General features: G+C 59.4%; 59 protein-coding genes, 3 rRNA genes, 1 other RNA gene, 1 pseudogene and 1 riboswitch (2 of these 65 only partly in view). Of the genes and pseudogenes, 19 read left to right on the top strand and 45 right to left on the bottom strand.

Annotation, left to right across the window (positions count from 1 at the left end; all coding sequences use genetic code 11):
• Positions 1 to 73, bottom strand: partial view of a peroxiredoxin gene (locus HLG82_RS03285; RefSeq protein ID WP_193327297.1) — the start only. The gene continues 416 nt to the left of window position 1, outside the view; the window shows 73 of its 489 coding nt (coding positions 1-73); the start codon lies at positions 71 to 73; its stop codon lies beyond the left edge, outside the window.
• Between the two features lie 22 nt (positions 74 to 95).
• The gene (locus HLG82_RS03280; protein ID WP_193327296.1) at positions 96 to 416 is read right to left on the bottom strand and encodes a hypothetical protein; all 321 of its coding nucleotides are present in this window, start codon (positions 414 to 416) and stop codon (positions 96 to 98) included.
• A gap of 119 nt (positions 417 to 535) precedes the next feature.
• Between HLG82_RS03280 and HLG82_RS03275 the strand changes: the two genes are divergently transcribed.
• The gene (locus HLG82_RS03275) at positions 536 to 1,066 is read left to right on the top strand and encodes a DUF4916 domain-containing protein (protein WP_193327295.1); all 531 of its coding nucleotides are present in this window, start codon (positions 536 to 538) and stop codon (positions 1,064 to 1,066) included.
• 270 nt (positions 1,067 to 1,336) lie between these two features.
• On the opposite strand, the gene rdgB is transcribed toward HLG82_RS03275, so the two are convergent.
• From rdgB to clpS, 6 genes are all read right to left on the bottom strand, one after another.
• Positions 1,337 to 1,933, bottom strand: a complete 597-nt coding sequence (gene rdgB, locus HLG82_RS03270) for an RdgB/HAM1 family non-canonical purine NTP pyrophosphatase (RefSeq protein WP_193327294.1) — start codon at positions 1,931 to 1,933, stop codon at positions 1,337 to 1,339.
• Positions 1,930 to 2,700, bottom strand: coding sequence for a ribonuclease PH (gene rph, locus HLG82_RS03265; RefSeq protein ID WP_304413596.1), 771 nt, complete (start codon positions 2,698 to 2,700; stop codon positions 1,930 to 1,932). Before rph ends, rdgB begins: the two co-directional genes overlap by 4 nt.
• A 76-nt stretch (positions 2,701 to 2,776) precedes the next feature.
• Positions 2,777 to 3,574, bottom strand: coding sequence for an MBL fold metallo-hydrolase (locus HLG82_RS03260; RefSeq protein WP_193327293.1), 798 nt, complete (start codon positions 3,572 to 3,574; stop codon positions 2,777 to 2,779).
• The gene (murI, locus tag HLG82_RS03255) at positions 3,571 to 4,389 is read right to left on the bottom strand and encodes a glutamate racemase (RefSeq protein ID WP_193327292.1); all 819 of its coding nucleotides are present in this window, start codon (positions 4,387 to 4,389) and stop codon (positions 3,571 to 3,573) included. Before murI ends, HLG82_RS03260 begins: the two co-directional genes overlap by 4 nt.
• 10 nt (positions 4,390 to 4,399) lie before the next feature.
• On the bottom strand, positions 4,400 to 5,074 hold the full coding sequence (locus HLG82_RS03250; RefSeq protein ID WP_193327291.1) for a DUF2017 family protein: 675 nt from the start codon (positions 5,072 to 5,074) through the stop codon (positions 4,400 to 4,402).
• Positions 5,071 to 5,355: an ATP-dependent Clp protease adapter ClpS gene (gene clpS / locus HLG82_RS03245; RefSeq protein WP_193327290.1), complete on the bottom strand. Its 285-nt coding sequence runs from the start codon at positions 5,353 to 5,355 to the stop codon at positions 5,071 to 5,073. Before clpS ends, HLG82_RS03250 begins: the two co-directional genes overlap by 4 nt.
• A 106-nt stretch (positions 5,356 to 5,461) precedes the next feature.
• On the opposite strand from clpS, the gene HLG82_RS03240 reads away from it, so the two are divergent.
• Positions 5,462 to 6,817 (top strand): nicotinate phosphoribosyltransferase, encoded by a 1,356-nt coding sequence (locus HLG82_RS03240; RefSeq protein WP_193327289.1) that lies wholly within the window; start codon positions 5,462 to 5,464, stop codon positions 6,815 to 6,817.
• Positions 6,818 to 6,866: 49 nt separating this feature from the next.
• Here HLG82_RS03240 and HLG82_RS03235 read toward each other — a convergent pair whose 3' ends face one another.
• The 6 genes from HLG82_RS03235 to HLG82_RS03210 all read right to left on the bottom strand — a co-directional run bounded on the left by HLG82_RS03235 (position 6,867) and on the right by HLG82_RS03210 (position 13,425).
• Entirely contained in the window at positions 6,867 to 8,645 is a 1,779-nt protein-coding gene (locus HLG82_RS03235) for a DEAD/DEAH box helicase (RefSeq protein ID WP_193327288.1), read from the bottom strand.
• Positions 8,642 to 9,007, bottom strand: a complete 366-nt coding sequence (locus HLG82_RS03230; RefSeq protein ID WP_193327287.1) for a DUF3039 domain-containing protein — start codon at positions 9,005 to 9,007, stop codon at positions 8,642 to 8,644. Before HLG82_RS03230 ends, HLG82_RS03235 begins: the two co-directional genes overlap by 4 nt.
• Before the next feature lie 234 nt (positions 9,008 to 9,241).
• Positions 9,242 to 10,252, bottom strand: a complete 1,011-nt coding sequence (locus HLG82_RS03225; RefSeq protein ID WP_193326020.1) for an IS30 family transposase — start codon at positions 10,250 to 10,252, stop codon at positions 9,242 to 9,244.
• A 624-nt stretch (positions 10,253 to 10,876) separates the two neighbouring features.
• Complete coding sequence (locus HLG82_RS03220) at positions 10,877 to 11,158, bottom strand: HU family DNA-binding protein (protein ID WP_193327286.1); 282 nt, start codon at positions 11,156 to 11,158, stop codon at positions 10,877 to 10,879.
• 197 nt (positions 11,159 to 11,355) lie between these two features.
• Positions 11,356 to 12,894, bottom strand: coding sequence for an aspartate:alanine exchanger family transporter (locus tag HLG82_RS03215; protein ID WP_193327701.1), 1,539 nt, complete (start codon positions 12,892 to 12,894; stop codon positions 11,356 to 11,358).
• Positions 12,895 to 13,029: 135 nt separating this feature from the next.
• A complete protein-coding gene (locus HLG82_RS03210; RefSeq protein WP_216858962.1) occupies positions 13,030 to 13,425 on the bottom strand; it encodes a hypothetical protein in 396 nt (131 codons plus the stop codon).
• Between the two features lie 37 nt (positions 13,426 to 13,462).
• Here HLG82_RS03210 and HLG82_RS03205 point away from each other — a divergent pair, with 37 nt between their 5' ends.
• The gene (locus HLG82_RS03205; protein ID WP_193327285.1) at positions 13,463 to 14,104 is read left to right on the top strand and encodes a SatD family protein; all 642 of its coding nucleotides are present in this window, start codon (positions 13,463 to 13,465) and stop codon (positions 14,102 to 14,104) included.
• An 8-nt stretch (positions 14,105 to 14,112) separates the two neighbouring features.
• Here the strand turns inward: HLG82_RS03205 and nadE are convergent, their stop codons facing one another.
• From nadE to HLG82_RS03170, 7 genes are all read right to left on the bottom strand, one after another.
• Positions 14,113 to 14,937, bottom strand: a complete 825-nt coding sequence (nadE, locus tag HLG82_RS03200; protein WP_193327284.1) for an NAD(+) synthase — start codon at positions 14,935 to 14,937, stop codon at positions 14,113 to 14,115.
• Between the two features lie 114 nt (positions 14,938 to 15,051).
• Positions 15,052 to 15,129: an LPXTG cell wall anchor domain-containing protein gene (locus HLG82_RS10565; protein ID WP_369408119.1), complete on the bottom strand. Its 78-nt coding sequence runs from the start codon at positions 15,127 to 15,129 to the stop codon at positions 15,052 to 15,054.
• Between the two features lie 201 nt (positions 15,130 to 15,330).
• Complete coding sequence (locus HLG82_RS03190; RefSeq protein ID WP_193327282.1) at positions 15,331 to 15,669, bottom strand: 5'-nucleotidase C-terminal domain-containing protein; 339 nt, start codon at positions 15,667 to 15,669, stop codon at positions 15,331 to 15,333.
• A gap of 28 nt (positions 15,670 to 15,697) precedes the next feature.
• Positions 15,698 to 16,117, bottom strand: a complete 420-nt coding sequence (locus HLG82_RS03185; protein ID WP_193327281.1) for a 5'-nucleotidase C-terminal domain-containing protein — start codon at positions 16,115 to 16,117, stop codon at positions 15,698 to 15,700.
• 70 nt (positions 16,118 to 16,187) lie between these two features.
• Positions 16,188 to 16,613, bottom strand: a complete 426-nt coding sequence (locus HLG82_RS03180; protein ID WP_193327280.1) for a metallophosphoesterase family protein — start codon at positions 16,611 to 16,613, stop codon at positions 16,188 to 16,190.
• A complete protein-coding gene (locus HLG82_RS03175; protein ID WP_193327279.1) occupies positions 16,607 to 16,846 on the bottom strand; it encodes a hypothetical protein in 240 nt (79 codons plus the stop codon). The genes HLG82_RS03180 and HLG82_RS03175 overlap by 7 nt, the downstream gene beginning before the upstream one ends.
• Before the next feature lie 138 nt (positions 16,847 to 16,984).
• Entirely contained in the window at positions 16,985 to 17,734 is a 750-nt protein-coding gene (locus HLG82_RS03170) for a nitroreductase family protein (protein ID WP_193327278.1), read from the bottom strand.
• Positions 17,735 to 17,791: 57 nt separating this feature from the next.
• Between HLG82_RS03170 and HLG82_RS03165 the strand changes: the two genes are divergently transcribed.
• From HLG82_RS03165 to HLG82_RS03155, 3 genes are all read left to right on the top strand, one after another.
• Entirely contained in the window at positions 17,792 to 18,262 is a 471-nt protein-coding gene (locus HLG82_RS03165) for a GNAT family N-acetyltransferase (protein WP_193327277.1), read from the top strand.
• A gap of 83 nt (positions 18,263 to 18,345) precedes the next feature.
• Positions 18,346 to 18,777, top strand: coding sequence for a GNAT family N-acetyltransferase (locus HLG82_RS03160; RefSeq protein WP_255313930.1), 432 nt, complete (start codon positions 18,346 to 18,348; stop codon positions 18,775 to 18,777).
• Between the two features lie 47 nt (positions 18,778 to 18,824).
• Entirely contained in the window at positions 18,825 to 19,601 is a 777-nt protein-coding gene (locus HLG82_RS03155) for a hypothetical protein (protein ID WP_193327275.1), read from the top strand.
• Positions 19,602 to 19,667: 66 nt separating this feature from the next.
• Here the strand turns inward: HLG82_RS03155 and HLG82_RS03150 are convergent, their stop codons facing one another.
• The 6 genes and pseudogenes from HLG82_RS03150 to HLG82_RS03130 form a co-directional block, all read right to left on the bottom strand.
• Complete coding sequence (locus tag HLG82_RS03150; RefSeq protein ID WP_193327274.1) at positions 19,668 to 24,524, bottom strand: S8 family serine peptidase; 4,857 nt, start codon at positions 24,522 to 24,524, stop codon at positions 19,668 to 19,670.
• Between the two features lie 210 nt (positions 24,525 to 24,734).
• Positions 24,735 to 24,881 carry a winged helix-turn-helix domain-containing protein gene (locus HLG82_RS10530; protein ID WP_439654673.1) on the bottom strand — a complete coding sequence of 49 codons (147 nt, stop codon included), beginning with the start codon at positions 24,879 to 24,881 and terminating at the stop codon, positions 24,735 to 24,737.
• A 254-nt stretch (positions 24,882 to 25,135) separates the two neighbouring features.
• A pseudogene (locus HLG82_RS10525) lies at positions 25,136 to 25,411 on the bottom strand (response regulator); the annotation flags it as partial.
• Between the two features lie 9 nt (positions 25,412 to 25,420).
• Entirely contained in the window at positions 25,421 to 26,116 is a 696-nt protein-coding gene (locus tag HLG82_RS03140) for a sensor histidine kinase (RefSeq protein ID WP_193327273.1), read from the bottom strand.
• Positions 26,043 to 26,450: a hypothetical protein gene (locus tag HLG82_RS03135; protein ID WP_193327272.1), complete on the bottom strand. Its 408-nt coding sequence runs from the start codon at positions 26,448 to 26,450 to the stop codon at positions 26,043 to 26,045. Before HLG82_RS03135 ends, HLG82_RS03140 begins: the two co-directional genes overlap by 74 nt.
• Positions 26,451 to 26,453: 3 nt before the next feature.
• Complete coding sequence (locus tag HLG82_RS03130; RefSeq protein ID WP_193327271.1) at positions 26,454 to 26,711, bottom strand: hypothetical protein; 258 nt, start codon at positions 26,709 to 26,711, stop codon at positions 26,454 to 26,456.
• A gap of 307 nt (positions 26,712 to 27,018) precedes the next feature.
• On the opposite strand from HLG82_RS03130, the gene HLG82_RS03125 reads away from it, so the two are divergent.
• From HLG82_RS03125 to HLG82_RS03100, 6 genes are all read left to right on the top strand, one after another.
• On the top strand, positions 27,019 to 27,288 hold the full coding sequence (locus HLG82_RS03125; protein ID WP_193327270.1) for a hypothetical protein: 270 nt from the start codon (positions 27,019 to 27,021) through the stop codon (positions 27,286 to 27,288).
• 125 nt (positions 27,289 to 27,413) lie between these two features.
• Positions 27,414 to 27,725 carry a hypothetical protein gene (locus HLG82_RS03120; protein ID WP_193327269.1) on the top strand — a complete coding sequence of 104 codons (312 nt, stop codon included), beginning with the start codon at positions 27,414 to 27,416 and terminating at the stop codon, positions 27,723 to 27,725.
• A gap of 434 nt (positions 27,726 to 28,159) precedes the next feature.
• Positions 28,160 to 29,359: an IS110 family RNA-guided transposase gene (locus HLG82_RS03115; RefSeq protein ID WP_193326143.1), complete on the top strand. Its 1,200-nt coding sequence runs from the start codon at positions 28,160 to 28,162 to the stop codon at positions 29,357 to 29,359.
• A gap of 63 nt (positions 29,360 to 29,422) precedes the next feature.
• Complete coding sequence (locus tag HLG82_RS03110; RefSeq protein ID WP_193327268.1) at positions 29,423 to 29,791, top strand: DUF4300 family protein; 369 nt, start codon at positions 29,423 to 29,425, stop codon at positions 29,789 to 29,791.
• Positions 29,792 to 30,025: 234 nt separating this feature from the next.
• Positions 30,026 to 30,316 carry a hypothetical protein gene (locus HLG82_RS03105; RefSeq protein ID WP_193327267.1) on the top strand — a complete coding sequence of 97 codons (291 nt, stop codon included), beginning with the start codon at positions 30,026 to 30,028 and terminating at the stop codon, positions 30,314 to 30,316.
• A 658-nt stretch (positions 30,317 to 30,974) separates the two neighbouring features.
• Positions 30,975 to 31,403: a PALP domain-containing protein gene (locus tag HLG82_RS03100; protein WP_193327266.1), complete on the top strand. Its 429-nt coding sequence runs from the start codon at positions 30,975 to 30,977 to the stop codon at positions 31,401 to 31,403.
• A gap of 153 nt (positions 31,404 to 31,556) precedes the next feature.
• Here HLG82_RS03100 and rrf read toward each other — a convergent pair.
• From rrf to HLG82_RS03085, 3 genes are all read right to left on the bottom strand, one after another.
• Positions 31,557 to 31,673: ribosomal RNA gene (gene rrf, locus HLG82_RS03095) — 5S ribosomal RNA — on the bottom strand.
• Positions 31,674 to 31,775: 102 nt separating this feature from the next.
• Positions 31,776 to 34,862: ribosomal RNA gene (locus HLG82_RS03090) — 23S ribosomal RNA — on the bottom strand.
• A 211-nt stretch (positions 34,863 to 35,073) separates the two neighbouring features.
• A 16S ribosomal RNA gene (locus HLG82_RS03085) occupies positions 35,074 to 36,598 on the bottom strand.
• Together the 16S, 23S and 5S rRNA genes form the textbook arrangement of a ribosomal RNA operon.
• A 519-nt stretch (positions 36,599 to 37,117) precedes the next feature.
• Between HLG82_RS03085 and HLG82_RS03080 the strand changes: the two genes are divergently transcribed.
• Positions 37,118 to 37,591, top strand: coding sequence for a DUF456 domain-containing protein (locus HLG82_RS03080; protein ID WP_193327265.1), 474 nt, complete (start codon positions 37,118 to 37,120; stop codon positions 37,589 to 37,591).
• On the opposite strand, the gene HLG82_RS03075 is transcribed toward HLG82_RS03080, so the two are convergent.
• On the bottom strand, positions 37,588 to 38,670 hold the full coding sequence (locus HLG82_RS03075) for a Zn-dependent hydrolase (RefSeq protein ID WP_193327264.1): 1,083 nt from the start codon (positions 38,668 to 38,670) through the stop codon (positions 37,588 to 37,590). The two genes, HLG82_RS03080 and HLG82_RS03075, sit on opposite strands and share 4 nt — an antisense overlap.
• Before the next feature lie 25 nt (positions 38,671 to 38,695).
• Between HLG82_RS03075 and HLG82_RS03070 the strand changes: the two genes are divergently transcribed.
• The gene (locus HLG82_RS03070) at positions 38,696 to 38,854 is read left to right on the top strand and encodes a hypothetical protein (RefSeq protein ID WP_193327263.1); all 159 of its coding nucleotides are present in this window, start codon (positions 38,696 to 38,698) and stop codon (positions 38,852 to 38,854) included.
• 256 nt (positions 38,855 to 39,110) lie between these two features.
• A complete protein-coding gene (locus HLG82_RS03065; protein WP_193327262.1) occupies positions 39,111 to 39,443 on the top strand; it encodes a TIR domain-containing protein in 333 nt (110 codons plus the stop codon).
• Between the two features lie 371 nt (positions 39,444 to 39,814).
• On the opposite strand, the gene HLG82_RS03060 is transcribed toward HLG82_RS03065, so the two are convergent.
• The 5 genes from HLG82_RS03060 to HLG82_RS03040 all read right to left on the bottom strand — a co-directional run bounded on the left by HLG82_RS03060 (position 39,815) and on the right by HLG82_RS03040 (position 45,018).
• Positions 39,815 to 40,459: a thiamine phosphate synthase gene (locus HLG82_RS03060; RefSeq protein WP_193327261.1), complete on the bottom strand. Its 645-nt coding sequence runs from the start codon at positions 40,457 to 40,459 to the stop codon at positions 39,815 to 39,817.
• The gene (gene thiM / locus HLG82_RS03055) at positions 40,456 to 41,199 is read right to left on the bottom strand and encodes a hydroxyethylthiazole kinase (RefSeq protein WP_193327260.1); all 744 of its coding nucleotides are present in this window, start codon (positions 41,197 to 41,199) and stop codon (positions 40,456 to 40,458) included. The genes HLG82_RS03060 and thiM overlap by 4 nt, the downstream gene beginning before the upstream one ends.
• Positions 41,196 to 42,614, bottom strand: coding sequence for an MFS transporter (locus HLG82_RS03050; RefSeq protein ID WP_255313929.1), 1,419 nt, complete (start codon positions 42,612 to 42,614; stop codon positions 41,196 to 41,198). Before HLG82_RS03050 ends, thiM begins: the two co-directional genes overlap by 4 nt.
• Complete coding sequence (locus HLG82_RS03045; protein WP_193327258.1) at positions 42,611 to 44,218, bottom strand: bifunctional hydroxymethylpyrimidine kinase/phosphomethylpyrimidine kinase; 1,608 nt, start codon at positions 44,216 to 44,218, stop codon at positions 42,611 to 42,613. Before HLG82_RS03045 ends, HLG82_RS03050 begins: the two co-directional genes overlap by 4 nt.
• A riboswitch (TPP riboswitch) is annotated at positions 44,209 to 44,302 on the bottom strand. (Overlaps the previous gene by 10 nt.)
• Before the next feature lie 188 nt (positions 44,303 to 44,490).
• Positions 44,491 to 45,018: a GNAT family N-acetyltransferase gene (locus tag HLG82_RS03040; RefSeq protein ID WP_193327257.1), complete on the bottom strand. Its 528-nt coding sequence runs from the start codon at positions 45,016 to 45,018 to the stop codon at positions 44,491 to 44,493.
• Between the two features lie 103 nt (positions 45,019 to 45,121).
• Between HLG82_RS03040 and HLG82_RS10410 the strand changes: the two genes are divergently transcribed.
• Positions 45,122 to 46,600: an excinuclease ABC subunit UvrA gene (locus HLG82_RS10410; RefSeq protein WP_197550772.1), complete on the top strand. Its 1,479-nt coding sequence runs from the start codon at positions 45,122 to 45,124 to the stop codon at positions 46,598 to 46,600.
• Between the two features lie 72 nt (positions 46,601 to 46,672).
• The gene (locus HLG82_RS10475; RefSeq protein ID WP_255313928.1) at positions 46,673 to 46,804 is read left to right on the top strand and encodes a hypothetical protein; all 132 of its coding nucleotides are present in this window, start codon (positions 46,673 to 46,675) and stop codon (positions 46,802 to 46,804) included.
• An 80-nt stretch (positions 46,805 to 46,884) separates the two neighbouring features.
• On the opposite strand, the gene HLG82_RS10470 is transcribed toward HLG82_RS10475, so the two are convergent.
• Entirely contained in the window at positions 46,885 to 47,112 is a 228-nt protein-coding gene (locus HLG82_RS10470; protein WP_255313927.1) for a ribbon-helix-helix domain-containing protein, read from the bottom strand.
• A 638-nt stretch (positions 47,113 to 47,750) separates the two neighbouring features.
• Here HLG82_RS10470 and HLG82_RS03025 point away from each other — a divergent pair.
• Positions 47,751 to 48,935 (top strand): MFS transporter, encoded by a 1,185-nt coding sequence (locus tag HLG82_RS03025; RefSeq protein ID WP_193327255.1) that lies wholly within the window; start codon positions 47,751 to 47,753, stop codon positions 48,933 to 48,935.
• A 431-nt stretch (positions 48,936 to 49,366) separates the two neighbouring features.
• Here the strand turns inward: HLG82_RS03025 and ssrA are convergent.
• Positions 49,367 to 49,744: a transfer-messenger RNA gene (ssrA, locus tag HLG82_RS03020) on the bottom strand.
• 80 nt (positions 49,745 to 49,824) lie between these two features.
• Complete coding sequence (locus HLG82_RS03015) at positions 49,825 to 50,394, bottom strand: P-loop NTPase family protein (protein WP_193327254.1); 570 nt, start codon at positions 50,392 to 50,394, stop codon at positions 49,825 to 49,827.
• Positions 50,395 to 50,481: 87 nt separating this feature from the next.
• On the opposite strand from HLG82_RS03015, the gene HLG82_RS03010 reads away from it, so the two are divergent.
• Complete coding sequence (locus tag HLG82_RS03010; RefSeq protein ID WP_193327253.1) at positions 50,482 to 51,609, top strand: S66 family peptidase; 1,128 nt, start codon at positions 50,482 to 50,484, stop codon at positions 51,607 to 51,609.
• Positions 51,610 to 51,667: 58 nt separating this feature from the next.
• Here HLG82_RS03010 and HLG82_RS03005 read toward each other — a convergent pair whose 3' ends face one another.
• The 6 genes from HLG82_RS03005 to prfB form a co-directional block, all read right to left on the bottom strand.
• Positions 51,668 to 52,429, bottom strand: coding sequence for an HAD-IIA family hydrolase (locus tag HLG82_RS03005; protein WP_193327252.1), 762 nt, complete (start codon positions 52,427 to 52,429; stop codon positions 51,668 to 51,670).
• Positions 52,430 to 52,515: 86 nt separating this feature from the next.
• Positions 52,516 to 53,049 (bottom strand): SsrA-binding protein SmpB, encoded by a 534-nt coding sequence (gene smpB / locus HLG82_RS03000; protein ID WP_193327251.1) that lies wholly within the window; start codon positions 53,047 to 53,049, stop codon positions 52,516 to 52,518.
• Positions 53,050 to 53,120: 71 nt separating this feature from the next.
• Positions 53,121 to 54,473 (bottom strand): M23 family metallopeptidase, encoded by a 1,353-nt coding sequence (locus tag HLG82_RS02995; RefSeq protein WP_246462264.1) that lies wholly within the window; start codon positions 54,471 to 54,473, stop codon positions 53,121 to 53,123.
• Between the two features lie 8 nt (positions 54,474 to 54,481).
• Positions 54,482 to 55,390, bottom strand: a complete 909-nt coding sequence (ftsX, locus tag HLG82_RS02990; RefSeq protein WP_193327250.1) for a permease-like cell division protein FtsX — start codon at positions 55,388 to 55,390, stop codon at positions 54,482 to 54,484.
• Positions 55,387 to 56,079 (bottom strand): cell division ATP-binding protein FtsE, encoded by a 693-nt coding sequence (ftsE, locus tag HLG82_RS02985; protein WP_193327249.1) that lies wholly within the window; start codon positions 56,077 to 56,079, stop codon positions 55,387 to 55,389. The genes ftsX and ftsE overlap by 4 nt, the downstream gene beginning before the upstream one ends.
• An 86-nt stretch (positions 56,080 to 56,165) precedes the next feature.
• Positions 56,166 to 56,499, bottom strand: the final stretch of a protein-coding gene (gene prfB / locus HLG82_RS02980; RefSeq protein ID WP_193327248.1) for a peptide chain release factor 2. The gene runs 794 nt beyond the window's last position; only the last 334 of its 1,128 coding nucleotides appear in the window; its start codon lies off the right edge, out of view; the stop codon is at positions 56,166 to 56,168.

The raw sequence follows: 56,499 nt of genomic DNA, 5'->3' as shown, positions 1-56,499 counted from the left end.
CCGTGCCGTCGAGGGTTTCGAGGGTGAAATCAGGGGCTTCTTGGCCAACGCCAAGCTTGGTCGGATCAGACATGGTTACTACCTTCCCGTGCCGCTCAGCGGCCGTCGTCCATTGTTGAATTAAAAATCTTGAGAGTCACGAGCAGTATGAAGAGCACAAACCCGATGAACATCGGGATCGTCCCCGCCACCGTGGGAAACAGGACACCTGCACCAAGCGCGCCACCGGCGACCCAGTAGGGAGCCTCCCTCAGCCATCCCCATATTCCGCCCGCGACGGCGAGCGTCCCGAGGATCGCCGGGATCACCACGGCGGGCTCACCACCAACACGGATGGCTGTGTACCATCCGACGACGGTCATCACGATGGCAAACACGAGGGCGACCCCCATGAGGGGGCGTTCAATTTTCTCCACATCTCCACTCTGCCACACTCCTGCTCGGCGCGTGGCGCGCAGACCGTCGTCGTTCACCAGTGGCAAATTGTCGGCGATGGGACTGCCGCCGACCATCCTATGCTGGCACAATCGAAGCCATGAGTGACGTTGCATCTTCGGACATGGGACCGTGGCTTTCACCTGAGGACCTCGCTTTTGTCAGGCGCAAGGTTCCGATTTTGTATGTCGACGCCGTCCCGGTCCGTCTCGACGACGACGGCTCGCTAAGTTCCGTCGGCCTGTTGCTCACTGCTACCGACGGCGGCCTCACGCGTTCCCTTGTCTCTGGCCGCGTGCTCTATCACGAGCGGATCCGTGAGGCCCTTCGCCGGCATCTCGAAAAAGACCTCGGCGAGATGGCTCTTCCCCAAATTCCTGCCAACATCGTGCCATTCACGGTTGCCCAATACTTCCCAACGCCCGGGGAAGGCTGGCATGATCCACGCCAGCATGCCGTGTCGTTGTGCTACATCATCCCGGTGTTGGGAGACTGCCACCCATCCTCCGATTCCCTCGAGATCAACTGGTTCACCCCGGGTGAGCTACGCACTCCCGAGCTTCAATCAGAGATTCTGCCCCGGCACGTAGGCATTGTTCAGCATGCTCTCGCCCATCTCGCTTGTTCTTAATCAGGGCAAAGGCCTAGCCAGCCACCCTAGCTTGCCAAACTAGCATGCGCTATATGGGCATGCGCTGTGGACATATTGGCTGGCTCATCAGCTGCTCATGCGGACCCAGCCACTCAAGACGCACCTCTCGCTTAACGGCGCACCCAGCCATTCACGACGCACCTCTCGCTTAGCGGCGCACCTTAAACCCTTGTTTGTAGTGCGCCGCGAACGGAGAGGTGCGCCGCGCACGGAGGGGCAACAGTGCTCCCGCCCGCGGCGGCTTCAGATCTAGCGGCCGAGTATTGCCACAACGTGTGGCGCGAGCTTGGCAAAGGCCTTGTTACGGTGCGAAATGGCATTCTTTTCCGAGGCGCTGAGCTGGGCGTTCGTAAGGCTAGACCCTTCCGATTGGAAGATCGGGTCATAACCAAAACCGCCCTCGCCCGCGCGCTCATAGCGAAGTGTTCCCACCATCTGCCCCTCTTCGACGACGACCGTACCGTCCGGCATCGCAAGCGCCGCGGCACAAACAAACCGCGCGCCCCGATGCTCAGGCTTCACATCGCTCAGCTGAGCTAGCAACAGATCGAGGTTACCGGCGTCGTTGCCGTGCTGACCGGACCAGCGCGCTGAGAAGATACCCGGCGCTCCGCCCATGATGTCCACGCATAGCCCTGAATCGTCTGCAATGGCCGGACGCCCCGTGGCTTCGGCCACCTGGCGTGCCTTGATGACGGCGTTTTCCGCGAAAGTTCGGCCATCCTCCACCGGCTCCGGCAACTCCGGCGGCGCCCCCTCGATCGAGTCGAGACCCGGAATTAGGGGCAACAAGATCGCGCGGACTTCCTCTAGTTTGTGGGCGTTACGACTCGCCAACAAGATCATGCGATGTCCTCCAATGAGACGGGGAACTTCGAGGCCAATGCGGCCTTCTGCAGCTTCGTCAGCTCACTATTGCCTTGCGCCGCCAAGTCGAGGAGCGTGTCGAGTTCGGCGCGGTTAAAGGGCTTTTCCTCAGCCGTTCCTTGAACTTCAACGAATTCTCCCGCGCCCGTCATCACAACATTCATGTCAGTTTCTGCACGCACGTCCTCCACGTAGGGCAGGTCAAGGCACGGCACGCCGTCAATGACACCCACCGAGATCGCGCTGATCGAGTCGCGTAGGACGGGAGCACCAGGCCTGGGCTTGATCCAGCCTTGCTCGACACCGTATGCCACCGCATCAGCCAGCGCCACGTAAGCGCCCGTGATCGACGCCGTCCGCGTGCCGCCGTCTGCCTGAAGCACATCGCAATCGAGAACGATCGTGTTCTCGCCAAGCGCCTCGAAATCGACCACAGCCCGCAGAGCGCGCCCGATCAGCCGTGAGATCTCCTGCGTACGCCCGCCGACCTTGCCCTTGACCGACTCGCGCTGGGAGCGCGTGCTAGTTGCTCGCGGAAGCATGGAGTATTCCCCCGTGACCCAGCCCAGCCCCGATCCTTTCCGCCAACGCGGCACGCCTTCAGTCAACGACGCAACGCACAAAACCTTCGTCTTCCCGAATTCGACATACACTGATCCTTCGCCCTGGTCCAGGTAGCGGCGGGTGATACGAACAGGGCGCAATTCATCGACAGCTCGCCCATCTTCACGAATAAATTCACTCATGGTCTAAGCCTACCTTCGCACCCCGACAAAAATTGAGCCCGGACACGTGGCCCGGGCTCGACGGCGTCGCTAACGTCTAGATGGTGTAGACCTCGCCGGCCCGCACCGCCTCGACGTCGCCGCTGTAAAGGGAACGAGCATCGCGGACATTGCGCTGCGGGCTCGTCCACGGCTGGAGGTGGGTGAGCAGCAGTCGCCCGACGCCGCCCTCCGCCGCAATCCTGCCCGCACGCAAGCCGGTCAAATGGATGCCCTCCACAAGATCGCGTTCCTCTTCGAAAGCTGCTTCGCACAGCAGGAGGTCCACGCCCCGCGCCGCGTCGACGACGGAAGAAATGTAGTCTGTATCGCCGGTGTACGTCATCGTCACCAGTTCATTCGGATCGCGCTCGGATGGTCCAGAAATCCGCATGGCAACCGAGGGCACCGAATGGTAACCGGCATAAAACTCGATATTAAACGGTCCGATCTTCACGGTATCTGCCGGCCCGATTTGCTGAAATTCAAACTCGCTGGCGTATGTTTCCTCACTCGGATCTCCGGAAATGCCGCGGGTACGGGCCGCCCCATCGCCCGGGGAAAACACCGGAATGCGTGGCAACGCCCCCTCGGGATACCAGCGCCGATAAACCTGCATGCCCACGATATCCACGCAGTGATCGGCGTGCAGATGAGACAGGAACATGCCGTCGATGCGCGCCGGATCGGCGTAGCGCAACAAATGCCCCATCGCGCCCGGCCCGAAATCAAGGATGATGGACCACGTGCGGTCATTTCCCGCCTCGTCAGGCCCGTGAGCCTGGAGCAGGTAGGACGACGCCGGAGAGTCCTTTCCCGACATCGATCCCGAACAACCAATAATCGTCAGTTTCACTTCGCTCCCCCCTCGAGCTGATGGACCCTCGTGACCTCCGGACCGAGGAAACGGCGTGCAAGTTTTTGGAACTCGGCGGCGTCACCCGTCGAGAGGAACGTATGGACGGGCGCCGGCGCATCTGGATCGCGAAGGAGATCGTGCGCGGTGAGCTCGCGGTACACGTCGCGGGCCGTTTCCTCGGCGGACGAGACCAGCGCGACGTCGTCGCCCATCACGTAGCTGATGACGCCGGCGAGCAACGGGTAATGCGTGCACCCCAAGATGAGCGTGTCCACGTCCGCTTCCTTAATTGGCGCCAGATACTCTTGGGCCACCGCCAACAGCTCCTGTCCGGTGGTGATACCCTTCTCAGCGAATTCGACGAAACGCGGAGCCGCCTGTGATGTCACGGAGATTCGCGGAATCACCGAAAAGGCATCCTCGTAAGCCCCCGACTCGATGGTCGCCTGCGTGCCGATAATTCCGATGCGATCCTTGTTCGTCACTCGGGCGGCGCCACGAACCGCCGGGTGGATAACCTCCACCACGGGAATCCCCTCGGCGACGGTGTAGCGCTCGCGAGCGTCGTGGAGGACGGCAGCAGATGCCGAATTACACGCAATGACCAGCATCTTCACGCCCGATTCAACGAGTTCATCCATGATGCCTAGGGCTAGCTCGCGTACCTGTGCGATCGGGCGCGGTCCATACGGATTATTCGCTGTATCTCCGATGTAGGTAATGGACTCACCTGGGAGCTGATCTATGATGGCACGGGCGACCGTCAAGCCGCCCACGCCGGAGTCGAACACACCAATGGGTGAATCGTTCATGCTTCGAATGCTACCCGCGTAGCGCTTTGTTCCTCACCGCTGTAATCAGTGAATCCTGCCACCAGGTAGTCATCGCGTAGAGGACGGCGAGCATGTCATCCGCCGTTTCGATTTCTGGCAAATCGTCCGCTTCCCGCGAGCGCGAGCCGGTAAAGAGTCCCGCACGCTCGTAGACGGCGTCTGCCGATTCGTCGTCGTTGATATCGAGGCGGGCAGCCAGGACGAGACGAATGTCATTGAGGGCACTCAGCCACACGCCGGCTTCGTCATTCGGCACGTAGATGTCGCTACTTCCGGGCGCGACGCCGTCGAGCCCCTGGTACAGCGTGACAAGATTTTCGATCTTCTGAGACGCGACGGAGGTCTCTGTCAGGTCACGAAGCTTGTCAGCCTCATCCGGGTCTTCGCTCATGTCCGGCAACAGGCGATCAATCGCCTTGTCGTACGGGGCTTGGGTGTGTGGCTCGTGTTCGGTGGCGATCGCCTCGGCGATGTCGGCGACGTCGGCTTCTAGGGCCGCAAGCGGATCGTCCGGATCCACGCTCTGCGCACGTCGTTCGGCCTCGTGTTCGACGTCGGAGCCGAGCAGCACCACCACGTCGCGGGCAAGGGAGGCCAGCATCGCCCTCTCCTGATCGTTAGCTTGTGCGCGGTAGCCGCCTCGGGCGACCAAGAAAGCCATCATCGCAGTTCCTCGATCGTTGCCCACAGCCCATAGGCGTGCAACGCTTGGGCATCTTTTTCCATCTGTTCGCGTTGACCAGCAGAGACAACGGCTCGCCCATCGTGGTGGACCTGCATCATCTTCTTAAACGCCGTGCCCGGGTCCATGCCAAAGTAGGATTCGAAGACCCATTGAACGTATGTCATGAGATTGACCGGATCGTTGTGCACCACCGTCTGCCAGCCGGAGGTAGGAGCCTCAACAGGGCTCTCGGCTGGACTTGGCATACTCGACTCGCTCATGAACTGCACATTTCCCATGTTAGACCAGCGTGGGACCTTTGGGCGTTGTTTCCACAAGACCGGCCAAGTTTGGAAAAGCGTCGGAGCGGAGAGATACCGTTAGACTATGACGAATTTTACGAGCACTGCTCTGCTCACAGATATGTATGAATTGACGATGATCGACTCGGCGATGAAGTCAGGAACGGCTCATCGTCGCTCAGTTTTCGAGGTCTTCGGCCGTAGGCTTCCCGGCCACCGCCGCTACGGTGTGGTGGCGGGCGTGGGCCGCGCGCTCGAGGCCGTGCAGAATTTCCGCTTTACCGAGGCAGAAATTGACTACCTGCGCCAAGCCAACATTGTTTCGGAAGACACCTTGCAGTGGCTGGCCGATTACACGTTCACTGGCGACATCTACGGCTATCGCGAGGGCGAAATCTACTTCCCCGGCTCCCCCATTATGACCGTGGTGGGAACCTTCGCCGAGGCGGTCCTACTGGAAACCGTTCTCCTGTCAATCCTCAACTACGACTCGGCCGTGGCAACCGCGGCCTCTCGCATGACGATCGCGGCGCATGACCGCCCGTGTCTGGACATGGGGGCGCGCCGCACCCATGAATGGTCGGCCGTCGCCGCCGCACGCGCCGCCGTCATCGGAGGCTTCGTGGGCACCTCGGATCTGGAAGCCGCACGGCTGTACGGCATCAAGCCGATCGGAACCGCAGCGCACTCCTTCACACTCCTGCATGACACCGAGGAGGCGGCATTCCGCGCCCAACTGGCAACGATGGGAACGGATACGACGCTACTTGTTGACACCTACAACGTCGAACGCGGCGTCGAACTGGCCGTCAAGGTCGCGCGAGAGGCAGGCGGAGAGCTCGGCGCGATCCGCCTCGATTCGGGCGACCTCGTGGCACAGGCGTTTAAGGTGCGCAAGCAACTCGACGACATGGGGGCAACCTCCACCAAGATCACGGTCACCTCGGATCTGGACGAGTACGCCATCGCAGCGCTCAACGCCGCGCCCGTCGATTCCTACGGTGTGGGCACACGCCTGGTCACCGGCTCTGGACAGCCCACCGCCCAGCTCGTCTACAAGCTCGTCTCGCGTGAGCGTTCGGACGGCACGATGCAGGAAGTGGCCAAGCGCTCCGATTCGAAGGGCTCCGTCGGCGGTCTCAAAGTGGCGGGCCGCACGCATGATGAGACTGGCCGTGCAACCGGCGAACTCGTGGTCTCAGCCGCAAGCTGGGAGCAAGGCCTAGCCTATCTCGAGGACAGGGACGCCCGCCCGCTCCAGGTCAAGTTCATCGAAGGTGGCGTTGTTGCCGACGAATACATTGCACGTAGCTCCCTCGCCCACGCTGCCCAGCAACACCGCAACTCCCGTGCGGCGCTGCCCTACCCGGCCTGGCGTCTCTCCGAGGGAGACCCGGCTCTGCCGACCACCATGATCGACATCTTCGAAAGCGACAACTAACGCAAACGTGCCCGCCGCGAGGCAACGGCGGGCACGTTTTTCGGCGTCTCTAACTACGCCCCACAAACCACTTTTGGATCTTCAAGATCCTTGCTTCTACTTCCTCGAGCGAGGCCCTCGCAACCTCAGGTCCGCCGCATGCCCTCCGCAGATCAGTGTGAATCATCGCGTGCGGGCGCTGGGTCTTGGCAGCGTAAGCAGCAACCAAACTGGACAGTTGCTTACGAGCCTCGCGACGGCGTCGTGAATCCATCACGGTTGTACGAGCCTCAGTCTTCTTACCGGAGTTCTTCTGCTGTTCCGCTTGGCGCTCGCGCAAAAGCGTGGCCACCTGGTCTGGCTCTAGCAGGCCAGGAATGCCGAGGAAGTCGGCTTCCTCCTCGGAGCCGACGGCAGCCCACGAACCGAAATCGTCGCCGTCGAAGACGACCCTGTCAAACGTCGCATCCGCGGACAACGCCGTGTAGCCCACGCCGACCAGATCGTCGGAGGCCTTTTCTTCACGATTCGCCGCAGCGATCAGATCGTCATCCAACTGATCCTCATCGGCGGAAGGAACGTACAAAGCATGATCGCGCTGCTTCTCCAGCTCACCCGCGAGCGTCAGCAGGTGGGGTACCGAGGGCAGGAATACCGACGCCGTCTCCCCACGCGAACGCGAGCGCACAAAACGCCCAATCACCTGGGCAAAGAAAAGCGGCGTGGAGGTGGAGGTGGCATAAACGCCCACCGACAAACGCGGAACGTCCACGCCCTCCGACACCATACGCACAGCAACCATCCATCGCGACGTCCCCGCCGAGTAGTCGGCAATGCGATCCGAGGCGCGCTCGTCGTCCGAAAGAATCACAGTCGGTTCTTCACCGCTGATCTGAGCCAAGAGATCAGCGTAGGCGCGAGCAGTCTTGTGATCCGTGGCGATGACGAGGCCACCGGCGTCGGGAATTCCCTGACGGACCACGGTGAGACGATCGTCTGCCGCGCCAAGCACGGCCTTCATCCAATCGCCATCCGGGTTGAGAGCCGTGCGCCAAGCCTGGGCCTCCATGTCCTTCGTCATTTCTTCGCCAAGCTGGGCACTAACCACATCGCCGTGCTTGGTCTGCCACTGCATGTTGCCCGTGTAGGACATGAACATCACCGGGCGGACGACGCTATCGGCCAATGCCTCCCCGTAGCCATAGGAATAGTCAGCCTTCGACCGCGGAACCCCGTCCGCGTCGGGCTCGTAGGTGACGAAAGGAATCGCCGCCGAGTCAGAGCGGAAGGGCGTTCCCGTGAGCGACAGGCGCTTCTTAGCCGGCTCAAAAGCAACCCGAATCCCATCGCCCCAGCTCAGCGCGTCACCGCCGTGATGGATCTCGTCCAAGATGACGAGCGTCGAACGGGCCGACGTGCGATGCCGATGGAAAAGCGGCGCGCGGGCCACCTGGGCATAGGTGACGCAAGCACCGTTGAAGGAGGCACCTAAGCTGCCCTGGGAGTTGGAAAAGTCGGGATCGAGTTTGAGGCCGACTCGCGCGGCCGCCTCAGCCCACTGATATTTCAGGTGCTCGGTGGGGCATACAACAGTCACATCTGACACGACCTTGCGAGACATGAGCTCGGTGGCGACACGTAGGGCAAAAGTAGTCTTACCCGCACCGGGGGTTGCGACCGCGAGAAAATCCCGCGGCATCGTGTCGAGATACTTGCCCAGCGCCTCAGCCTGCCAAGCACGCAAAGACCCAGCCGTTCCCCACGCAGCACGCTGCGGATAAACGGGAGGAAGATTCTGGGCTGCGGATACTGAGACAGACTGCGGGTTGTGGTGTGAGCGGGCGCTCACTGGGCGCCGCCCTGTCCGTTACCATTTCCGCCCGGCGGATTTGGGCCGAAGGGCCAAGCGTCCCCGCCTTTACCCATATTCTGGTAGATCGCCTTACACGTGGGACAGATCGGATAACGATCGGGGTTACGAACCGGGGTCCACACCTTTCCGCACAACGCAACGACGGGACCGCCCTCAACCGCCGACTGCGTGATGCGGTCCTTGCGCACATAATGCGCGTAACGATCCTCATCACCAGGCTCGTGTGCTTCGCGCGTGCGCTCCAACGTGGCAGTCGTCGACTCAGGAGCCAACGACGGCGCAGCCGGCTGACCCGGCCCGCCCGGCGCTTGGGGATCAGAATGAGGATCGGTAGACATGCCTCCAGTCTATTGCCCGCCTCCGACAATTTCGTGCGATGGGCGGGTGCTACTTGCCACGTTGACAGCCCGGGTTCGAGACGGCAGGCAGCGGGCTGGATTGAGGTGGACTGGATTGAGGTGGCGCTGGGGCCTAGCCGGGCGCTCCCCCGGGCTCGGCGTTCCCCTGGGCTCGGACCCAGGCCCCGAAACCGCACTAAGCTGACCCGCGCTGTATTAACCTACGCGGGAGATTCAGGGGGTCGATGCATCATTTTTTAACAACTCGGCCAGTGTCTCACGTGGGGTCATTCCGTTCAAGACAACTCGGGCTCGGTCGTTGAGTTCGTCTTGGACGAAAGCGACTTCCTCGTCGGTGATGTCAGCGAAGTTAGTTCCCTTGGGGAAGTATTCACGAATATCACGATTCAGGCGTTCATTCGACGGACGCTGCCACGGGCTATGCGGGTCAGCGAAGTAGACCTTGATATTGGTATCGACCTTGAACTGGGCTACCTGCGCCATCTCACTACCTTGATCCCAGGTGATCGAGGAGAAGGCCTTACTGGGCAAGGTCTGAACCATCTGGGTCAGTTTCTCAATCACGGTCGGTGAATCATGGCTCACCCCAAGACGAGCGATCAGCAAAAACCGTGAAGAGCGCTCGACTAGGGTGATCAGCGCTGTGTGCTTGCCCTTACCACCACCGATAATTAAATCTCCTTCCCAGTGACCTGGCGTCAGGCGCCCATCGACCTCGTGGGGGCGCAAATCGATTGAAGCGCCCTCGACCCACGTCTTACGCCCGCGCCCGGGAGTGCCAGCAAGAGCAGAACGAGCAATACGCCGTTGACGACCCGAACGCAGTCCTTTCTCCCGTTTAAGCTCTTGCCGTAATGCCCCACCCCCGTGAACATACAAAGCCTGATAAATCGTTTCATGAGACACACGCATCTGCCGATCATCTCCATAATCATGACGCAAACGAACACTGATTTGCTGGGGAGAATAACGCTTATTTAACAGCTCAACCACCTTCTGACGCAGCGCCACATGGGTAGTAAGCTTGCCCGGCTTAGGACGAGAACGACGCTGATGAGCGCACTGATGAGCCCAGCGAGCATCATAAGAACCATCAGGAAAAGCACCACGATTAATCTCACGCGTCACCGATGACGGACTACGCCCCAAACTTAAAGCGATCTGCCGAGCCGACTTACCATCAGCTAACCCCAACCCGATCGCCACGCGCTCTTCAAGCGTCATACGCCGGCCTCGACCAACCCTGCCATTACCAACCCGGTCAACACTGGCCACGACCGTGGCCCCACCAACACGGCCCCGTTGCAAAACTTCAACCATAGGCCCCAACATAGCCTGTTTCCCACGAACCCAGTTCGGACTATGACCAACCCGTTTCGCGATCTCGGCAACCGGCAAGCCCTCAGCCGTCAACTGCCACACCCGTACCCTAGCAGCCGCACGAGCCTGCGCCGGCCCACCCTGCCCACGGACCAACACTAAACCCGCCCCACGAGCCCAGACCTGAACCGAGTGACAATTAACCTTCAACTCACGAGCAACACTTGCACACGAACGTCCAGAAGCAACCAAGGCCACCGCATGATCACGAAACGACTGCGAATAAGGCCGAATCGGCGATCTACCAACCATTCAACACACTCCAAAAAGTAGTGCATTGACCCCTGGAACCTACCCGCCAGATTAATACAGCACGGACCAGCTTAATACAGCGCGGACGGGCGGCTGCGAGCGCAGACGGACGGCTGGTAGCACAGACGGACGGCTGGTAGCGCAAGCCAGGCTCACGCCGCCCTCCGTCCAAAAAGAAAGCGCCCCAGCCAAGCCGGGGCGCCCCATGTGCTTCACTTACTTGGCAACAGCCTTCTTGAGGGTGGAGCCAGCGGAGATCTTCACGCCGTAGCCAGCGGGAATCTCGATCTCTTCGCCAGTGCGCGGGTTGCGTCCCTTGCGGGCTGCGCGCTCGGTACGCTCGACGGACATGAGGCCCGTGATCTTGACGGCGTCGCCAGCGGAAAGTGCTTCAACGAGGACAGTCTGAAGGGCGGAGATGGCTTTGTCAGCGTCGGTCTTGGTCAGGCCAGCTTCTTCAGCGATCTTGGCAATAAGCTCGGTGCGATTGAGGGACATATATCTACCTCTCAGTTGTTCTAACGATTCGGCCCGGTATTGAGCCGCTAGGTGCAAATTTAGCCGAATTCTCAGGGAAAACACCAACTATTTGAGCCATTTCAGCAAATTTGGCGCTGTTTTTCACTCACAGACGATCCTGAGGGCTACATCGGCGGCCGAATCGGGCCGTCGATCATGTTTCCAGGCACAATCCGCTAAAACGCGAGGATGAGATAGACGAGCAAAATTTTGACGATCATAGCCAAGGCGAACATCGAAGCGTAACCAGCCTCGATGCGCTCGTCTGCTTCCTTGGAGGTGGCGTAGGACAGGATTGCCGGTTGCCCAAGCACGCCTGCCATCACACCGGCGGTCCGCTGCGCACTCACGCCGAGTACGCGCCCGAAGATTCCGGTCACCACAAGTACAATGACAGCGATGGCGGTTCCCGCCCCTATCGCCTTCAGTCCCGTCACGGAGAAGGCAGTGTCAGCGAAGGCGGGGCCGGAGGCGATTCCGACGGCGGCCAAAAAAAGCAGGAGGCCGAGTTGCCGGATGGTCTGGTTAGCCGCGAGCGGAAGCTGCCACACGAGTGGACCTGTGCGCTGGAGGTAGCCGAGAACCATGCCCACGATCAGCGGACCTGCCGCCGAGCCGAGGCTGAAGGTGGTCCCGCCAGGCAGGCTGATTTCCACAAGCCCGAGCAGGAGGCCAAGAACCATGCCGAGGCCGAGCCCGACGGCGTCGACCTGAGAAACCGTGCGTTCGGAATTGCCGAAGAGCTTCTCGATCGCGTCGTGCTCAGAGCGTGGGTATGCCACCATCACGCGGTCGCCGATTTCGAGACGCTCGAAGTCGCCGGCGAGTAGCTCGTAGTCGCCACGGCGGATGCGGGTCAGGACGGCCCCGAATCGCCCGGGCAGGTTGAGTTCGGCGATGGTTGAGCCGGCAAGCTCCTTCTGCGAGACGGTGAAGGATCGGAAGTCGACGCGTGAGCGGTCATCGGCGAGGTGCTCCGGCTGGGCGTAGCCGACGGCGTCGACTGCCGTATTGACGGCTCCCTCCATACCAACGACGACGATCTGGTCGGCTGGCTCTAGCTCCTCGCCCGGGCTGACGACCCGGGTCTTGCCATTGCGGAGAAGATAGGACACGCGGATTGCCTGGTCAAGGTAACCGGGGATGTCACGCAGGGAAACGTTGCGCTCGATGACGGCGGTCGCCGCGGTCAGGGACTGCCCTGCTACCGACGGCGTATCGTTGGACCCCGCCCAACGCCTCGACACGATCAACGACACCATGATGATGCCGACGAAGACCCCCATCGGGTAGCCTAGCGAATATCCGACGCCCGGTTCGGCCGATCCAGCAACCGCGGTTGCGGCGGCGAGCGCGGGAGTGTTCGTCATGGCGCCGGCGAAGATGCCGACGGACAGTTGTGAGCTCAGGCCCAGGAGTGGCGCGGCGAGGATGGTGGCCACGGCGCCGACGATAATGGCAATCACGGAGGCAAGCATGAACTTGTAGTGCCGCGCGAGGTCGGTGAAGAACGTCTGCCCGGCCGACAGGCCGACCATGTAGACGAAGAGGGCCAGCCCCAGATTTTGCAGGAGGCCGAGACTCGCGCCAAGCTCTGGCACGATGTTGCCGATGAAGAGGCCCACGAAGAGGGCCGCGGCCGCACCGAAGCGGATCTTTCCGAAGGGGATAATGCCGAGTACCCCGCCAAGTGCGACGACGAGGAAGACTGTCATGAGCGGCGACGCGCCGAGCAAACCTGCCACAAGTAACCTTTCACGTGAGGGCCCATTTTGGCCGTTTCGATTCTAACGACGCCGTACGGCCGGCCATAGCTCAAGCCTCACAACATGGCAATCGCCACCACGAGATCAGGACAGGTGCTCGGCCAGCAGCGCATTGGCGCTGACCGCAATGCCCGCCCACGCGGCCGCCCAGAGGATGGAGATAAATGTTCCGATAATGAAGAGCTCGCCGACGCGGGCGCTTTCGCCGTTTCTGAGTTCGGGGTATCGCCCCAGCCCCTTAACCGCGAGCACCATGGCGATCCCGCCGGGAAAACCGGCGACGAGGCACACGTAGGTGGCGTGCCGTTCAAGCACCCCGATCCAGCGGCCGCCAGGAAGCGCCTTTTGTGCGGTGAGCAGGGTAGGACGGCTCCTGGGTGGCGCGGTGGAATCGATCCGTTTGAGCATGTATCTGATGAGTGCGTTTCCGCCCATGGCAATGAAGCCGCAGATGCCGAATACAACTATACGAACGAGCACCCTTTACCACCTACCTCAATGAAGGTATTATCTTCATATGTCAAAAATGAAGAAAAAGCCTGAACAAGTCGCGATCATCGGTGATCTGGTTCACTCGCGAGGTTCATCGCGCATCGACCTCCATGAGAAGCTGAAGGCTGCGCTGGCCGAGTTACCAGCCGACGCGATCGAGGCCTTCGCCCCCACCGTCGGCGATGAAATCCAAGGCGTTTTTGCCGACCTCCCGTCCGCGATCCGTTCCATGCATCTTCTTCGTTTGACTATGCTCGCACACGGCTCCGACATTCGCTTCGGCATCGGCACGGGCGAGATCACGCATGTAGGCGACGGCATCCAGGACGGATCGGCGTGGTGGCACGCGCGCGAGGCTATCGAAACGGTTGACGAGCTTGCTAGTAAGCCCGGTTGGGCGGGAGTACGCACGGGTTTGGTTGACGACGACGAAGCGCGCGCCACGCTCCCCACGATCCACCTTATCGACGCCGCCCTGACGAAGCTCAAGCCCGGCGCATGCGCCACGCTCCTGGGAATCTTACGCGGGGAGACAAATTGCGAGACCGCCAAGCGGCTGGGCATCAGCGACTCCGCAAACAGCCAACGCACCAAGAGCAACGACCTGCGCCCGCTCGCCGCTGCCATGCTGGCGCTATGGCCGAGCGGGCATGACGACGGCGAGTAGGCAGCCTCTCAGTGCCACCACGTGTGAGTCGGTTCAACGGGCGTGGTCCGCTTGTGGCGCGCCCGCATCCACTTACCCTCGAGGTTCACGGCGGCTTCCGGCGAAATCTCTTTGCCTTCGAGATAGTCGTCAATCTCGTCATAGGAAATGCCAAGTTCGTCTTCGTCCGCGCGTAGCGGCCGCCCGTCGAGCAGGTCGGCTGTGGGCACCTTCGCCCACAGCTGCTCGGGCGATCCCAAGAACTGCAGGATCTGGCGAATTTGGCGCTTGTTCAGTCCCGCGAGCGGCAGGATGTCGCTGCCACCGTCGCCGAACTTGGTGAAGAATCCGGTGACGTTTTCGGCCGCGTGATCGGTCCCGATCACCAGCAAACCAAGATCTCCAGCTATCGCATATTGGGCGATCATGCGCTGGCGGGCCTTGACGTTGCCCTTGTTGAAGTCGGAGATATCGACACCCATCCCCGATTCGTAGGCCCGCTCCATGCCATCGGTCGCGTCTTTGATATTGATGGTCACAACGTGGTCGCCCGCTACCCAGTCCATGGCCGCGGCCGCATCGGTCTCATCGGCCTGCACGCCGTATGGCAAGCGCACCGCGTAGAACATGGCAGCATGCCCTTCGGAGGTGAGCTTATCAACCGCCATCTGCGCCAGCCTGCCGGCCAGGGTCGAGTCAACTCCGCCTGAAATACCGAGCACAAACCCACGCGTGGAGGTGGCGAGCATGTAGTCACACAGGAATTGAACGCGCCGCTCGACTTCCAGCGCCGGGTCAATGACCGGCTTCACGCCGGTCGCTTCGATGATCTGTTGCTGCAAAGGATGGAACATGCCTCTAGCCTATCCCTATCCCCGCCAGGCGCGTCAGACATGGGCACCGAGCACAGACATGGACGCTGAAAAGGAGGGAGCAACCCGCCCAAAGGTTGCTCCCTTCACATTGACTCAGGAATTGCGTCGGCGAAGCGCCAACACCCCAGCGCCGCCGATGACGAGAACCAGGCCAACGACGCCGATCGTCATCACCGTCGCGCCTGTGTGGGGCAAAGTGCCACCGCGAGGAGGCGTGGCGCCCGTGGCCGGCTGGTCAGGGCCGGTCGGCTTCGGCGTCGAGTCTGGCTTCGGTGTCGGGTCGGCGGTGCCCGGGGCCTTCGCCGACGAGGTGCCCGCCATCCAATTGAGGGTGAAGATCTTCGCCGGGTCGATGACCTTGTTGGCCTGACCCTAGGCGATCATCTGCTCGCGAATGACCGCCTGCGCATCGTAGACCACCGGCGCGGTCGAGACGTGCGGGTAACCCGATCCGCCCGACTGGCGGTAGTTATTCACGGCGAGGATGAAGCGGTCGTCGCCGCCCACCGGCTTACCGTCTGGATAGGAAAGCCCCTCAATACGTTCACCTACCGGTTTGGTGATGTTGATGTGGTAATTGACGCCAGCGAGCATGTCGTAGCTGTAGTCCGGGATGCCCCGGGTGGCGCCGTCGTAGAGCGCGTTCGTCACCTTGGACCAGTCCTCGATCTTGCCTCTTCCGGCTGCTGTACGTAGAAGCGAGCCGACCACTCGAGGTAGTCCTTCATCTGCTTGCCCGTCATCTCAACACGAAGAGCGTGTTGTCGAAGGTGTTTAGCCCGGCCATGTCGGCAATGGTGACGTCGCCCTTGGTGAACTTGGCCTTGGACGAGAACGGCGAGGCTTGGGAAAGCACGGGAAGGTCCTTGTACGTGGAGTCCGCGAGCGCCTTCTTCACCGTCTCTTGCTGGACGAGGTTGATGAAGTCGACGATCGCGGTATCTTCATACTTGGCCCGCTCGGCGGTCATGTCTTCGGTGGCCGTTGCCACGACGGTGCAGACCCACTCGACCGCCTTCGAATGCCACGGTTCGATTGTTTTCTTCACACCGGCGTCCTCACGTCCGAGGTAATCGGAGGCGTAGAGCGCGGTGGCACTGGTGGCACACGTTTCGTTGTTGATGACCACGGGCTTACCCTGCTCGAAAATGAGTGGCACCGAGACATCGGCAAGGAAGCACACGTGGTAGCCGGGCTGGGTCAGGAGGACGTTCTTGCCCTCGGCGTTTTCAGTTGCGTGTTGACCTTGTCCGTGACGTGGGAGTGTGCGGCGACGACGAGGTCGCCCCCGCCGTCTGGGTGGCGATGGAGGTCGCAGCATTCTCTTCGAGGTCGCCGGCCTTCCACACGTAGCCCGGCGCGTCCATGCCGGTGTGAGAGAGCACGACGACGTCGGCGCCCTTGTCCTTGACGATGATGCTTGTGCCGAGCATCGGCATGTTGAGCGACTGGCGATATTGGTTGAGAGCGCCCGCCTTGCCATCCTTGACGAGGTGGCCGTAGTTGAACTCGTGGTTTCCTACCCCGACGGCGTCGTACTTGAGGTAATTGAAGACGGATGCAATCGGGTCGGTGGTGTCAGCCGTGCGGTTGGCGTGGTAGACGATGTTCAACGGGTTGCCCTGGTTGGCCTCGCCGTTGTCAAGGACTACCACGGATTCCCTGCCTTGGCTCTGGCGAGCGTCTGCGATCGCGGCGAGAGAAGTCCGAGGCCACAGGTGCGGTTCTTCTGATCGGCCTTGTCGTCGGTGAAAGGCTTGCCCGTGAAGTAATCGTAGTTGGGCGTGGTCCCGTGGAGGTCCGCCGTCGCAAGGATGGTCAGCGCGCTGGTGCCCTGACATTGGTTGGTCGGCGTCTCGTCGGGGCCGCGTTGGCCACTGAGGGACACAGCGCGAGCAGTCCTGCGGTGAAGAAAGACAAAATGGATTTCTTCATCGATGTTCCTTCAAATTGGTGAATCGTCAGGGGTGATGTTCCATCACCTTTACAGAAAATTCACAGGACAGGTAGGAGTAATTGGCGGGTTCTATGGGGCCGGGTGAACCGCGAAACCCTGCCGTTCGACGTCGTCGATGAAGCTTTTCGACGGCGGCGCGCTCAGCTTGCGCGCGATCTGGGTAGTGAATTCATCGACTCGGCGATTTGCCTCGCGCAGGTCGTAATAGGTGCGCATACGTGCGTCGTATTCCTCCAGCTCATCAAGCCAGGAGGCAGGTTCGCGGTAGACGTCGGTCATGACCCTCAGATGTTTACCCATTCGGGGCTTGAGCTGCGGGCTCTGGTCGGGATAGCCCAGGATCATGCCGAGCACGGGAAAGGTCAAACGCGGCAACTCCAAGACGTCAATGAGGCGACCATAGTCGTTGAGGACGGAACCCAGGTGAGCCACCCCGAGGCCGAGGCTCTCCGCTGCCAGCGACATCGACTGAATCATGAGCACCGCGTCCGTGAAGCCCTCACGGAAGACATCCATTGCGGTGGCCGGGCTCGGATCAAGCCCCTTTTCCTGCAAGATCCGCACCGAGCGGCGGGCATCGACGATGGCGACAAGCAGCTCCGTGGCGCGGGCGATGTAGGGCTGGTTGCCGATCTGGGCGAGCTGTTCGCGCTTGGCATGGTCCTTGACCCGGATGATGGCCGCATGTTGAAAGCCCCGCGAGGTCGAGGTGCGCATGGCGACGTCGAACAGCGTCTGCATGGTCTCTTCAGGCACCGGCGTGGAGGTGAATTCGCGGATCGTGCGGTGGGCAAGCTGCGTGCGGATTGTGTCGTTCATGGCCTCCACTGTAATTCCTCTGCCCCTCAAGCTTGGCGGTAGTGATACGTTTGAGACATGAGCATTCGGATTCGCCCAGCTACGGCCCTTGATGCCCCCGCCGTCGCCGCCGTTCACCGTGCTTCCTGGGAAGACACCTACCGTAGCCTTCTGACGGAGGAGGCCATCGCACGCCATACGGCGTCGATGGATGGCGTGTGGCAGGCCCGCCTTGCGGACCCGGGCGCGACGACCACATGGGTCGCGGTGGATGAGGATATCGTGGGCTTCCTCCTCGTCGAAGCCATGGGCCCCGGACACCCGGCGACGTTGCGGGTGGGTGGGTTGTACCTGCTTCCGCGGGTCAAGCGGCGCGGCTACGGGCGTGCGCTCCTGGAATACGCGATCGCGGACGTGCCCGCCTACGCCCAGGTTGCCGTGGCAAACAGGGACGCGATCGATTTTTGGCGAGCGCTTGGATTTAATGAGATATCAACGGAGTTTGACGAGGGTTTCGGCGCCGATCTGGCGACGCTCGTACGTGAGTGAGGGAATATATGGGAATTGATGGGCCACGCACGGAGTTGAGGTTCGTGCCGACCACTGAGTCAGACCGTACCTACATTGCGCGTTTGAACTTTTTGACTGACACATTCGGAGACGAGTTCGGGGACCTGCCTGACGATTTTGACCAGTGGGTCGACTACTACGTTGACACCTGGCAGCCTGAAAACGGCGGCCTCATCGCCTGGAAGGGCAACGTCCCCGCCGGCGGGGCCTGGTTGCTCTGGGGCACAGATGATGAGCACGGCTTCGGCCACGTGATTGAAGGCGTGCCGGAGGTGGCCATCGCCGTGGAGCGGCGCTACGCCGGCCTGAACATCGGAGCCCAGTTGCTTGAGGCGGCAGCAGACATGGCCCGCGCCGCCGGCGCACCGGCCATCTCACTCTCGGTCGCGCCCGAAAATGAGCGCGCACGCCGGCTTTACGTGCGCCTGGGTTATGAGCCCACGGGGAAGGTCGTCGAGGGACACTGTGTCATGATGAAACAATTTGCCGTGTAACCAGGACTCGGGTTCTACAGCAACCTCGACAGGAGAAAGGCTAGATCATGACAGCTGTCATGGAAGACGACGGCAAAGCAAATGCGGCCAGATTCGCTAAAGCCTTCCTCCGCGGCATCACCCGCTTGAAGGGCGCCCACGTGGATCGCGAGAAGTTCCTGCGCACCCAACTGGTTGCCCACGGCCAAAGCCGCGAGGTGATTGAGCGCGCGCTCCTTGATTCTCCCTTGCGCGCAGGCGTCGGACCCGACGTCGTTGACGCCATCGCCGCCCAGGCCATTAGCAGCGAAACGAAGCGGGCCTGCGCCATCTCCTTTGGCACCGGCATTCCCGGAGGACTAGCCATTCTCGCCTCGGTTCCTGCTGACATCACGCAGTTTTATGTTCACGCCTATCGCGTGATGCAAAAGGTGTCCTACGCCTACGGGTGGCCTGCCCTCGACAGCCATGACGGCGACGACGATCTCCACCAAATCGCGTTGTTCCTCGGCGTCATGCTCGATGTCAAGGGCGCTCAAGATTCCCTGTTGGCGTTTTCGCGTGCGCTCGGGATTCCAGCTTTTGACCGACGGCGCTCGGCACTCAACCGCCTCGGCCAGGCTCGGGCCGTGCGCGAGGCGTATAAGAAGGTGGTGGCTCAAATTGCCCGGCGCAACATGGCTCGTCAGGCCACCAAGTGGCTGCCCATCGTTGGCGGTGTGGTCTCCGGCTCGCTGACTTTCGTGACTCTCAATCGCCAGTCGACACGTCTGGTCGGCACGCTACGGTCTATCCCCTCCCCCGGGATGGACGAGGGCGACTACGCCTGGCTCATGAACTCTTAACGCGCCCCGGGGCGCAACACGAAGCGGGCGGTTTCCCATCGGAAACCGCCCGCTTCGCGCTTCTTGTTACAAGGTCGAGCGTGTACGCTTACGGATCGCTACACCTACAAGGAGTAGCGAACCAGCAAGGATACCTAGGGTTGTCACCGCTGCGCCCGTGTGCGACAGCGGTTTCTTGGCACTAGCGGAGGCAACGACCTCACGGTCCGTAACCTTCCCAGGCTCCCACGTCGACCACCCATCCGGCCCACGCTTCGTCAGGTCCACAAGGTCCTTATCCTCGATACCGGGAACAATGATCTGATCAGATGGCTGTCCGCCCTCTGACTGTCCACCCTTACCAGACTCATCCTCAACTTCAACAGCAAAAGGAATCGCGACATCCGTCCGGTTTCCGGCTTTATCCGATGCAGTCACGAACAGCTCGTGCTTCCCTACCGCAAATTCTGGCCCTACGGTAAAGGTCAACAGGGTATGTCCCTCACCTTCAGGCGCCTCTTGATCTGCTTCGCTACCCGCCGCGGCAGCGGCTTTGGCGCCAGCGTCATCTTTGCCGGCGGTTAGTGGAGCAGACTCACCAGGAGCCGATTCCTTCGTCTTAACCTTGCCAAAGTCTTCGTTGATCACCGTTCCTGCCCCCTTGGCAGTTCTGATGACGCTCTGGCGAGCATCAACGAGCTTTCCGTCCAGATAAACAGAAGCACCGGACAAGTGCTCGTCTTCAACCGAGACCTTCACCTCGCGAGTCTGGTTTGCAGGAACCTGTTCATCTGCCGTGAGTCCATCAACATTAACCTGAGGTGCTTGCCCATCCACAATTACCGGAATGAGCTGGAGGTAAGTGTTGTCGACCTGATCGCGCAGGAGGACAAGAACCTTATCTGCATCCTTGGCGTTGATCTTCTTGGAGAAGTTACGCTTGTTGACCTCGGCGGAGGGGTCGTCGAGGGTAAGGAATTCCTCCACGACATCTCCATTGATGGAAAGCTTGTAGCCAAAAGCGTTATCGGAGACTGATCCGGCAAACTCAACTTCCCCGGGCTCACGTAGATAAATCGCTCCATCGGGGTGAATGTTGGGCTTGGTCATTTCAATGTTGGGCGCATGCAGATCAAGTAATACCTTGATCTGAGCATTGACAAGCTCTTTGCCGTTGGTATCAATGATCGTGACATTGAAGTCCGTGATCCCTTCTTTGAGAGGCACCTCGGTTTCAAATGTTCCATCCTTGCCGACGGTCACTTCCTTGCCACGAACAATGAACTTGCCCGGGGCACGATTGAAAGCTCCCTTGTAGCTAAACGAATACTCGTTCTCACCGGTGCGCGTCAGCGCCTCATTGTCACCCGAAACCACATTAAAGTTGCCGTCAAAGCCCAGGTTTGCCTTAAGTTCAAGAGGCTTTGCCTCGTCGGCAGGCATGAGGGCGAGTGCCCCAACGCCTAGGTTGCCAGCCTTGTCACGAGCGTAAACCGACAGATTAGACATGTCCGCTTCCACGTGAACGTCCGCCGCGAATGCCCCATCAACGACGTCGTACTGCTCGCCCAGAATCGTCACAGAGGTAATCGTGTCAATGTTATCGGCAACGGTACCTCTAATGTGAACGGTTCCAGTAGCGACCTGCTTCTGAATCGTCTCCAGGTCACGTGGAGCGCTAATCGTCACCACAGGCGCCTTTGGATCGTAAACGAAGGAATAGACCTTGCTCGCCACAACCTGACCTGCCGCGTTGAGCCCCTCAACGGTAATCGTGTTCGTACCTTCACTCACGGCCGGGTTCAGCTCAAAACGACCGGAAGGAGCCACCTTGGCGCTCGCATCACCCGCACGCACACTCACGATCTCAGTAGAAGCATGTCCACTGAGAACAAGCTTGCCATCCCTGACTAGCTCCTCATCAGTCTGGTCAGAGACGGTCGTCTTGCCGATATGCGTCAGTTTCTTCAGGGTTTCATCCGAATCTAGGAGCAACTTGTTATCACCAAGCATGACAGTGTGTCGGACAACGTTGGTTGCACGATCGGACGCATAAATCTCAAAGTAGCCAACCTTGTCAGCCACTTCTCCCTTAATCACAAGAGTATGAACATCGCCCTGCGGCTTTTCGTCCTTAACTACCAACCCGGCAGGCGCAGTGAAGCGCCCCTGGACGGCGTTAACACCCGAATAATCGTCGGTTGCCTTCACCTTTACGACGTAGTCACCATCAGCATTCTTCTCAGTTGACACGACCTCAATAACAGGCGCTACTCGATCAATACCGAAAGGCATGTCGAGGATCTGAGGCTCAAAACCTTCGCCAATAGTGGTCGAGATGCGCATCTGGTACGCGCCATCGGGTACATCTTCAAACGCGGCCTTCTGAGCATTGTAAACGCGTCCATCAAACGCATACTCAGCAAGATCGACTTGCATTGCATTAGCAGGCATTCCGACCTGAGCCTTTATCGTAGGACGCGTTACTTCATCTTTCATTCCGACATCACGAATATGATTGCCCTGTGCGTCGAGCACCGAGACCTGCAGCTTTTTAGCATTGCGCAACATCGCAAGCTTCGCATAAACCCGATCGGCCAATTTGTCTCCGTTGGGAGAAATGAATTGTTCCCCATCACCGAACGTGTATTCACCTGAATTAATGGTGGTATAGAGCGAAGTGTGGGTTGGGATCGAGCCAAGCGCTGACAGTATCGGCTTCGGCTGCCCCTTGTACGAGGGGTAATCCACAATCCGCTCAGCGTTCCAATCACCAGCAAAGCCAAGGTATGGCACCGAAATATCTGGCTGGCCCTCGTCGTTGGAGGTGAAAGTCGCCCAGCCTTGCGTCCAGTGCGGATCACCCGAGGTCGTCAAAGTGTAGGTGACGTTCGCGCTTCCACCCGCCGGGACAGTCACCTTCGTCCCCGAAGCGACAATGGAGTCCGTCGTCGAGCAATAGGTCTGCGCCTTATCCTTCACCGAATTATTCTCGTTCACCACACACGTGGCGCCCGCAGTAAAGGTACGCTCCTCGGCGGCGTCGTTGGTCAACCTCACCGTGAACGAGGTCTGGCCCTTCACTTCCTTGAGCGCCACATTCGGCAAGCCATTTACGGTCGCAGAAACACGAGTAGCAAGCGCATCCTGAACCTGAACGAGACCCGCGCCGACCTGGCGTGGCGCGAAGGGCACATCGCCCTTCATCGGAATACGTGCGGTGTTCGACAACGCGATACGGTTGTGATTTACAAGCTCACCGCGTGAAAGCTCAGGGTTATCCTTCGCGCCGCGTTCGATCATAAGCGCCGCGACGCCGGCCACATGCGGTGCAGCCATGGAAGTGCCAGACTTCGTCCCATACTTATTGTCATTAATCGTGGAATAGACGTTGCCGCCGATACCGGCGATCTCCGGCTTGAAGCCAAGCTCAGGTGCCGATCCCCAGGACGTAAACGATGAGGGCTCGACAGAGGCAGGATTGTCAGCGACGGTGCGGTCATTAGTGAGTTTGACCGTGGTCTTGCCAGCTTTAATCATCTGTACCAAAGCGAGGCCGTCACTGTGACCAATCGCTGCACCTGGGAAGGTGAACTTCTCAATGCCTGCCATGCCGGGGATCTCGTCGCCACCCTTTTCGTGGTTATACACGATCACGCCGGCGGCCTTAGCAATTTCGGCGGACTTAAACTTGTCGGCAAAAGTCAACGGTTCGGTTCCCGGCTTTCCGCCACGCTGAATGAGCATGATCTTGCCCGCGAAATCCTTATTCAGCGTGTCGTCAATGCTACCGTATCCGGCGTCGGCCAGCTCGTATTCCTTCTCATCAGTTTGGCCGGCCTGTAGGTCATAACCGAAACGATGTTCTTTTCCGTTCGAAGAGGCAATACCTAGCGAACGCACAACCTTCGAATTCTCGATGGAAGCCACTGACCAAGCATCGTTCCCGGTGGAAGGCGCGCCAACGGTTCCGTCATCGAGGTAACCAAGAGCATCATCGTTAGAGCCCGACGTCGACCCGTTCTGGCCCTCATTACCTGCTGCAACAATCACTTCGACGCCGGCCGCACGGGCCTTGGCAATGACACGCTGTTCTCCCAGTGACTGCCCCTCATGCCCGTTGGGCGAGCCGAGAGAAAGATTGATGACATCCGCTCCGCGCTTGACCGATTCTTCGATGGCCGCCATGACGTCGTCGCCACGTGCGCCCTTCTTTTTCGGGTTATTTGAAAAGACCTTCATAGCCAGAAGCTGAGCATTAGGAGCGACACCATTGACGCGACCATTGGAAACAACGTTGGCTTCATCACCACCGTTTGCCGCCACAATACCTGCCACGTGCATGCCGTGCTGCGACGCCGTCGTGTCCTTGACCTGCGTGTTCTCGTCAGCAAAGTTGTATCCGTATGGAATCTTCGCCGTGAATCCTTCAGTGGGAGCGATCCGCGGGCTAACGTCCGAATCGAGCACCATGTCTTGGTGCGCAGTGTCGATACCGGAATCAACAATCGAAACGACGAGGCCACGTCCATCGACACCATAGGATTTCGCAGCCTTGTCAACTTGGGTTAGCCCGAGTGCGGACTCCATGGTCGGGTAGTACAGGCGCATCCGGTCCACGGACGCCACGCCCGGCTCGAGCGCCAAGTCCCGCAGCGCGCTCGCCGGCGCCTGCGCGGAGAAGGCGTTGACGAGGTAGGAGAACTGGCGATCGATCGTCAATCCATACTTGGCGGCCAAATCTTTGGCCAGGCCCGCCACAAGGCCGCTGTCCTTTCCGGTGGCCTGCTTTTCCAACGTGACGATGACCGGCACGGTCTCGTCCACGAAAGTAAGGTCCGATGCGGGCGGAAGTGGCGGCGGCTCGGGTACTGCCCGTGCCGGCACCGCCACAGCCAGGCTCAGCGCCACAACCGCGAGCCCGGAGATGAGTTTTCTCTTCATAGTGTTTACCTCAGTGCTTGTGAGATGCGAACCATTCTATATTGGCCGCCCTCACCGCCATGAAGTCGAACTATCCAGATACCGAAGCCACTACCAACACATCAAAAGTGGCGTTACACACCCAAACACCACCAAACATCGCGGTTAGTGAGAGATTCGCCGCTTCTTGCGTTGCGGGCTCCCCCTCCGTCAGGTCCTGCGGCGCAGAGTTTATGCTCCGCGCGCGGCAAGCCGATAACCTGCACCTCTGATCGTCCTCAGGAGCTCGCTACCGTAGGGCACGTTGATCTTTTGCCGAATCTTGCGCACGTCGACCTCGACGATATTCTCGTTGCCCTCGAAGTCCTCTCCCCACACGTTGTCGAGGATTTGCGCCTTGGAAAGAACAACCCCTCGTTGCGCATGAAGTAGTGCAAGAGTGAGAACTGCTTGGCGGTCAGGTCAAGCACCTCCTCCCCATGCCAGACCTGATGCGAAGCCGGATCAAGACGGATCGGCCCCACAACCAGCTCCGCCGGGCGGGCTTGAGTGCCGCGTCGGGCTAGAGCGCGCAGACGTGCAACAAGCACAACGAAGTGGAAGGGCTTGATGGGATAGTCGTCGGTGCCCAGATCGAAGGCGTCCGCCTGATCGTATTCGCCGTCCTTGGTGGTCAGCATGAGCACCGGCGTCCACACGTCAGCCTGCCGCATCGACTTCAGGATCTGGTAGCCGTTCTTGCCTGGCAGCATGATATCGAGGATGACGACGTCGTAGGGGCTGTTCAGAGCCAGCCAGGATCCCTGCAGACCGTCAGCGACATGGTCGGCCACCATACCTTCGGCTACCAAGCCGCGCTGAATCGATTCCGCGAGCGCCACGTTATCTTCGACAAGGAGAATCCTCATGTCCTACTCCTAATCAGCGGCGACGATATCGACATCGTATCGCGGCATCCAGAGGGTGAAACGGCAGTGACCGTGGCCGTCGTCGCCGGCGGTGAGCTCGCCCGCGAAGGTGCGCGCGAGCGTCCGGGCGATGGCAAGGCCGAGGCCACTACCACTATGTGATCCACGGTGCTCCTCGAGGCGAACGAAGCGCTCAAAGACGCGTTCGCGGTCCGCTTCCGGGATCGGATCGCCCTCGTTGTCCACGTGAATGGCGATCCAGCCGGTTCCCTGCGCGAACGGCACACGCTCGACGTTCTCCACCCCCAGTCGCACCCAGCCGACGGTGTGCCGGGCGGCATTATCGGCCAGGTTGCGCACAATGTGACTCATTGAGCCAGGATCGGCAAATACCGGGCCGTAGTCGAGGTAGACCTCGGCAGGAACGCCCATGGCACGCAATCTGCGGGCCTCGTCCATGACGACGTCGGCGCCGTCAAGCTCTTCTCCCCCGCCCGGTTTTCCTTCGGTCTTGGCAAGTGTCAGCATGTCGTTCACGAGCCCGGCCAAGCGGTCAAGTTCGGCATTGACCAGCCTGGTTTCGACGACGGCGGCCTCGTCGCCACCCGGCGTCGTCGCAGCGGGGGCCGTGTCAACGTAGGGCGTGGCGGTCCACGACGGCGTCGCGCACCTGCGTCCGCCCTGCAATAGCCTGGACGTCCGCACTCATCTGCCTCACGGGCTGCAGCGATCTCTTCACGCTGCGGTAGACGACGACCGTAACGAAGGCACTCACAATCAGTGACACCCCGCTTACCAGGAGGACGTCCCAGCGCAGCGTGGCCAGTTGAGAGTCGATAGGGGCTGCCACAATTACACCTTGGGAGACCGCTGAGCGGCCCTGCGCGGGGACGCGGACGCCGACGACCTGGAAAGCTGAGCCAGCAACCGTGACCTGCGCTTGTCCCTCCCCAGACGGCGGGATATCAATCACCGGGGTGTCCGGCAACAACGAAAAATCAGACGTGACGGCCCGAGCCGCCCCGCCGGTGTAGGTCACGATCTACAACTCGTTTTGCATCGATATCGCAGACTGCAGGATGGCGGTAACCGACTCACCGCCCGCAACGCGACTCGCGATCGAATCTGCCTGCTCGTAGACGACGCTACGCGTCTCTTGTAGCACCAGCGCACGAAGCCCTACCCCAAACGCGATTGTCAGAAGGATCAAGACGCCGACGACAAGCGCACCCAAAATGGCCGTCACGCGGACGGCAATCGGTGTGTTTTGCAGGTGGTCAGCCCCACAAAAGCGCGCCATACGGATATTATCCAAGACCCCTCCGACACCGGTCAAAGCACAAATTCAGCTGGCGTTCAGGTTCGTTCAGCATCGGGTCAGAAACCGCCTGCCAAACTACTACCAACACCGATCGACACGGGGTTGATCGGACAAACGAAAGGAACACTCATGGCGATTTCTCGACTTCTCATTGGCTCCTCCTCGCCGCTGGCACCACACTCGGCGGAGCCACCATCGCCAACGCGGCCACCGACACCGCGCCGCCCCTGCCGGCATCGGCACAGTCCGTCCCCACCCAGACCGAAGACGGTTCGGTGTGCAAGGAGTGCACCGACGTCGAAAGCCTAGCCAAGCTGACCCGCGCCGACGCCGAGAAGATCGCCCTCGAGGCTCACAAGGGCGGCAAGATCGTCAAAGCCACCTGTGGCCGTCGGACGATGAGACCCCCGTGTGGGAGCTCGTCGTCACGGCCGCCGAGGGCAAGGACATGTGGGTAACCGTCACTGCCATCGATGGCAAGATCCTGGCCAACGACGCCATCGAATGCCCCAGCGCACAGGACGTGAGCGTCCTTGACATCCCTTGCGAGAAGTAATCTGACCCGCGTGGGTGGGAGGCGCTAGCCTTCCACCCACGCGTTTTTATGCGCGTCACTCGCCCGCAGAGAGGCCAGACCACGGTTGGACACGGACTGCGTCAAAGCGGAGTAGCCTTCCGAGCATGAAGAAAATCTTTGCCATTGCCGCCTGTGCTAGCCTCGCCGCATGTTCGTCCTCGATCCCTCCCAGCGGAAACGAGTCGCCTTCTGCGCCTCCGACCGCTGTCGCTTCCGCCACACCTACGGCGCAGACCGCACCGGCGTCACAAGCCGAGTTCACCAACCTCGGCGACGAGGCATCCCTGGGCAAGGTCACCACCGCCCTCGTCGCGGCCGGTCTGCCGCAAGCGGACGTGGACTCGTTGCCGAGCAGGTTCGTTCCCTTAACAAGGCCGTCGGAGACGGCAAGCTCGTCACTTCTCCGGTGCCGCTGAGCCAGGCGAAGGCTGACGACGGCTCATCGCTCAGGCCATCGCCTCCCAGGCACGCCTGACCAACTGCCACATCGCCACCTTCACACTCGCCCACTCCTTGGTTACCGTCGGCTCGCCCGCCCCGGCGGACACCTCGCAGCTCTTTATCGACGACGAACAGATCGGCCTCGCCCGTTACTTTTTTGAGGAGCCCTAGTTCTGTTGTTTGTGCGGGATGATGGGTTTGTTGGCTGGACGATCCCGGCATGATTGTCTGCCCCTGTCTTTTGAATGATCCGGGGGTGTTGTCACCGGGATCGGACAGACATGTTCGTGATTGCTGATCAGGGGCGTGGCACTGGAATAGGATGCCTGTCGTAACGTGGGTGTAAGGCGGATGTGTTTGCCCTAAGGCCAACGAAGTTAACCGTTTCTACCCCGAAGGCGAGAGCATCATGGAACCTGGAGATTTCAAGATCTGGCTGGGTATAGACGTGGGAAAGGCTGACCACTGGGCAACCGCTGTTAACGATTCCGGTGAGCTGGTTTACTCCCACTCTTTGCCTAACGATGAAAGCAAACTACGCGCGATTTATGACGATCTAGCAGCCCAAGGTCGTTTGCTAATAGTTGTCGATCAACCCGCGACAATTGGCGCTTTAGCTGTCGCAGTTGCACAATCGATGGCAATCGCTGTCGCATATCTACCAGGCCTGGCGATGCGGCGCATCGCAGACTTATACCCAGGCAATGCGAAAACTGACCAACGCGATGCGTTCATCATCGCCCACGCAGCTCGTACAACGCCTCACACGCTGCGAACTCTTCGCACTATCGACGAAGACGAAGCCGAGCTGGGGATGCTCACCGGGTTCGACGACGACCTCGCACGCCAGATCACCCAGACTCGTAACCGCATCCGCGGTTTGTTGACACAGATTCACCCAGGACTAGAACGCGTGATTGGACCACGCCTGGACCATCCAGCAATCCTAGCCATGCTACAAACCTGGCCTGTTCCTGCCGCATTGAAGAAAGCTGGCCACTCTCGCATTGGCGCCAAACTCAAGAAACACGGAGCCAGGCGCTGGCAAGCATGGGCCAATGAGATTATCGACGCTCTTGCCACACAGACAGTGACCGTGACAGGCACAAACGCGGCAGCCATTGTCATCCCACACCTAGCACACACCTTAGCCGGGCTCTACCACCAGCGTGATGATATCGAGACACAAATCGAGAAGCTGGTGACCGAACACCCTCTTTACCCGGTCCTCACCTCCATGCCAGGAATTGGGGTGAGGACCACCGCTGTGATCATCGCCGAGCTTGCAGGAAAAGAATTCGACTCCGCCGCCAATCTCGCCTCCTACGCAGGCCTAGTACCAAGAACACGTCAGTCTGGAACATCAATTAAATCCGAGAACGTATCCCACACAGGCAACAAACGCCTCAAACGAGCCCTATTCCTGTCCGCCTTCGCTTCCCTACGTGCCGATCCCATTTCACGACGCTATTACGACAAGAAACGCCTTAACGGAAAACGACACAACCAAGCCATCATCGCCCTAGCCCACCGACGCCTAACCGTCATCTACGCCATGTTACGAGACGGCACCTTCTACGAAACCCAGCCCCCTAAAAAAGCCGCCTAGACTTGACAGAAGACATAGGGGCACCCCCCCCCAAGCTATTCGAGACCGATCGCGCCAATTTCGATGTTCTCTACGGCCGCATCCCCCCCGACGAAGGACAAGGACAAGGCCGCCCGCGTCGCCGACGTCGAAAAGTACCTCGCCGATCACAAGGTCAGCTACGCCTCGGGGCCGGCCTCAGTCATCTCCGTCTGCATCCACGACACGCTGGATGCCGAGGGTTATTCCTTCGTCGGCCACACGGGCGTGCGTGTAGACATCAGCGACGGGATCCTCTTTGTGGAGAAGCTTGCCTTCGACGCACCCTACCGAGCCGTCACCTTCGCCTCACGATCGGAGCTCAAAGACTATCTCCGCTCCATGTACGACGACGGGCCCACCATGGATTACGGCTCTCCGCTCATCTTCGAAAACGGTGCGCCGCTCCACTAGGGTCCTGCGTGTCGAGAGCGGGCGCCCGGTGAGCACTCGCTTTGGGTGGACAACAATCCGCCAGGACGTAGGACCCAGCAGGCGTATGGTGTGAAACATGAACGTTAAAGTTTCAACCGCCGCAGAGCTTGCGGACGCAATTTCGAATGGCCAGACAGACATCACCGTCGACGGCACGATCACCGGTTCGCCGTCGATCACCCAACCACTGGGGCCACCCTCAGCGGTTGCCACTTGCAGTTCCTCGCGAAGGGCGTGCGCCTGACCAAGGACAACACGCTACGCGACGTCACGATCTCGACCACCGACTACGAGGTCGCGGTCTATAACGACTTCTCGGTCGACGACGCCGGAACCATGGTTCTCGATCACGGCACCGCCGTCGGCCAGATCTACCTCGCGGCCGACGGCGAAGTGAAGAACATCCGCGTCGAAGCCAACGACGTTCACGTCAAGCAAGCCGACGTACGCGGCGCGGCGATCAGCTACACGGCTACGGCTTCAACGTACTCCAAGGCGGATTGACCCTGTGGAATCGTCAAAAGGACTCCGCGGCCGCCTTCACCGCGACGTTGACGGGCATCAGCCTCGGAACTGAGAAGACTCCCGTGCGCGGCTCGGGCGTGTACGTTGCCGGCTACGCGGACCGCGAGAGGCGCCCCGCATCGTCGTCGAGGGATATATGCCGCACGGCACACTCCCCGAATAGGCTTCACCACTACGCGAGCGGATCGCCTAGGTTGTCCGCTCGCCAGATGCAAGGTTCCATTGTGCGTACCCAGCTGATAGCTGGGAGCGCATCGTTTGCCCCACAGCCGCCTATGGTTAAATTGACGCCATGAATCATGACGGGTTGGCATAAAGCCGGGAGACGGCGTCGTTGAAACGGCTACCACCCAGCGACGTGTCGCGCCGGAGCGAAGACAAAGCTACGGTCGCGACCGGCCGATGCTCCCGCCGTGAATTTCCTGCTCGCCCACGGGTATGGGCTCGAGAAAATCGAAAAAATGTCGATGCTTGACCTGCGGGCCAATACGCCACGTTTCGCCGCGATTCTCGAACATTATTCACGGGCAGCCGGCCTAGACGTCGACGTCGAGGCCACCGGAGCAGCGGATGTGGGCTGGGAGGAAATGGCGCGGATCCGCAATGAATTTAACGCAGACGTGCCGTCCTCTGACGAGTGGAGGCCCGCTCTCGTCACTGCCGAGTCGCTGAGCGAGCAATTCCGTATAGACCGGGGCCGGGGAATAACTCGCTACGGGATCCCATCGTCGCCACCATCACCGGGTTGGGGTACACGCAGTTCCTACGCGCTATGCTTGCCCAGGGCGCCTCCATCGCCCAGCCTGTGCATCGCTTGGAGGTCGCAGACGCCGTCGTGAGGACGGGTGGCACTAGCGTCAGCCTCGACGACGACATCGCGCAGTCGACTCGCTACCTTATTGACCACGGGCTCTACGCTGAGCCCACGAGCGCGGTCGCACACGCTGCGTTCCGCAAGCTGGTCAGAACCGGCTCGATACATGCATCAGAGCAGACCGTCCTCATCCTGACACGAACCGCGCTCAAAGCCACGAGCGCTACTCGAACGACCCTACAGCGGCATTAAGCCCGACCACTAAGGTGACTGCTACTGAGGCAAGAGCTCACACCAGGCCGGGTTCGTCCTGTCGCCTCGACGTTAGACTGATCGTGTGCGCGTGGTGGTGCCTGAAATGTTTTGAGCCCTGACTGTTGGGTCAGGGCTCAAAAAGGGTTTGGTTGACGGCGGTGTCCTACTCTCCCACACCCTCGCGAGTGCAGTACCATCGGCGCTGGTGGGCTTAGCTTCCGGGTTCGGAATGGGACCGGGCGTTTCCCCACCGCTATGGCCACCGTCAAAACATTTGGGGACCAATTTTTATTCAATTTGTCTCTGCCACCAAGGGATGGGGTGGTGGTCCAGAATTGTATAGTGGATACGAAAATTTTTGTTGTCTGGTTTTTTAAGTGGTCGGCCCATTAGTACCAGTCAGCTCCACACTTTACAGTGCTTCCACGTCTGGCCTATCAACCCCATGGTCTATAGGGGACCTCTCAACACCCAAGGGTGTTCGGGAAACGTTATCTTGAAGCAGGCTTCCCGCTTAGATGCTTTCAGCGGTTATCCTTTCCGAACGTAGCCAACCAGCCATGCACCTGGCGGTACAACTGGCACACCAGAGGTTCGTCCGTCCCGGTCCTCTCGTACTAGGGACAGCCCTTCTCACGTTTCCAACGCGCGCAGCGGATAGGGACCGAACTGTCTCACGACGTTCTGAACCCAGCTCGCGTACCGCTTTAATGGGCGAACAGCCCAACCCTTGGGACCTACTCCAGCCCCAGGATGCGACGAGCCGACATCGAGGTGCCAAACCATGCCGTCGATATGAACTCTTGGGCAGGATCAGCCTGTTATCCCCGGGGTACCTTTTATCCGTTGAGCGACGGCGCTTCCACAAGCCACCGCCGGATCACTAGTTCCTACTTTCGTACCTGCTCGACTTGTCAGTCTCGCAGTCAAGCTCCCTTGTGCACTTACACTCGACACCTGATTACCAACCAGGCTGAGGGAACCTTTGAGCGCCTCCGTTACATTTTAGGAGGCAACCGCCCCAGTTAAACTACCCACCAGGCACTGTCCCTGAACCAGATCATGGTCCGAGGTTAGACATCCAGCACGATCAGAGTGGTATTTCAACAATGACTCCACCATAACTAGCGTCACGGCTTCACAGTCTCCCACCTATCCTACACAAACCGTACCAAACACCAATACCAAGCTATAGTAAAGGTCCCGGGGTCTTTCCGTCCTGCTGCGCGTAACGAGCATCTTTACTCGTAATGCAATTTCACCGAGTTCGCGGTTGAGACAGTGGAGAAGTCGTTACGCCATTCGTGCAGGTCGGAACTTACCCGACAAGGAATTTCGCTACCTTAGGATGGTTATAGTTACCACCGCCGTTTACTGGGGCTTAAATTCTCAGCTTCGCCACACAAGGTGGCTAACCGATCCTCTTAACCTTCCAGCACCGGGCAGGCGTCAGTCCGTATACATCCACTTACGTGTTCGCACGGACCTGTGTTTTTGATAAACAGTCGCTTCTCCCTGGTTTCTGCGGCCATCACCCCTAGCACGCAAGGTGCTTCAAGGATCAGGCCCCCCTTCTCCCGAAGTTACGGGGGCATTTTGCCGAGTTCCTTAACCACGATTCACTCGAACTCCTTAGTATACTCTACTCGACTACCTGTGTCGGTTTAGGGTACGGGCGGCTTGGACCTCACGTCGAGGCTTTTCTCGGCAGCACAGGATCACTCTACTTCGACCACACGGTCTCATCATCCAGCCTCACTCACCATGTTCCCCGGATTTACCTAAGGAACGAGCTGCGCTGTTAAACGTGGCAAGCCATTAGCCACGCGGAAGCTACCACTCTGCGTCACCCCTGTTAACACGCTTGCCTACCACAAGATCAGGTCCCACGCTCACTTACCATCAACCCCCGAAAGGGTACAACAGCAAGCAAGGATGGTTAGTATCCCCCGCTTCAGCATGGACGGTCCTTCGCCGGTACCAGAATAACAACTGGTTGCCCATCGACTACGCCTGTCGGCCTCGCCTTAGGACCCGACTAACCCAGGGCGGAAGAACCTGGCCCTGGAACCCTTAGTCATTCGGAGGACGGGATTCTCACCCGTCATTCGCTACTCATGCCTGCATTCTCACTCGCACCCAATCCACCACACGGTCACCCGGCAGCTTCATCTCGAGCACGACGCTCCCCTACCCAACAAAAACTTGTTGCCACGGTTTCGGCGGTGTACTTAGCCCCGCTACATTGTCGGCGCGGAATCACTTGACCAGTGAGCTATTACGCACTCTTTCAAGGATGGCTGCTTCTAAGCCAACCTCCTGGTTGTCACAGCAACTCCACATCCTTTCCCACTTAGCACACCCTTAGGGGCCTTAACCGATGATCTGGGCTGTTTCCCTCTCGACTACGGAGCTTATCCCCCGCAGTCTCACTGCCACGCTCAACTTAAACCAGCATTCGGAGTTTGGCTGATCTCAGTACCCGGTATAAGGGCCATCGACCATCCAGTCGCTCTACCACCAGCAAGCACACGCAACGCTGCACCTAAATGCATTTCGGGGAGAACCAGCTATCACGAAGTTTGATTGGCCTTTCACCCCTAACCACAGGTCATCCCCTCCATTTTCAACTGAAGTGGGTTCGGGCCTCCACACGCTCTTACACGTGCTTCACCCTGCCCATGGCTAGATCACTTCGCTTCGGGTCTAGAACATGCAACTCAAACCGCCCTATTCAGACTCGCTTTCGCTACGGCTACCCCACACGGGTTAACCTCGCCACACATCCTAACTCGCAGGCTCATTCTTCAAAAGGCACGCCATCACCCCCACCAAAAAGGGCTCTGACGGATTGTAAGCGTCCGGTTTCAGGTACTATTTCACTCCCCTCCCGGGGTACTTTTCACCATTCCCTCACGGTACTCATTCACTATCGGTCACACGAAGTATTTAGGTTTACACAGTGGTCTGTGCAGATTCACACGAGATTTCACGAGCCCCGTGCTACTCGGGAACACCACAAAGAAGAGCAACAGATTTCAACTACCCGACTATCACGGTCTACGGTCCAGCTTCCCAACTGATTCACCTATCTGCCACCTTTATCACTCCTCGACCCCCCGTCGGAGGGAATCACTGCAGGCCCCACAACCCCGAATATGCAACGCCCGACGGCTATCACACACACCCGGTTTAACCTCATCCGCTTTCGCTCGCCACTACTCACAGAATATCTCTTCCTACGGGTACTAAGATGTTTCACTTCCCCGCGTTACCCCCAATCACCCTATACATTCAGATGACGGTACCCAGAAACAACTCCAGGCAGGTTCCCCCATTCGGACACCCTCGGATCACAGCTCGTATGCCAACTCCCCGAGGCTTATCGCAGGCTACAACGTCCTTCATCGGCTCCGTGTACCAAGGCATCCACCGAACGCCCTAAAACACTTACAAAAACCAAAAGATGCTCGCATCCACTATACAATTCTCAACCACCACACCAACACCACACACAAACCCACACAAGCAGGCCCACGCACAGGCAGCACAGGTGTTACCCCACACCCCAACAGCATGCCAGCTCCCCACATTGCACACCACTAAAAACCCCAACAAAAAACGACAACCACCAACAAACAGTGACCATCACACCAGGGCTCCCTAGAAAGGAGGTGATCCAGCCGCACCTTCCGGTACGGCTACCTTGTTACGACTTCGTCCCAATCGCCAGTCCCACCTTCGACCGCTCCCCCCAAAAAGGTTAGGCCACGGGCTTCGGGTGTTACCAACTTTCGTGACGTGACGGGCGGTGTGTACAAGGCCCGAGAACGTATTCACCGCAGCGTTGCTGATCTGCGATTACTAGCGACTCCGACTTCATGGGGTCGAGTTGCAGACCCCAATCCGAACTGAGACCAGCTTTAAGGGATTAGCTCACCCTTGCAGGCTCGCAACCCTCTGTACCGGCCATTGTAGCATGCGTGAAGCCCAAGACATAAGGGGCATGATGATTTGACGTCATCCCCACCTTCCTCCGAGTTAACCCCGGCAGTCTCCCGTGAGTCCCCACCCAAAGTGCTGGCAACACAGGACAAGGGTTGCGCTCGTTGCGGGACTTAACCCAACATCTCACGACACGAGCTGACGACAACCATGCACCACCTGTACACCACCCCGAAGGCTGCACCATCTCTGGCACATCGCAGTGTATGTCAAGCCTTGGTAAGGTTCTTCGCGTTGCATCGAATTAATCCGCATGCTCCGCCGCTTGTGCGGGCCCCCGTCAATTCCTTTGAGTTTTAGCCTTGCGGCCGTACTCCCCAGGCGGGGCACTTAATGCGTTAGCTACGGCGCAGAACCCGTGGAAAAGGCCCCACACCTAGTGCCCAACGTTTACGGCGTGGACTACCAGGGTATCTAATCCTGTTCGCTACCCACGCTTTCGCTCCTCAGCGTCAGTGGTGGCCCAGTAACCTGCCTTCGCCATCGGTGTTCCTCCTGATATCTGCGCATTCCACCGCTACACCAGGAATTCCAATTACCCCTACCACACTCTAGTCTGCCCGTACCCACTGCAACCCCGAAGTTAAGCCCCGGACTTTCACAGCAGGCGCAACAAACCGCCTACGAGCTCTTTACGCCCAATAATTCCGGACAACGCTCGCGCCCTACGTATTACCGCGGCTGCTGGCACGTAGTTAGCCGGCGCTTCTTCTGCACATACCGTCACTCATCGCTTCTTCTGTACTGAAAGGAGTTTACAACCCGAAAGCCTTCATCCCCCACGCGGCGTCGCTGCATCAGACTTGCGTCCATTGTGCAATATTCCCCACTGCTGCCTCCCGTAGGAGTCTGGGCCGTATCTCAGTCCCAATGTGGCCGGTCACCCTCTCAGGCCGGCTACCCGTCGACGCCTTGGTAGGCCATCACCCCACCAACAAGCTGATAGGCCGTGAGCCCATCCCCATCCAAAAAATCTTTCCAACCCCCACCATGCGGCAGAAGCAGAATATCCGGTATTAGACCCAGTTTCCCAGGCTTATCCCAAAGACAAGGGCAGGTTACTCACGTATTACTCACCCGTTCGCCACTAATCCACCCAAGCAAAAGCAAAGGCTTCATCGTTCGACTTGCATGTGTTAAGCACGCCGCCAGCGTTCGTCCTGAGCCAGGATCAAACTCTCCACAAAAAACAAAACCAACCCCAACAAACAGGGCCAGCCCAATCCATATGAAAAGCAAGAAAAACAAGCTCAACAAAACCAGAAAACTGGCAAACAAAAACCACAACCAACCAAAAGGCCAGTCACAGCAAAAAACCAACCCAACCAAAAAATGGAAGAGCCAGCAAAAAATACAACATAAAAAGCTGACACACTATTGAGATATCAAACAACACACCCACACAAGAAAACCCAACAAAAACCCTTTGCCAGACCCCCTCAGGAGCAACCTCTCCAACCTAGTCCAACCAACCACCAAAGTCAAACTCCAGCAATCAGAACAACCAAACCAGAAAACCATCACCACAACCGTGCCTCACACGCCCCGGCGACAAGAAAAAAACTTACACACCCACCCCACCCACGTCAAACCAACCCACAGTGCCCCTGATCACAACCACAAACACCGAAATTTATCTCCCGCGCCAACCTCACGGCTTCCCTCTAAAACGCACGTCAAAGCCCGATTTTCTCTAATCTTGTCCCATGGGGTTCGACATCGTTTTCTTCGTCGTGACAGCTCTAGTCGCGCTGTTCGGTGCCCTCACGCAGATCATCCCGGGGCCCGCGATACTCGCCTTGGGGACGGTATTGTGGGCGGCCGTCATCGGCAAGCCTACGGCGTGGGTCTGGGTGGTCGCCGTCGTGGCCGTCCTCGCGATCGGCACCCTCGCAAAGTTTGCCTTCCCATCTGCCTACCTTAAGCGCGAGGGGATTTCGACCAGAACCCTGCTGATAGGCGCAGTCGCCGGCGTCGCCGGTTTCTTTGCCGTACCGTTCTTCGGCCTCTTTCTCGGATTCCCCCTCGGCGTATACCTGGCCGAGGCGCGCCACAGCCACGAGACCGCGTGGCAGAACACGCTGACGGCGCTCAAAGGCGTCGGATTGAGCATCGCCATTGAAGTTCTTTCAGTGGCCATTGGCTTGCCTGTGTGGGCATGGGGAATATGGTCGGTCTAAACGACAGTAGTCGTCTGCCCTTCCAGTCTCTTGAGGTACTCGAGCATGATGTGTGCGCCACGAACGGCGTCGGCGTTGTCGGCCTTTTCAAGCGGACTGTGGCTGACGCCGTTTTCACACGGCACAAAAAGCATCCCCGTCGGGCAAAGATCGGCAAAATTCATGGCGTCGTGGCCAGCACCGCTCGGCATTAGCTTATGCTCGATCCCGCGCACATGAGCCGCTTCGGAAAGCCCTCGCACAACGCCGTCGTCCAAAGTCACGGCCGGAGCGTGAGAGACAACGCGCAGGTCGACGTCGACTCCCCTGCGGTCGCAAATCTTCCGGATGCGCGACTGTACTTGCGCACTCATGAGTTCGATGCGGTCGTTATTACCGTCGCGCAGATCGACTGTGAGGCTCACCGCGCCGGGAACCACGTTGAGCGAGTTCGGGTGAACGTTCAAGGATCCGACCGTCCCCACGGAGGTATGGTCCGGGTCGCTCGTGGCGATTTCCTCGACCGCCAAAACGATCTCGGCGGCAGCGCACAGGGCGTCCTGGCGAATGTTCATCGGGGTCGCACCCGAATGTTCAGCCATACCCGTGATACGAACTTCCAAGCGAAGATTGCCGGCAATCGACGTCACGACGCCGATCGGCAACTTCTCACTTTCGAGCACGCGGCCCTGCTCGATGTGGAGCTCAAGGTAGCCCTTGACGCCGTCAATCACGCGAAGATCCGTGCTGTGGCCACGATCAGCAAAAACCTGTTGGAGCGTCTTGCCGTCGCGCGACACGAGGCGGACGAAGTCCTCCGGGTCGAACTTCCCCGTCACAAGGGCGCTGCCCAGACACGCTTTGAGGAAGTTCGTCGACTCCTCGCATCGGAATGCTCCCACCTTGAGCGGGATATCCAGGCTTTCTTCCTTGATCATCTTGAGCAAGGTCATCGCTGCGGCGACGCCGAGGATGCCGTCATAGCGACCGCCGTCGGACACGGAGTCGAGATGTGAAGCAACAAGGTAGTAGTCCCCCCTGGGGGTAGCGAGAGAAATACAGATTGCCGACTGAGTCTGTTTCCACCACGAACCCGTCATCAGTGGCGATCTTGGTGGCGGCCTCATGCATCTCGTCTTCAACCAGGCCGTATCCGAGGCGATTGACGCCGCCCGTGACCTCATCCGCCCCAATCGGATAGAACGTCTCCATGATGCGGGTCAGATACGCCAGCGGATCGAATTCGCTCATCATGCTCACTTCATCGTCGAACTGATCAGGTAGGATCAACGGCCACCGGATTCCCGTATGATTCGAGCCTAGCAACCGGACGACGTCGTCGGAAGAACTGTCCACAATACGCAGGTGGAGGCCGCAAAGGGGACTGAAAATGTAGACAGATAGCCATGACCGGTCGTGCGCAGATTTGCCATCTAGGCCACCAAGGCCGCAAGCAGCTAATCTTCACACGCTGCTAACCTGGTGACGTCTACCAATCCGTGTCCCACCAGCCCACCATTCATCACCAGAGAGGCTCCACATGCAAGGCACATATCCAGTGGTCACGCTCTGCGGATCTACTCGTTTCAAAGAAGAATTTATCGCGGCTCAAAAACGGCTAACTCTCGACGGGAACATCGTCATCAGTGTGGGCCTTTTCGGGCATAGTGGCGACGCCGAAGTATGGACCGAAACAACCAAAGAGATGCTTGACGACATGCACAAGCGCAAAATTGACATGGCCGATGGCATCTTCGTCATCAACGTAGGCGGTTACATCGGTTCAAGCACGCGCTCGGAAATCGAATACGCCAAAGCGCATGGGAAATCCATCACCTACCTCGAACCCCGCCAGGCTGGCAGCGACCGTTGAAATGTAGCCCAGCGTGGCTGATTTACGTCAAGCAGCCGGAGCGGAATGCCGCATTTTGTGGTTCCCAAACCCGATCGGCGTCGCTTCTGGGCGTTAAGCATCCCAAAAAGTGTCCTTATACTGACTCACAACCAGCTTGGCCGATAGGGCACTGCTGCAAATTGCCAAAATAGAGATGTACATAAAACACAATCTCAATGATGATGCGATATTAGAAGCTATCGTGCCGCGTATAGCCTCGCTGGCAGGTGCACTCCTCGGCTGCCAGCCTTTAGGTATTGCCGCCACTGACCAGGATCCACCCTGATGTGGCTGACGTTGTGCGGGAGCAGCTCCACACGTGATGACCGGTAAATCGCCGCAGCAACCGGTCAGCCTGCGAATCCCGCGAGGACGTCTTTGACCACCTGTGCCGGGTCGGGTGCGTTCATGATAGCCCGCACGATTGCGACTCCGTCCACGCCCGTCGCCGCGAGGCCAGGAACGTCGGCCACCTGCACATCACCGATCGCCACCATCGGCAGCCGCGTCGCCGCTACCAGTGCAGGATAGCCGTCAAAGCCGAGCGGCTCGCGCCCAGAGTCCTTCGTGGGCGTACGCCGAAACGGCCCGCAGCCCACGTAGTCGACCACGTCCGCCAGCCGATCCGCAGCCTGCACCAGTTCCAGTGTTCCAGTGGTCAGCCCGATTAACGCGTCCGGACCAAGCATTGCACGCGCGTCGGCGGCAGGCAGATCATCCCAGCCTAGGTGTACCCCGTGCACCGGTTCCCCGGCACGCATCGCCGCGAAAGCGACGTCAGCACGGTCATCCACCACCACACGAGTGTGCGGCGCAACAGCGGCCACCGCTCGCGCCACCGCAACCGTCAACTCGAGGAGGTCTCGTGCGCCGGCACTTTTAGCTCGGACCTGCACAACCCCAGCGCCAGCTTGCGCCGCCGCGGCCGTCGTCGTCACCGTTTCCGGGCCGGTCCCAGAAGTCACCAGGTAGCAACGCCAATCCACATTTTTCATTGTTTGACCTCGTCCAATGCATCGAGCAGATGAATCCGAAAACTTCCTGGACCAGCGGCCCGCTCATGCGCAACTTCGCCGGCACGCTTCATCCACGTGGACGCCGCGAGCGCAGCCTCCCACGGCGCGGCAACCGCGACGCACGCCGCGGTGAGTGCGCCGAGCAGGCAACCAGTGCCTGTCACACGCGGCATGATTGCCGACCCTCCCCTCACTTCGTGCACGTGCTCCCCGTCGGTGATGACGTCCACTTTCCCCGACACAGCCACCACGGCGCCCGTACGCTGTGCCAGCTCGCGGGCGTGTGGGAGAACGTCCAGGCTCGACGCCGTCGCGTCAGCTCCTCGACCGCCACCGCCAGCGCCGGCGAGCACCAGCACTTCCGACGCGTTTGCACTGATCACTGCCGGTTGCATGTGCGCAAGTTGGAGCGCCAAAGGCGTGCGCACGGGGGCCAGGCCCACCGCCGTCGGATCCAAAACCCACGGAATCCCGAGCGTGCGGGCGGATGCTACAGTGGCTGGGATGCCCGCAGCGCCGTCGGTGGAGAGCGTACCGAGATTGATCGAGAGAACGTCGGCGGCTGACACGATCACTGGCGCCTCGGCTTCAGTTTCGGTCATCATGGGCCGCGCGCCGGCGGCGAGAAGACCGTCGGCCACGATCCCCATCGACACCGTCGCCGTCAGGCAATGCACCAACGGCGCACGCTCGCGCACCGCCGTGATCACGCCGTTCACGTAGCCGCCTCCCGCACGCAAGTATCTTCCCCAGTTCTGTTCCCTGCCGGGACGACGTCGGACAGGCCGCCGGCAACGACGTCGATGTCGTGGTCGACGTCGGTAGGCGATAGCCGCGGCCCGAGCGCCGCCCCCAACGTGACCAAACCCGCACCACACAGTAGCAACGCAACTGGCGCGCCGTCACGGCCGAGTGCACGCTCCAGAGCCGGCAGATAGAATGGGAACAGCGCGGGCGCAATCAGCGAGAGCGAATAGCCCATGCCGTAACCGGAGGAACGCACCTGAGTTGGGAAACGCTCCGAAAGGTAGGCAGAGACCGGCCCGTAGGCCGAGACTGTGACCACCTGCAGACAGGCCGCTAGCGCGGCGGCACCCGCCACACTAGTGGCACTCGTGATCGCGAACCAGAGCGCCGGTCCGGCGATCGCCGCAACTGCCATCCACGCCACGAAGAGCCGTCGCCGGCCCACCAGCGACGAGGCGTGCCCGGAACCTGCCATGAACACCGCTTGGGCGAGTGAAGCGACGCCCATAATGAACGGCGCCTGGGTGGCGGTGAACCCTGCGTCTGCCGACAGCCGACCCGGAAGTATCAACACCGTCACCGCCGTCAGAACCCACAGTCCGCTCATCAACGTGAAGACCTGCCAGAATGCGCCGGCATGACTCCCAAACAGTACTTCCCGAATGCCGGCAGGTGCGGCCTCGCCCGCCGCACGTTGCCGGTGGAACACGGGAGCGTCGACCACGTGCCGCGAGTAGTAGGCAAACATGCCCAGTGAGAACATCACGCCCACACCGAACAGGGCACGCCATCCCCACGCAACGTATGCCTCGCGCCCGAGGAGAGCCAGGCTGGCCGCCGTCGCGAAGGCAATCGTGGCCTGTGCAAGCGGGGCCATCGCCAGAATTACCCCCGACATCAACCCGCGTCGGCGCGGCGGTGTCCACTCCATCGCCAACGGAATCGCGGCCGAGTACTCACCTGCCACGAACACGCCACCAACAAAACGCAGCACCAACACCCCGGCGAGCGCGGCAGCGCCGATCGCGAGGTGAGTGGGCATGAGCGCAATCCCAGCGGCGCACGCGGCCGTCCCTGCGATCGCAATCCTGGTGGTAGCCGTACGACCGAGCCGATCCGCGATCCGCCCGAAGATCACCCCTCCGAGTGGGCGCCCAAGCAACATCGCAACCACCACCAGCGCGCCCGCTTGGGCCGCTCCAGGCCCGCCGAGCACCACAATCGCCGGGGCGAGCGCGGTGAGCGGCAGAAACACGTGAACGTTGTCGATCCAGTTGCCGATCACGCCCGCTCGTAGGGCAGCCCTGCCCTCGGGTGGAAGCCAGACGCCGGTGGCGCCGGTAACGCCCTCCTGGTTGCAAAATTCAGGCGAAACTGCGGCGCTCACTGTTGGCTCGATTCCGACGCAAGGCGAGTGCTCTGTTCGAAAAACTCGAGCTCGTGGCGGCATGCGAAAAGGAACGCACGAGCCGCTCGGGAGCGGTCGGCCGGCGAAGCGGCCTCCATCGCGCGTTCCACCAGCGCGATCGCGTGCTCGGCTTCCTCCGCGAACTCGGGAGCGCCGTAGGTGCGCAGCCAGGCAGCATATGGATGGTCCTCGCCGACGTCGGGAACGAGCGCGCCGGTCTCTGCATATAGCCAGAAGCAGGGCAGCACAGCCGCAACGCCCACCGCGTACTGCTCACCGAGAACGCTAGCGAGCAAAAAGGATGTGTAGTGGCTAGTCACAGGGCCTTCCTCACCCGGGAACACGCCACCAAGCCAGGTGGTGTGGAGCTCACGCTCCCCCACGATCGCGCCGATCGCGGATTGTGCCCAGAACACGCCGTCATCGGCGTTCAGCGCCCGCGAGCCAAGCGCTGCGAGGGCACGCGAGTAATCCGCAAGGTACAGAGCATCTTGCCCGAGGTAGAAACGGAACTGTTCCTCAGGCAATGAGCCGGCGGTGAGGCCACGCACGAAGCCGCAGCGCGCGATCGCGTCCCACGTCTGCCAGCCCGCGTTCCACAGCGCGCGAGTCCACGGGCCGGCCGCCTGCGACGCCGTCGGCGCCGGCGCGTTCGCTGTTTGCGGCAAGTCCTCGGGAGCGTTGAGTTCGGAAGGCAGCTGGGCAAACCACGGGCGCGTGTTCGCGGCAGATGCGAGGCGACGTGCACGGTACGAGTGGTCCACAGGGCCGTTGCCCTGGCCCACTTCGAGTGCTGCGCCATGGTTGATCGCCTCGTTGAGCCAATCGGTGGCCCACGTCAGGGCGACCGGGAGCGGATCGCCCGAGCCGAGGCGTGTGGCGAGCGCCGAGGAGAGCGAGCATCCCGTTCCGTGGGTGTTCGTCGTTGCAAGTCGAGCTGCGGGCGCAGCGTGGGTAGTTCCGTCTGGGAGCACGGCGTAGTTCGTTGCGACAGGCGAGTTAGTCAGGTGTCCGGTTTTGACGATCACGGCGACTCCCGTTTCGCTTGCCCAGCGCCGGGCCTGCGCCAGCGCGACGTCGGCGGTGCGGGCTGGCTCCTGGCCCACGAGCACCGCAAGCTCACCAATATTCGGCGTGACGACGGTGGCACGGCGCGCGAAGGCGCGCATCTCTGCCTCGGCGTCGGGATCGAGGAGACGATCGCCAGAGGTTGCCACCATCACCGGATCCACAACCAGCACCTTCGGCGAGTTTTCCTCGCACCAATCGGAAACCGCCGCGATGATCTCAGCCGTAGCGAGCATGCCGGTTTTAACGGAATCGATGACGACGTCGGAGCTGACAGCTCGCAACTGTGCCGTGAGAAACGCCGGATCGGGCGTGTGGACGTCACTCACACCCTGAGTGTTTTGCGCGGTCAAGGCCGTGATAACGGCCATCCCGTAGCCACCGGCCGCTGTAATGGATTTGAGGTCCGCCTGGATTCCGGCTCCGCCACTCGGATCTGAGCCGGCGATCGAAAGCACACGCGCAGGCCGTGCGGCGAGGATTGGGTGAATGGGAGCAGGATGCAGTGGTGCCATGAGGACATCCCTTCGCTAGTACGATCTAGATCAGGTTCCACGGGTGTAATCTCAGCGCCTTGCGGCGCACCCCGTGTCCGTGCCCGAATCGTAACACACGCGAAGAACAGGGAACTACCGACGACGATCAGCTACCCCTACGATTCGGTAGGGTAAGTCCGCCTCTATTGCTTCGGCGAGGATGCGGGCCACAGTTTGTTCCACTCGCTTTGAGCTTGTGCATGGTGCAAATGGATTCGGCATGCTTCCCCGTTCGCAAGATGATTCCCTTGCTATTCCGGCCTAGCCCGTACCATTCGCACTTCATGGCAACCGGGCGTGGCATCGTCGAAAAGCCGCTGAACGCCGTCTTGTTCAAAGCCATGCGAATGGTAAAAGGCTTCGCCGATTAGGTTATTCTTGATCACCCAGACGTAGGCGGATTCATCGCCGAGGCACGCATCTAGCAGTGCCGTACCGATGCCCTGGCGCTGATGCTCGGGATGCACGTAAAGAACTGAAAGTTCACTGGGAGCGGGAGCCTCGTCATCACGTGAAGCGTTAGCAAGTCCAATCCCGACGATCCGTGAAGCACGAGAGTCTGACGATGTGGTGTTTTCAGCTAGCCAGAACGGATCGCCACTGTTGATGATGTTTCTCCAGTAGCCAGCGATTGCGACTTTCGACGCGGGAGCAAAGAGGCAGTCGAGGAAATTTTGCGGCAGTATCTCGCGATACGCCCAACGCCAACAAATCTCCTCGAAATCAACCATCGCAGACGTGTCATCGGCCGTAGCAGTGCGAAGCGTGGATACGTGCATGCGCCGAATCTTACCACTGGTGAACGGAGTCGAGCGGCTAAGGCCAAGCTGACTACGGCGTCGCCGCTTGAGCTATACACACCCTCACCGGACTCGACATGGCTTGCGAGTTCGCCCCACCACCTACCACGTCCTCTGCCAGCACATCACCCCAGACGGCAACACCACCGCCGCGATCAAGGACGGGACGCGGATCGCGGTCGAGGGCTGGCCCACCGAGCTACGGTCTAAGTGGCAGCATTGTCTGCGCATGATACGCGGCGTGCCATATAGAATCTCTATCACGCAGAGTCTGACCAAGGTAGATCCGCGCGCCCTCATCTGCACAAGTTTCGAAAAAGCCCTCATCATCCAGCAACCACGGGCCAAGGAGAACATTGCCCGGCTACGCCGCGTCCACCCAGACAAGACTCCCCAAGACCTCATCTCCTATATCAACAAGTGGTATCTAGGTGCAGTGACCGCATCCGGCGCCGGCGCGGGAACTACGGCCGTCATTCCCAACGGAGTCGTCCAAACCTCAGCCGCAATGATTGATCTCGTCACCTATCTCGAAGCGTCCGTCTTTTACATCCTCAGCCTCGCCGAGATCCACGACCTCGACCTCGAAGACCTGGAACGTCGCAAGATGCTCGTCACCGCCGTCCTAATCGGCAACTCCGCCTCCTACAACAACCTCAAAGACGTTTCCGTGAGCTTTCCGGTCGGCGCGCTCACTGTCATATCCGGCGTCGCCGGTTCGGGCAAGAGCTCACTTGCCTCCGTCTTGGCAAAGCAGCACCCCGAAGTCGCTGTCATCGATCAAATGCCGCTGGCTGCATCCAGCCGTTCCTCGCTATTGACCGTCTTGGGACTCGACACCCCGATACGCGGGGCCTTTTCCAGAATCTCTGGTCTGAGTGCCAGCTGGTTCAGCGCGAACGGGAAAGGCGCCTGCTCATTGTGTAAGGGGCGGGGCACAACGCGCATAGACATGGCCTTCATGGATGACGTGCAGACACGATGCGAGCGGTGCGGCGGCAGGAGATTCAACGAAACCACTATGGCGGTCCTGCTGCCATACGGTTCGCGTGGCCTCACGATCGCGGACGTCCTCGACAGTGGCTTGGATCGGGTCGGTGAGCTATATGCCGACCAGGATGAGGTGCTCATTGTCATATTCTTGCTTCAGCGAGCCGGCCTGGGGTACCTCACCTTGGGACGAACACTCGACACGCTTTCAGGCGGTGAGCTCCAGCGGATCAAACTCGTCCGCTTCTTCAAAGAACACCAGTGGGATCAGAAAAATGTGTTGGTCCTAGACGAAATCACTACCGGATTGCACCCCAAAGATGTGGAGCAGATGATGCGCTTCCTGCGCCACCTCACCACAAAGGGCGTGACCGTCATCGCCATAGACCATAACCTAGAGGCCATCGCCCAGGCCGACGACAACATCGATATCGGCCCCGGAGCGGGTGCCCAAGGCGGGACAGTAGTCTTCGCGGGAACGCCGCGAGGACTAGCTGACTGCCCATCCTCTCTAACCGGGAGCTGGCTCCAAAAGGCGCTATTCTCTTCTCACATTCGACTAACGAAATGAGGGGACAAGGAATCGCGTGAAAACTGGACGTTATGGCAAAAGTGCGATGTATTGCGGCCTAGCCTTCACGGCATGGATCATCAGTTCATTGCCGCTATCAAAGATGAGAACAACGGTCTCCAACAACCTGCCAGCATCATCAAAGCCGAGCCTGAGTTCGCGCTGTGGATTCTCCTCATCGAGAGGCTCTACCCACAGTGGTAACCCGGCAGCGAGAATAATCCCGTCGTCTGTCAGACCCTGATTGGCCTGATGCTTGCGTGCGGAAGCATGGAGCTTCACACTCACAACAAGGCCGCTTCTCGAATCAGCTCCGAGCGCGACATCTCCCGCGACTGCGCCCGCCGATCCAACTCAGCAATCTCTTCAGGCGTGAAGCGAACCGCCACAACCTGGCTCGGCTGCGCACCACGACCAGGACGCCCGCGTCCGCGCTTCTTCAGCAGTGCGGCGTCGTAACCATCTTCAGCCTCACGAGCCTGCGCCGGCCCACCCTGCCCACGGACCAACACTAAACCCGCCCCACGAGCCCAGACCTGAACCGAGTGACAATTAACCTTCAACTCACGAGCAACACTTGCACACGAACGCCCAGAAGCAACCAAGGCCACCGCATGATCACGAAACGACTGCGAATAAGGCCGAATCGGCGATCTACCAACCATTCAACACACTCCAAAAAGTAGTGCATTGACCCCTGGAACCTACCACATGACTTTCAATACAGGGCTCATCAATAAGGCAACGGGGGCAAAACCGCGTCAGGTGAGTGAAAACTCTGAGCAGGTGGAGGCAAGCGCCCTTCTATCTACGTTTTGCTCAAAATAATTCGAGCCAGGAGCGCTTATTAACCAGGGTAAGATCTTCAAGATCTATTACTGACATAAAAATCCCTCTATACAGATGGTCGAAACGCCAGGTTGCTAGATTTCTTCTGCAGGGAAAACCCAAACTTCCTAGCAGCACACTCTACATGCACGGTTTTCCTAACGCTCTCCTGGCCGAGCGGCTTACAGCACCCTATATTCCTAGCCGTCAGAGGTTTGAGCAGATACTGCTAATGCGTACCAACCATGTGTAATCTCACACACATGCGTGTAAGGTATCCTCAAGACGCTTGCAATAAGCGGAATCGGGGAAAGTGACACTATTGCAATTCAACGAAAAATCGGTCTTGAGAAGAATTACGATAGCTTACGGCTTGTTGACGCTCTTCGATTTTTTATTTGGCTCAGTCTACATCGTGGTTCTTCTCAATAAAGGACTATCGCCAATCCAAATCGGAAGTTTATTTGGAATAAGCTCTGCACTTTCACTTCTGATAGAAGCACCAAGCGGAGCACTTGCCGATAGATTCGGCCATCGTAAATTTCTTGTAGCAGGACTAGTAATCTGGGGAGCGAGTTTATTATTGCTTGCGTACTCAACAATGATAATTTCAATCGGACTGTCCTTAGCTTTTTGGACCTCAGGCATGGCGTTGCAATCCGGAACTTTCGCACCATTACTCGTGTCCTCGGCAGGAGAGTCTGACCGCCAAAAGCTTTTTGAGCAACTTTCACGGCTAACTCAAAATGCGAAATGGCTAATGTCAGCAATTGCTGCCATTTTAGTCTGGAGTCTTGGCAGCGTTTGGGATCCCACTACCATAATATTGGCTGCGGGCATCGGCCTCATCTTCCTCTCAGTAGTCTGTTTTGGCATGTTCGAGGAAACCCATTCCAGATCACGCTCACGAATAACAACTACTTTGAGGAATTCCTTCCTTTGGATTCTAGATAAGCAAACATTGCCACTTATATTTGGGAGCATCCTCGTAGGATTCAGTTCTGTCGGCATCGTCATAGCTTGGCAGCCGATTTTATCCTCCGAAGGCAATGTTCAGATGAATGGCCTAATCCTTCTGGCGCTTAGTCTCGGTGCGCTAGCCGGATCCCAGATTACAAGAGTCTTGTTCGAACGAATGTCGCACAGAACAGTTTTCACTCTCGGAGTCTTCCTTGTTGCATTCGGATTGTTTGGCGCGACATTATTGCACTCAGGTAGAATAATGGGCTTCATAGTAGCCGAGTTCGGCTTCGGAATAGCTACCGTAGGTTTCGGAGCACTCCAACAAATGCATTTCACAGACGAAAACCGCAATAGCATGTTTTCAACACTATCAACGGTGACCATTCTCACATCAATCGTCGCCAATGCTGCATATGGGTATTTGTGGGGCACATTCGGCATTCTACCCGCGACCACCATCTTCGCCACTGCAATCTTTACATTTGGGGTAGCATTTCTCGCATTTTCGACAAAGTGCACGAACAAGGCGAATTATGGGAACTAGAAGACTTTCTGACGGTACCTGCGCGTAAGAGTTGTTCAGCGTGCCCTCCAGGAGGGGCAGCCTCGAATCGTGCCAGACAACCACTCGCAGATGTGCGATTGAAGGTGCACCTTCTGAGATATGAATCTTTTCGAGGTCCGCTCCTAAACATTTTGACGCAAACCCCGATACTTTTTGACGGCAGCCCTGAACCTTTTGACGATTGCCCATACTTTTTGACGGATGCCTATACCTTTTGACGGTTTCCCAGTTTGAGCCTCGCGCGCCGGTATTCCCGCCAGTATCTGTCCCTAGGAAGCCGCCACCAGCCCGATGACCACCCCCACCCGAGAAACACTGAACCCCTCGAATCCCGCGAAATACCAGGCAAAACGCGGAACCCAAGGGGTTCAGATCGTACTCAAATCTTTGTATCAAAAGTCGAGTGCAAATGGTGGAGATGGGGAGAATTGAACTCCCGTCCGACGATGCAAAACCCAAGACTTCTCCGGGTGCAGTCTGCTTTGCGTTGTTTTCAGCTCCAGCACTCACGCAGACAAGTTGCTGACGAACATAGTTACCTAAAGTTGATCGTCACCCGGTAACTCAGTGCCGATCCAGTGGCTTTCAAAAACGACGCCAGAACTCTCACGTGAAAGCACCGTGAGGCTGACGGACTTCTTTAAATGCGCTCGCGCTTAGGCAGCGAGGGCGAAGTCAGACTTCTGCTTGTTGGCAGTTATTGTTTGCAGAGAGTCGTTTAAGAGATGACTCTGCATCCTCTACCCGCTTCCCTTCGGCAGTCATCGCCGTCGAAACCGATCATCCCCGTATTGAGTTGTTAAACAACAAGGCCCGAAGGCTTGGATATACCTTATAACGACGACGCCGCCCGCGTCTATTCCCGTCGTCACAGCCGCGAGAAAACGCCGATAAGTTCTTCAAGCTGGCGCGGATGGGTCAGGCGTAACACGGCAAGCCCGGTGGATGCCACTTCCATCTCGCGCATCCTGGCACGCTTGGAAGCAAAGGAGTGAAAGTGCCATCGAAGGATCGAGTCCCGGCTCAACACCTGCTTCCAGTTTTCACGATTACCGTTGCAGACCTCAAGACCATCGACCGCACGCCGCCATGTGCGGCGCACAAGCCGCCAGAGAGACAACCAACGTGGATAATCGAGCGCGATCATGACCTGTGCGCGTTCGAACACAACATCGCGGAATTGTTGGTAGGCCGAATCAAATACCCACTCCTCGGTCGCCGCCAGCTCAGTAGCGATGGCCCGCATGGACTCATCGTCCCTGTTAGTCCACGGCGCCACATCGGCTGGAAGCCACCCGACGGCGTCGTCCACCAGGACAACCGGAAGACCGCTCGCCCGCCCAAATCGACTTGCTGCCGTGGATTTCCCGGAGCCCGTAACACCGTAGAAGAGGACGCGGCGCGCGCGGACGACGTCGTCGAAGGTAGCCCGCGGCATTATTTCTTTCCCCCTCCGCACAGTGAAAGCGCAGTCCGTTCCCAGCGCCATCCGTGTTTTCACTACCATGAAGGGTACTATCACAGCATGGGTAAAAAGATGCTGGCTCCGAAGACGATCAATCCCGGCGACAAGGTCGCGCTGCTGTCCCCCGCCTGGGCAGCTCCGGCGTATTTCCCGGAGATTCATGCGCAGGCTGTTGAGCGCCTCGAGCGGCTCCTCGACGTCGAGGTGATCGAATACCCGACCACCCGAAAAATGAACGCCAGCCTAGAAGAGCGCGCAGCCGACGTCAACGCAGCCTTCGCTGATCCGAGCATCCGGGCAATCCTCACGAGCGTCGGCGGCGATGACCAAATCCGCCTGACCAGGCTCCTCGACCCCGCTCTCCCCCAGGCCGATCCTAAGCCGTTCTTCGGCTATTCGGACAACACCAACATCCTCAACTGGCTGTGGATCAACGGCGTGTCCGCCTACCACGGCGGCGCCACACAGGTACATTTTGGCCCCGGTCCGCTCGTCGACGCCGAACACCTCGTCACGCTCCGCGCGGCACTTTTCGGCTGGGGAGATACCCTCATGCCCACCACCACCGACTCTCAAGATTTCGGCTTCGACTGGTCCATGCCCGAGGCACTCACGGAAGACTCACCGCGCGGGCCCGCGCTCCCGGTGGAATTTCTTGGCAGTGACGACGCCGTCACTGGGCACACGTGGGGCGGCTGCCTCGAGGTGCTCGATCAGCTAGCGATCGCCGACCGCCTGCCGCCCGCGGCCGACCTCGAAGGGGCGATCCTCATCCTTGAAACCTCGGAGCTCATTCCTCCCGCCGACACCGTGGGCAGGTGGATCCGAGCCTTCGGAGAACGTGGCTACCTCGACGCGGCGGCAGGTCTCATTTTTGCACGGCCGGTCGTGGACGACCGCGACGCGCCCGCACCTGCAGAGGCGCTTCGATCCCGACACGACTCCTACACCGAATATCTACTGGCAAACCTCTCCCTCTACCGCCGTGACCTACCGGTTTGTCTCAACCTGCCCTTCGGCCACACGCGCCCGCAGCTCATCCTTCCCTATGGCGGCGAAGTGACACTCGATCCGGTAGCCGAGACAGTAACCGCGCACTTCCCGCACGCCGAGCGATACACACCCACGACGCCACAAACCCGACCCGCGCCCAACACTCACCTCGCAAAGGACACTCACCTAGCATAGGGCGCCACCTCACACCGAGCGCCCGCTAGGCTTCAGTAGAACGGGCCAGACGGCGTCGTTAAATAAAGTCGATCACGTCCGCGATCGACTCGTGCACGTGGTCAGGGCGATAGGGGAACTTCACGATGTCCTCGCGCTTCGTCGAACCGGTGAGCACCAAATGCGTCTGCAGACCGGTCTCCACACCCGCCTGAATGTCGGTGTCCATGCGGTCGCCCACGATCGAGGTATCCTCCGAATGGGCCCCGATCTTGTTCAACCCGTTACGCAACATGACCGGGTTGGGCTTGCCCACAAAGAACGGCCGGCGGCCAGTCGCCTTCTCAATCATGGCCGCGACAGCGCCCGTGGCCGGGATGTCGCCGTCGGCAGAGGGGCCGGTCGCATCAGGATTAGTCGCAATAAACCGCGCGCCTCCTTGGATAAGCCGAATACCCGTGGTCAGCATCTCAAACGAATATGTGCGAGTCTCACCCAGCACCACGAACTCCGGATCCGACGACGTCATCACGAAGCCCTCCTCGTACAAGGCCGTCGTCAATCCGGCCTCGCCGATCACAAATGCCCGCCGATCTTCGCTCTGATCAGCTAAGAACTTCGCCGTCGCAAGCGCCGACGTCCAGATACGCTCTGCAGGCACCTCGAGGCCGGAAGAGGCAAGGCGAGCCGACAGGTCGCGCGTCGTAAAAATCGAATTATTCGTCAAGATCAGGTGCGGGATGTCGCGTTCGTCAAGGCGCTCCAAAAATTCCTTCGCACCATCAAGCGCCATGCCCTCGTGTACGAGGACGCCATCCATATCAATCAGCCATGCACTCATACCTCAAGCAAACCATGAATAGCGCTCCTGCGTGCCACATTCCGCCAACATGCACGATCGTGCCACTCGCGGCGGGCCCTCGAGGGTTAACGTGCGCGCTTGCGTGCCTCAGACACTGCGCGCTCGGCCTCACGCTGATCTTGCTTGCGGCGAAGCGTCTCGCGCTTGTCCCATTCCTGCTTGCCACGAGCCAAGCCGATTTCGATCTTGGCGCGACCACGGACAAAATAGAGCTCGAGTGGCACGACGGTGGTGCCCTTTTCCTTGACCTTCACGGCCAGCGTGCGTAGCTCGTCCTTATGTAGGAGAAGCTTGCGCTTCTGCGTGGGGGCGTGGTTCGTCCAGCCACCGGTGGACCACACCGGAATATTGGCACCCACGAGCCAAGCCTCCCCACGCCGATCAAAATCGATCCACGCCTCCATAAGAGACGCGCGCCCAGCCCGCAACGCCTTGACCTCCGTGCCAGCGAGCACGAGGCCCGCCTCATACGTCTTGTCGATGAAATAGTCGTGGCGAGCCTTCTTATTGCGGGCGACGACCTTCTTCGCGTCCGCCGCCTCCTTCGCCTTTTGGGCAGGGGTCAGCTTACCGCTTTCCTTCTTCCAAGCTTTCGGCATGACACATCCTTCCCTTCAGTGCTGGCGGCATGGTCCTCTAGTCTATGTCCGTTCCCCGACCAGGCACAACATCATGACCAGCGGCGAGTAAACGAACTCAGCGTCATGGGATCGATGACTCGCCCGTTCTGCCACACCTCGAAATGAACGTGGCACCCTGTGACGCGGCCCGTCTGCCCTGTCCACCCTATGACCTGACCTTTCGACACTTTTTGACCACGGGAGACATTAAATGCTGAGAGGTGATTTGTCACCGTCACGTAGGAGTTACCTCCCACGACCCCATGGTTGATAAATATCTGGTTGCCGTGGGTTCCGTTTCCGGCGGCGGGCACAACGTCGGAGACGACGCCGTCAGCCGGTGCAGTCTGTGGCTCGCCACATCGCGAACGCAAGTCAACGCCGTTATGCATCCATGTTCCGCCAAAGGGATAGACACGCATTCCCCACGGCGAAGTCACATAAACCGGGGCGGGTACGGGTGGCTGAATCCAGCTTGCCGAGGCTTGCGCCGGCGCCGGCGCGGGAGCTCCTGGGCGCTGACGTGCACGTTCCGCCGCCTCGCGTGCCGCACGTTCAGCAGCTTCCTTCTTGCGTCGATTCTCTTCGTCAATGGCGGCAATGCGCTGGGCCGTCTTTTCGCCTTCGGCCTCGATATTTTGAAGCGAGGACTGGTAGTCGGTCTTCTTCGCCTCAAACTCTTCCGACTGGGCAACGATGCTCGACTCAAGCTCGAGCAACTCCGCCTTACGCGCGTCGGCCTCGTTCTTCTTCACGGTCTGCGTCTCAACCAACGCTTCGGCCTTGTTCTTCAAGTCCTGAATTTGTTTCTCGACAGCGCTCTGACGCGCCTCGCGATTCTTTGATTGGGCCGCCCGCTGCTGAAACTCGTTCAACGACGACGCATGAGAGCGCGAGACCGCCGCCTGCGCGCGATAGGCGTTGGCGAAGTCCTCCGCGGTGGCAGAACCGACAAGCATCTCCATCGTCGAAGGCATCGTGTCACCGCGGTAGGTCGCGCGAGCGAGCTCGCCCAAAGACTTGCGCGTCGCGTCAGCATTGGCGACGTTCTCGGCGATAGCGTCCTTGATGCCAGCAAGCTCGCCTTGGGCCGCATCGAGCAACGCCCGGTTGGCCTCCGCCTCGCGCACGGCCGCCGCGAGTTCGTTCTGCGCGCTGGCCACCGCGGCCTCAGCCTCGGGGATCTTGCCGCGAGTTTCTTCAAGCTTGAGATAGGCATCCTGCAGACTCACATCGATGCCCTCCAGCTCGGACTGCAACCGCTCCTTCTCGCGCTTGTGCTCTTGCTGCTGTTCAACCAGGTCCGAGCGCTCGTCGGCGAATGCCGGCGCGGAGTTGATGACCATCGTCGCTCCAGAAACGGCGAGCATGAGCGCGGCGAGTGCCGATGTGAGCTTGCGCATCCGATCTCCTAGACCCTCGTGTAGCGGCGCAGCGCGAGGAACGATGCCAAGCCAGCCACGACAAGAGCGCCAAGCAGGAGCCACGGCGCCAGCATGAGCACGTCGTTGCCGGTAATGATGCGCAGCCACGAGCCGGCAAACCAGTCATGGACGAAGTAGGCCACTGCCACCCACAGCGCGGCGATCGCGGCGATGGAGCCGATGAGCGCGGCTAGAAGGCCTTCAAGAATGAACGGAGCCTGGATAAACGCGTTCGAGGCGCCCACAAATCGCATAATTTCCGTCTCGTTGCGGCGGAACATGGCCGAGAGTCGAATCGTTGCCGGGATAAGCAAAAACGCGGTGATGATCATGATGCCAGCCAGCGCTCCTGCAATGAGCGTGAAGCGGTTGAGCATGTTAAATAATGGTTTGAGTTGCTCGCGTTGATCGATCACCGTGTCGACGCCGGGGCGCCCCTCGATGCTCTCCCGGACGACGTCGTACTCTTGGGGATCGACGAGCTTAACACGGAAAGAGGCTTGCATCTGCTCGGGGGCAACTGTATCAACCCAGGCGCTACCCGCTAAGTATTCACGGAAATTCGTGTAGGCCTCTTCCTTCGACTCGAAGTACACCTTATCGACGTACTTGGCCATGTCCGGTGAATTGAGATAGGTCTTCAAAGAATCGATCTGCTCCTGGGTGGCCTCGCCTGCCGCACATTGAGGAGTGTTTTGGTCAGGGGCACACAGAAAAGCCGAGACCTCCACGCGGTCGTACCAGTCGTTCTTCGCCGACTCGATCTGATCCTGCAACAACACGGCCGCACCCACGAACATGAGGGACACGAAGGTCACGAGGGTGACCGACGCCGAGAGCGCAAAGTTCGCCCGCAGGCCTTTGAAGACCTGGCTGAAAATGAAACGAAGCCTCATGCCTGGCTACCTCCGTAGACGCCGCGGTCCTGATCACGCACCACGTCTCCGCTCACAAGCTCAATAACTCGCTTACGAAGCTGATTGACGATCGCCTGGTCGTGAGTGGCCATCACCACCGTCGTCCCCTGGCGATTAATCCGGTCGAGCAGACGCATGATTCCCAAGGCCGTCTTGTGGTCGAGGTTGCCCGTCGGCTCGTCAGCAAGAAGCAACTCGGGGCGGTTCACCATCGCGCGTGCGATCGCCACACGCTGCTTTTCGCCGCCGGAGAGCTCATGCATGCGGCGCTTCTCCTTGCCATCAAGGCCCACGAGCTCGAGGACCTGCGGCACTTCCTTCGAGATAGCGTGGCGCGGCTTGCCAATCACCTGCATCGCGAGGGCGACGTTGTCGAAAACGTTCTTGTCCTGCAACAAGCGGAAATCTTGGAAGACCGTGCCGATCTGGCGGCGCAGAAAAGGTACACGCCGCGAGGACACTGCCGCCAGGTCCTTGCCCAACACGTGAACCTTTCCGGAGGTCGGCCGTTCCTCGGCCAACACGAGCGCCAGCATCGTGGACTTACCCGAACCGGAAGCACCTACAAGGAAGACGAACTCCCCGCGGTCAATATTTAGGCTCACGTCATCAAGCGCGGGAGCGGCCCCTCGCTGATAGATCTTCGTGACGTTTTCAAAAGTGATCATAAATCGCGCCAAATCCTTGCAAACATGGTCTCCATAAGCATAGGAGTCACGGATTTTTCTTCAGATAAGGCACGCCGGAGCCGTGGTTATTCCGCCTCTTTTTGCGACTGGCGCCACCGGATGCCGGCGTCGATAAAGCCATCAAGGTCGCCATCGAAAACAGAATCGGTGTTGCCCACTTCGTGTCCGGTGCGCAGATCCTTGACCATCTGATAGGGGTGAAGAACGTAGGAACGCATCTGATCGCCCCATGATGCCTTCACATCGCCTGCAAGCTCCTTCTTCTTCGCTTGCTCTTCTTCGTGGCGCTTTTGCAACAGCTTGGACTGAAGAACTCGCAACGCCGCGGCGCGATTCTGAATCTGCGACTTCTCATCCTGCATGGATACGGTCAGCCCCGTGGGGATGTGCGTCATTCGC

This window comes from Trueperella pecoris, assembly GCF_014926385.1.
Classification (GTDB): domain Bacteria; phylum Actinomycetota; class Actinomycetes; order Actinomycetales; family Actinomycetaceae; genus Trueperella; species Trueperella pecoris.
The sequence above is the reverse complement of the archived record's forward strand: the minus strand, read 5'-3'. Positions and strand labels throughout refer to the sequence as shown.

Coding starts and splice junctions, on each gene's coding strand:
- HLG82_RS03080 (WP_193327265.1), top strand. CDS start 37,118: ATGGGGTTCGACATCGTTTTCTTCGTCGTGACAGCTCTAGTCGCGCTG.
- HLG82_RS02995 (WP_246462264.1), bottom strand. CDS start 54,473: ATGCGCAAGCTCACATCGGCACTCGCCGCGCTCATGCTCGCCGTTTCT.
- ftsE (WP_193327249.1), bottom strand. CDS start 56,079: ATGATCACTTTTGAAAACGTCACGAAGATCTATCAGCGAGGGGCCGCT.
- HLG82_RS03240 (WP_193327289.1), top strand. CDS start 5,462: ATGACGAATTTTACGAGCACTGCTCTGCTCACAGATATGTATGAATTG.
- HLG82_RS03010 (WP_193327253.1), top strand. CDS start 50,482: ATGGGTAAAAAGATGCTGGCTCCGAAGACGATCAATCCCGGCGACAAG.
- HLG82_RS03065 (WP_193327262.1), top strand. CDS start 39,111: ATGCAAGGCACATATCCAGTGGTCACGCTCTGCGGATCTACTCGTTTC.
- nadE (WP_193327284.1), bottom strand. CDS start 14,937: ATGTTCCATCCTTTGCAGCAACAGATCATCGAAGCGACCGGCGTGAAG.
- HLG82_RS03275 (WP_193327295.1), top strand. CDS start 536: ATGAGTGACGTTGCATCTTCGGACATGGGACCGTGGCTTTCACCTGAG.
- HLG82_RS03110 (WP_193327268.1), top strand. CDS start 29,423: ATGTTCTCTACGGCCGCATCCCCCCCGACGAAGGACAAGGACAAGGCC.
- HLG82_RS03225 (WP_193326020.1), bottom strand. CDS start 10,252: ATGACGCTTGAAGAGCGCGTGGCGATCGGGTTGGGGTTAGCTGATGGT.
- rph (WP_304413596.1), bottom strand. CDS start 2,700: ATGAGTGAATTTATTCGTGAAGATGGGCGAGCTGTCGATGAATTGCGC.
- HLG82_RS03205 (WP_193327285.1), top strand. CDS start 13,463: ATGTCAAAAATGAAGAAAAAGCCTGAACAAGTCGCGATCATCGGTGAT.
- HLG82_RS03230 (WP_193327287.1), bottom strand. CDS start 9,007: ATGTCTACCGATCCTCATTCTGATCCCCAAGCGCCGGGCGGGCCGGGT.
- HLG82_RS03115 (WP_193326143.1), top strand. CDS start 28,160: ATGGAACCTGGAGATTTCAAGATCTGGCTGGGTATAGACGTGGGAAAG.
- HLG82_RS03220 (WP_193327286.1), bottom strand. CDS start 11,158: ATGTCCCTCAATCGCACCGAGCTTATTGCCAAGATCGCTGAAGAAGCT.
- HLG82_RS03070 (WP_193327263.1), top strand. CDS start 38,696: ATGCATCTCGTCTTCAACCAGGCCGTATCCGAGGCGATTGACGCCGCC.
- HLG82_RS03045 (WP_193327258.1), bottom strand. CDS start 44,218: ATGGCACCACTGCATCCTGCTCCCATTCACCCAATCCTCGCCGCACGG.
- rdgB (WP_193327294.1), bottom strand. CDS start 1,933: ATGATCTTGTTGGCGAGTCGTAACGCCCACAAACTAGAGGAAGTCCGC.
- HLG82_RS03250 (WP_193327291.1), bottom strand. CDS start 5,074: ATGATGGCTTTCTTGGTCGCCCGAGGCGGCTACCGCGCACAAGCTAAC.
- HLG82_RS03170 (WP_193327278.1), bottom strand. CDS start 17,734: ATGAACGACACAATCCGCACGCAGCTTGCCCACCGCACGATCCGCGAA.
- HLG82_RS03165 (WP_193327277.1), top strand. CDS start 17,792: ATGAGCATTCGGATTCGCCCAGCTACGGCCCTTGATGCCCCCGCCGTC.
- HLG82_RS10565 (WP_369408119.1), bottom strand. CDS start 15,129: ATGACGATCGGCGTCGTTGGCCTGGTTCTCGTCATCGGCGGCGCTGGG.
- HLG82_RS03155 (WP_193327275.1), top strand. CDS start 18,825: ATGACAGCTGTCATGGAAGACGACGGCAAAGCAAATGCGGCCAGATTC.
- HLG82_RS03015 (WP_193327254.1), bottom strand. CDS start 50,394: ATGCCGCGGGCTACCTTCGACGACGTCGTCCGCGCGCGCCGCGTCCTC.
- HLG82_RS03130 (WP_193327271.1), bottom strand. CDS start 26,711: ATGGCGCGCTTTTGTGGGGCTGACCACCTGCAAAACACACCGATTGCC.
- ftsX (WP_193327250.1), bottom strand. CDS start 55,390: ATGAGGCTTCGTTTCATTTTCAGCCAGGTCTTCAAAGGCCTGCGGGCG.
- HLG82_RS03005 (WP_193327252.1), bottom strand. CDS start 52,429: ATGAGTGCATGGCTGATTGATATGGATGGCGTCCTCGTACACGAGGGC.
- HLG82_RS03060 (WP_193327261.1), bottom strand. CDS start 40,459: ATGAAAAATGTGGATTGGCGTTGCTACCTGGTGACTTCTGGGACCGGC.
- murI (WP_193327292.1), bottom strand. CDS start 4,389: ATGAACGATTCACCCATTGGTGTGTTCGACTCCGGCGTGGGCGGCTTG.
- clpS (WP_193327290.1), bottom strand. CDS start 5,355: ATGAGCGAGTCGAGTATGCCAAGTCCAGCCGAGAGCCCTGTTGAGGCT.
- HLG82_RS03075 (WP_193327264.1), bottom strand. CDS start 38,670: ATGACGGGTTCGTGGTGGAAACAGACTCAGTCGGCAATCTGTATTTCT.
- HLG82_RS03150 (WP_193327274.1), bottom strand. CDS start 24,524: ATGAAGAGAAAACTCATCTCCGGGCTCGCGGTTGTGGCGCTGAGCCTG.
- HLG82_RS03120 (WP_193327269.1), top strand. CDS start 27,414: ATGAAGAAAATCTTTGCCATTGCCGCCTGTGCTAGCCTCGCCGCATGT.
- smpB (WP_193327251.1), bottom strand. CDS start 53,049: ATGCCGAAAGCTTGGAAGAAGGAAAGCGGTAAGCTGACCCCTGCCCAA.
- HLG82_RS03215 (WP_193327701.1), bottom strand. CDS start 12,894: ATGACAGTCTTCCTCGTCGTCGCACTTGGCGGGGTACTCGGCATTATC.
- HLG82_RS10475 (WP_255313928.1), top strand. CDS start 46,673: ATGGATCATCAGTTCATTGCCGCTATCAAAGATGAGAACAACGGTCTC.
- HLG82_RS03040 (WP_193327257.1), bottom strand. CDS start 45,018: ATGCACGTATCCACGCTTCGCACTGCTACGGCCGATGACACGTCTGCG.